The sequence below is a fragment of the Kitasatospora arboriphila genome (assembly GCF_039528095.1).
GTDB lineage: Bacteria > Actinomycetota > Actinomycetes > Streptomycetales > Streptomycetaceae > Kitasatospora > Kitasatospora arboriphila.
In genome coordinates, this window is the sequence record NZ_BAAALD010000003.1 from 3,511 (window position 1) to 58,241 (window position 54,731).

54 protein-coding genes and 1 pseudogene (1 of these 55 running past the window's edge) are annotated in these 54,731 nt (G+C 74.6%); 24 read left to right on the forward strand and 31 right to left on the reverse strand.

Going from position 1 to position 54,731, the window contains the following annotated elements; all coding sequences use genetic code 11:
- Nucleotides 1-325: 325 nt before the first annotated feature.
- The 6 genes from ABD353_RS02275 to ABD353_RS02300 all read right to left on the reverse strand — a co-directional run bounded on the left by ABD353_RS02275 (nt 326) and on the right by ABD353_RS02300 (nt 9,636).
- Nucleotides 326-964, reverse strand: coding sequence for a class F sortase (locus ABD353_RS02275; RefSeq protein ID WP_344621718.1), 639 nt, complete (start codon nt 962-964; stop codon nt 326-328).
- Between the two features lie 712 nt (nt 965-1,676).
- Nucleotides 1,677-3,059: a M1 family metallopeptidase gene (locus tag ABD353_RS02280; RefSeq protein WP_425555057.1), complete on the reverse strand. Its 1,383-nt coding sequence runs from the start codon at nt 3,057-3,059 to the stop codon at nt 1,677-1,679.
- Nucleotides 3,056-6,922: a Pls/PosA family non-ribosomal peptide synthetase gene (locus tag ABD353_RS02285; RefSeq protein ID WP_344621720.1), complete on the reverse strand. Its 3,867-nt coding sequence runs from the start codon at nt 6,920-6,922 to the stop codon at nt 3,056-3,058. The genes ABD353_RS02280 and ABD353_RS02285 overlap by 4 nt, the downstream gene beginning before the upstream one ends.
- 272 nt (nt 6,923-7,194) lie before the next feature.
- Complete coding sequence (locus ABD353_RS02290; protein ID WP_344621721.1) at nt 7,195-8,088, reverse strand: alpha/beta fold hydrolase; 894 nt, start codon at nt 8,086-8,088, stop codon at nt 7,195-7,197.
- 70 nt (nt 8,089-8,158) lie between these two features.
- Nucleotides 8,159-8,866 (reverse strand): TetR/AcrR family transcriptional regulator, encoded by a 708-nt coding sequence (locus tag ABD353_RS02295; RefSeq protein ID WP_344621722.1) that lies wholly within the window; start codon nt 8,864-8,866, stop codon nt 8,159-8,161.
- Nucleotides 8,863-9,636 carry a class II aldolase/adducin family protein gene (locus ABD353_RS02300; RefSeq protein ID WP_344621873.1) on the reverse strand — a complete coding sequence of 258 codons (774 nt, stop codon included), beginning with the start codon at nt 9,634-9,636 and terminating at the stop codon, nt 8,863-8,865. The genes ABD353_RS02295 and ABD353_RS02300 overlap by 4 nt, the downstream gene beginning before the upstream one ends.
- Nucleotides 9,637-9,840: 204 nt before the next feature.
- Between ABD353_RS02300 and ABD353_RS02305 the strand changes: the two genes are divergently transcribed.
- Both ABD353_RS02305 and ABD353_RS02310 read left to right on the forward strand, forming a co-directional pair.
- The gene (locus tag ABD353_RS02305) at nt 9,841-10,596 is read left to right on the forward strand and encodes an alpha/beta fold hydrolase (RefSeq protein ID WP_344621723.1); all 756 of its coding nucleotides are present in this window, start codon (nt 9,841-9,843) and stop codon (nt 10,594-10,596) included.
- 87 nt (nt 10,597-10,683) lie between these two features.
- Nucleotides 10,684-11,004, forward strand: coding sequence for a hypothetical protein (locus tag ABD353_RS02310; RefSeq protein WP_344621724.1), 321 nt, complete (start codon nt 10,684-10,686; stop codon nt 11,002-11,004).
- A gap of 27 nt (nt 11,005-11,031) precedes the next feature.
- Here ABD353_RS02310 and ABD353_RS02315 read toward each other — a convergent pair whose 3' ends face one another.
- Nucleotides 11,032-11,397 (reverse strand): DoxX family protein, encoded by a 366-nt coding sequence (locus ABD353_RS02315; RefSeq protein WP_344621725.1) that lies wholly within the window; start codon nt 11,395-11,397, stop codon nt 11,032-11,034.
- A 106-nt stretch (nt 11,398-11,503) separates the two neighbouring features.
- On the opposite strand from ABD353_RS02315, the gene ABD353_RS02320 reads away from it, so the two are divergent.
- The gene (locus ABD353_RS02320) at nt 11,504-11,875 is read left to right on the forward strand and encodes a winged helix-turn-helix transcriptional regulator (protein ID WP_344621726.1); all 372 of its coding nucleotides are present in this window, start codon (nt 11,504-11,506) and stop codon (nt 11,873-11,875) included.
- Nucleotides 11,876-11,909: 34 nt separating this feature from the next.
- On the forward strand, nt 11,910-12,914 hold the full coding sequence (locus tag ABD353_RS02325; RefSeq protein ID WP_344621727.1) for an aldo/keto reductase family protein: 1,005 nt from the start codon (nt 11,910-11,912) through the stop codon (nt 12,912-12,914).
- A 27-nt stretch (nt 12,915-12,941) separates the two neighbouring features.
- On the opposite strand, the gene ABD353_RS02330 is transcribed toward ABD353_RS02325, so the two are convergent.
- Nucleotides 12,942-13,943, reverse strand: coding sequence for an SCO2583/SCO2584 N-terminal domain-containing protein (locus ABD353_RS02330; protein ID WP_344621728.1), 1,002 nt, complete (start codon nt 13,941-13,943; stop codon nt 12,942-12,944).
- Nucleotides 13,944-14,220: 277 nt separating this feature from the next.
- Here ABD353_RS02330 and ABD353_RS02335 point away from each other — a divergent pair, with 277 nt between their 5' ends.
- On the forward strand, nt 14,221-14,679 hold the full coding sequence (locus tag ABD353_RS02335) for a carboxymuconolactone decarboxylase family protein (RefSeq protein WP_344621874.1): 459 nt from the start codon (nt 14,221-14,223) through the stop codon (nt 14,677-14,679).
- 788 nt (nt 14,680-15,467) lie between these two features.
- Nucleotides 15,468-16,598, forward strand: coding sequence for an FAD-dependent oxidoreductase (locus ABD353_RS02340; RefSeq protein WP_344621875.1), 1,131 nt, complete (start codon nt 15,468-15,470; stop codon nt 16,596-16,598).
- A 215-nt stretch (nt 16,599-16,813) separates the two neighbouring features.
- On the opposite strand, the gene ABD353_RS02345 is transcribed toward ABD353_RS02340, so the two are convergent.
- Nucleotides 16,814-16,996 (reverse strand): MmyB family transcriptional regulator, encoded by a 183-nt coding sequence (locus tag ABD353_RS02345; RefSeq protein WP_425555058.1) that lies wholly within the window; start codon nt 16,994-16,996, stop codon nt 16,814-16,816.
- Between ABD353_RS02345 and ABD353_RS02350 the strand changes: the two genes are divergently transcribed.
- Nucleotides 16,977-17,285 (forward strand): hypothetical protein, encoded by a 309-nt coding sequence (locus ABD353_RS02350; protein ID WP_344621729.1) that lies wholly within the window; start codon nt 16,977-16,979, stop codon nt 17,283-17,285. The genes ABD353_RS02345 and ABD353_RS02350 overlap by 20 nt on opposite strands.
- Nucleotides 17,286-17,623: 338 nt before the next feature.
- On the opposite strand, the gene ABD353_RS02355 is transcribed toward ABD353_RS02350, so the two are convergent.
- From ABD353_RS02355 to soxR, 3 genes are all read right to left on the reverse strand, one after another.
- Nucleotides 17,624-18,733, reverse strand: a complete 1,110-nt coding sequence (locus ABD353_RS02355) for a mechanosensitive ion channel family protein (RefSeq protein WP_344621876.1) — start codon at nt 18,731-18,733, stop codon at nt 17,624-17,626.
- A 266-nt stretch (nt 18,734-18,999) separates the two neighbouring features.
- The gene (locus tag ABD353_RS02360; protein ID WP_344621730.1) at nt 19,000-20,502 is read right to left on the reverse strand and encodes an FAD-binding oxidoreductase; all 1,503 of its coding nucleotides are present in this window, start codon (nt 20,500-20,502) and stop codon (nt 19,000-19,002) included.
- Nucleotides 20,503-20,678: 176 nt separating this feature from the next.
- Nucleotides 20,679-21,143 carry a redox-sensitive transcriptional activator SoxR gene (soxR, locus tag ABD353_RS02365; RefSeq protein WP_344621731.1) on the reverse strand — a complete coding sequence of 155 codons (465 nt, stop codon included), beginning with the start codon at nt 21,141-21,143 and terminating at the stop codon, nt 20,679-20,681.
- Nucleotides 21,144-21,237: 94 nt separating this feature from the next.
- Between soxR and fdxA the strand changes: the two genes are divergently transcribed.
- Nucleotides 21,238-21,561: a ferredoxin gene (fdxA, locus tag ABD353_RS02370; protein ID WP_344621732.1), complete on the forward strand. Its 324-nt coding sequence runs from the start codon at nt 21,238-21,240 to the stop codon at nt 21,559-21,561.
- 83 nt (nt 21,562-21,644) lie between these two features.
- Here the strand turns inward: fdxA and ABD353_RS02375 are convergent, their stop codons facing one another.
- On the reverse strand, nt 21,645-22,055 hold the full coding sequence (locus ABD353_RS02375) for a VOC family protein (RefSeq protein WP_344621733.1): 411 nt from the start codon (nt 22,053-22,055) through the stop codon (nt 21,645-21,647).
- A gap of 124 nt (nt 22,056-22,179) precedes the next feature.
- A complete protein-coding gene (locus ABD353_RS02380) occupies nt 22,180-22,602 on the reverse strand; it encodes a DUF1801 domain-containing protein (protein WP_344621734.1) in 423 nt (140 codons plus the stop codon).
- A gap of 81 nt (nt 22,603-22,683) precedes the next feature.
- On the opposite strand from ABD353_RS02380, the gene ABD353_RS02385 reads away from it, so the two are divergent.
- The gene (locus ABD353_RS02385; protein ID WP_344621735.1) at nt 22,684-23,178 is read left to right on the forward strand and encodes a molybdenum cofactor biosysynthesis protein; all 495 of its coding nucleotides are present in this window, start codon (nt 22,684-22,686) and stop codon (nt 23,176-23,178) included.
- Between the two features lie 27 nt (nt 23,179-23,205).
- Here the strand turns inward: ABD353_RS02385 and ABD353_RS02390 are convergent, their stop codons facing one another.
- The gene (locus ABD353_RS02390) at nt 23,206-24,147 is read right to left on the reverse strand and encodes an ornithine cyclodeaminase family protein (RefSeq protein ID WP_344621736.1); all 942 of its coding nucleotides are present in this window, start codon (nt 24,145-24,147) and stop codon (nt 23,206-23,208) included.
- Nucleotides 24,144-24,926 (reverse strand): IclR family transcriptional regulator, encoded by a 783-nt coding sequence (locus tag ABD353_RS02395; RefSeq protein ID WP_344621737.1) that lies wholly within the window; start codon nt 24,924-24,926, stop codon nt 24,144-24,146. The genes ABD353_RS02390 and ABD353_RS02395 overlap by 4 nt, the downstream gene beginning before the upstream one ends.
- Nucleotides 24,927-25,030: 104 nt before the next feature.
- Between ABD353_RS02395 and ABD353_RS02400 the strand changes: the two genes are divergently transcribed.
- From ABD353_RS02400 to ABD353_RS02410, 3 genes are all read left to right on the forward strand, one after another.
- Nucleotides 25,031-26,338 carry an amidohydrolase family protein gene (locus ABD353_RS02400; protein WP_344621738.1) on the forward strand — a complete coding sequence of 436 codons (1,308 nt, stop codon included), beginning with the start codon at nt 25,031-25,033 and terminating at the stop codon, nt 26,336-26,338.
- A complete protein-coding gene (locus ABD353_RS02405; protein WP_344621739.1) occupies nt 26,335-27,411 on the forward strand; it encodes a dipeptidase in 1,077 nt (358 codons plus the stop codon). The genes ABD353_RS02400 and ABD353_RS02405 overlap by 4 nt, the downstream gene beginning before the upstream one ends.
- A 126-nt stretch (nt 27,412-27,537) precedes the next feature.
- Nucleotides 27,538-28,533, forward strand: a complete 996-nt coding sequence (locus tag ABD353_RS02410; RefSeq protein ID WP_425555059.1) for a cation diffusion facilitator family transporter — start codon at nt 27,538-27,540, stop codon at nt 28,531-28,533.
- A 126-nt stretch (nt 28,534-28,659) separates the two neighbouring features.
- Here ABD353_RS02410 and pntB read toward each other — a convergent pair whose 3' ends face one another.
- The 3 genes from pntB to katG all read right to left on the reverse strand — a co-directional run bounded on the left by pntB (nt 28,660) and on the right by katG (nt 34,166).
- On the reverse strand, nt 28,660-30,114 hold the full coding sequence (gene pntB, locus ABD353_RS02415; RefSeq protein ID WP_344621741.1) for a Re/Si-specific NAD(P)(+) transhydrogenase subunit beta: 1,455 nt from the start codon (nt 30,112-30,114) through the stop codon (nt 28,660-28,662).
- Nucleotides 30,115-30,117: 3 nt separating this feature from the next.
- Nucleotides 30,118-31,680, reverse strand: a complete 1,563-nt coding sequence (locus ABD353_RS02420) for a Re/Si-specific NAD(P)(+) transhydrogenase subunit alpha (RefSeq protein WP_344621742.1) — start codon at nt 31,678-31,680, stop codon at nt 30,118-30,120.
- A 254-nt stretch (nt 31,681-31,934) separates the two neighbouring features.
- Nucleotides 31,935-34,166 (reverse strand): catalase/peroxidase HPI, encoded by a 2,232-nt coding sequence (gene katG / locus ABD353_RS02425; RefSeq protein WP_344621743.1) that lies wholly within the window; start codon nt 34,164-34,166, stop codon nt 31,935-31,937.
- Nucleotides 34,167-34,481: 315 nt separating this feature from the next.
- Between katG and ABD353_RS02430 the strand changes: the two genes are divergently transcribed.
- Entirely contained in the window at nt 34,482-34,901 is a 420-nt protein-coding gene (locus tag ABD353_RS02430; RefSeq protein ID WP_344621744.1) for a Fur family transcriptional regulator, read from the forward strand.
- An 83-nt stretch (nt 34,902-34,984) separates the two neighbouring features.
- Here the strand turns inward: ABD353_RS02430 and ABD353_RS02435 are convergent, their stop codons facing one another.
- A complete protein-coding gene (locus ABD353_RS02435; protein ID WP_344621745.1) occupies nt 34,985-36,115 on the reverse strand; it encodes an AAA family ATPase in 1,131 nt (376 codons plus the stop codon).
- Complete coding sequence (pnuC, locus tag ABD353_RS02440) at nt 36,112-36,780, reverse strand: nicotinamide riboside transporter PnuC (protein ID WP_344621746.1); 669 nt, start codon at nt 36,778-36,780, stop codon at nt 36,112-36,114. Before pnuC ends, ABD353_RS02435 begins: the two co-directional genes overlap by 4 nt.
- A gap of 275 nt (nt 36,781-37,055) precedes the next feature.
- On the opposite strand from pnuC, the gene ABD353_RS02445 reads away from it, so the two are divergent.
- The 4 genes from ABD353_RS02445 to ABD353_RS02460 all read left to right on the forward strand — a co-directional run bounded on the left by ABD353_RS02445 (nt 37,056) and on the right by ABD353_RS02460 (nt 39,481).
- On the forward strand, nt 37,056-37,358 hold the full coding sequence (locus ABD353_RS02445) for a muconolactone Delta-isomerase family protein (RefSeq protein WP_344621747.1): 303 nt from the start codon (nt 37,056-37,058) through the stop codon (nt 37,356-37,358).
- Nucleotides 37,355-37,726 carry a nuclear transport factor 2 family protein gene (locus ABD353_RS02450; protein WP_344621748.1) on the forward strand — a complete coding sequence of 124 codons (372 nt, stop codon included), beginning with the start codon at nt 37,355-37,357 and terminating at the stop codon, nt 37,724-37,726. Before ABD353_RS02445 ends, ABD353_RS02450 begins: the two co-directional genes overlap by 4 nt.
- A gap of 152 nt (nt 37,727-37,878) precedes the next feature.
- Complete coding sequence (locus tag ABD353_RS02455) at nt 37,879-38,955, forward strand: M4 family metallopeptidase (RefSeq protein ID WP_344621749.1); 1,077 nt, start codon at nt 37,879-37,881, stop codon at nt 38,953-38,955.
- 28 nt (nt 38,956-38,983) lie between these two features.
- On the forward strand, nt 38,984-39,481 hold the full coding sequence (locus ABD353_RS02460) for a hypothetical protein (protein WP_344621750.1): 498 nt from the start codon (nt 38,984-38,986) through the stop codon (nt 39,479-39,481).
- Nucleotides 39,482-39,537: 56 nt separating this feature from the next.
- Here ABD353_RS02460 and ABD353_RS40345 read toward each other — a convergent pair.
- A pseudogene (locus tag ABD353_RS40345) lies at nt 39,538-39,840 on the reverse strand (PucR family transcriptional regulator ligand-binding domain-containing protein); the annotation flags it as partial.
- A gap of 327 nt (nt 39,841-40,167) precedes the next feature.
- Between ABD353_RS40345 and ABD353_RS02470 the strand changes: the two are divergent.
- Nucleotides 40,168-40,614 (forward strand): molybdopterin-dependent oxidoreductase, encoded by a 447-nt coding sequence (locus ABD353_RS02470; RefSeq protein WP_344621752.1) that lies wholly within the window; start codon nt 40,168-40,170, stop codon nt 40,612-40,614.
- A gap of 92 nt (nt 40,615-40,706) precedes the next feature.
- On the opposite strand, the gene ABD353_RS02475 is transcribed toward ABD353_RS02470, so the two are convergent.
- The 4 genes from ABD353_RS02475 to ABD353_RS02490 form a co-directional block, all read right to left on the reverse strand.
- Nucleotides 40,707-41,129 carry a TOBE domain-containing protein gene (locus ABD353_RS02475; protein WP_344621753.1) on the reverse strand — a complete coding sequence of 141 codons (423 nt, stop codon included), beginning with the start codon at nt 41,127-41,129 and terminating at the stop codon, nt 40,707-40,709.
- Between the two features lie 43 nt (nt 41,130-41,172).
- A complete protein-coding gene (locus tag ABD353_RS02480) occupies nt 41,173-42,261 on the reverse strand; it encodes a WD40/YVTN/BNR-like repeat-containing protein (protein ID WP_344621754.1) in 1,089 nt (362 codons plus the stop codon).
- 98 nt (nt 42,262-42,359) lie between these two features.
- On the reverse strand, nt 42,360-43,766 hold the full coding sequence (locus ABD353_RS02485; RefSeq protein WP_344621755.1) for a dihydrolipoyl dehydrogenase family protein: 1,407 nt from the start codon (nt 43,764-43,766) through the stop codon (nt 42,360-42,362).
- 164 nt (nt 43,767-43,930) lie between these two features.
- Nucleotides 43,931-45,448 (reverse strand): APC family permease, encoded by a 1,518-nt coding sequence (locus tag ABD353_RS02490; RefSeq protein WP_344621756.1) that lies wholly within the window; start codon nt 45,446-45,448, stop codon nt 43,931-43,933.
- A gap of 161 nt (nt 45,449-45,609) precedes the next feature.
- On the opposite strand from ABD353_RS02490, the gene ABD353_RS02495 reads away from it, so the two are divergent.
- Complete coding sequence (locus ABD353_RS02495) at nt 45,610-46,212, forward strand: TetR/AcrR family transcriptional regulator (RefSeq protein WP_344621757.1); 603 nt, start codon at nt 45,610-45,612, stop codon at nt 46,210-46,212.
- Nucleotides 46,213-46,290: 78 nt separating this feature from the next.
- Here the strand turns inward: ABD353_RS02495 and trxA are convergent, their stop codons facing one another.
- A complete protein-coding gene (trxA, locus tag ABD353_RS02500) occupies nt 46,291-46,686 on the reverse strand; it encodes a thioredoxin (RefSeq protein ID WP_344621758.1) in 396 nt (131 codons plus the stop codon).
- A 177-nt stretch (nt 46,687-46,863) separates the two neighbouring features.
- Here trxA and ABD353_RS02505 point away from each other — a divergent pair, with 177 nt between their 5' ends.
- The 3 genes from ABD353_RS02505 (at nt 46,864) to ABD353_RS02515 (ending at nt 48,989) form a co-directional block, all read left to right on the forward strand.
- Entirely contained in the window at nt 46,864-47,436 is a 573-nt protein-coding gene (locus ABD353_RS02505; RefSeq protein WP_344621759.1) for a hypothetical protein, read from the forward strand.
- A 288-nt stretch (nt 47,437-47,724) separates the two neighbouring features.
- The gene (locus ABD353_RS02510) at nt 47,725-48,318 is read left to right on the forward strand and encodes a sigma-70 family RNA polymerase sigma factor (RefSeq protein ID WP_425555060.1); all 594 of its coding nucleotides are present in this window, start codon (nt 47,725-47,727) and stop codon (nt 48,316-48,318) included.
- Nucleotides 48,315-48,989: an anti-sigma factor family protein gene (locus ABD353_RS02515; RefSeq protein ID WP_344621761.1), complete on the forward strand. Its 675-nt coding sequence runs from the start codon at nt 48,315-48,317 to the stop codon at nt 48,987-48,989. Before ABD353_RS02510 ends, ABD353_RS02515 begins: the two co-directional genes overlap by 4 nt.
- A gap of 82 nt (nt 48,990-49,071) precedes the next feature.
- Here the strand turns inward: ABD353_RS02515 and ABD353_RS02520 are convergent, their stop codons facing one another.
- Together ABD353_RS02520 and ABD353_RS02525 are read right to left on the reverse strand one after the other, a co-directional pair.
- Nucleotides 49,072-50,703 carry an FAD-dependent monooxygenase gene (locus tag ABD353_RS02520; RefSeq protein ID WP_344621762.1) on the reverse strand — a complete coding sequence of 544 codons (1,632 nt, stop codon included), beginning with the start codon at nt 50,701-50,703 and terminating at the stop codon, nt 49,072-49,074.
- A gap of 86 nt (nt 50,704-50,789) precedes the next feature.
- Nucleotides 50,790-51,317 carry a DUF1990 domain-containing protein gene (locus tag ABD353_RS02525; RefSeq protein ID WP_344621763.1) on the reverse strand — a complete coding sequence of 176 codons (528 nt, stop codon included), beginning with the start codon at nt 51,315-51,317 and terminating at the stop codon, nt 50,790-50,792.
- A gap of 171 nt (nt 51,318-51,488) precedes the next feature.
- Here ABD353_RS02525 and ABD353_RS02530 point away from each other — a divergent pair, with 171 nt between their 5' ends.
- Nucleotides 51,489-51,761 (forward strand): DUF1876 domain-containing protein, encoded by a 273-nt coding sequence (locus ABD353_RS02530; protein WP_344621764.1) that lies wholly within the window; start codon nt 51,489-51,491, stop codon nt 51,759-51,761.
- Between the two features lie 17 nt (nt 51,762-51,778).
- Here ABD353_RS02530 and ABD353_RS02535 read toward each other — a convergent pair whose 3' ends face one another.
- Both ABD353_RS02535 and ABD353_RS02540 read right to left on the reverse strand, forming a co-directional pair.
- Complete coding sequence (locus ABD353_RS02535) at nt 51,779-53,044, reverse strand: MFS transporter (RefSeq protein ID WP_344621765.1); 1,266 nt, start codon at nt 53,042-53,044, stop codon at nt 51,779-51,781.
- 93 nt (nt 53,045-53,137) lie between these two features.
- Complete coding sequence (locus tag ABD353_RS02540; protein ID WP_344621766.1) at nt 53,138-54,349, reverse strand: NAD(P)/FAD-dependent oxidoreductase; 1,212 nt, start codon at nt 54,347-54,349, stop codon at nt 53,138-53,140.
- 206 nt (nt 54,350-54,555) lie between these two features.
- Here ABD353_RS02540 and ABD353_RS02545 point away from each other — a divergent pair, with 206 nt between their 5' ends.
- On the forward strand, nt 54,556-54,731 hold the 5' end (the start) of the coding sequence (locus ABD353_RS02545; RefSeq protein ID WP_344621767.1) for a VOC family protein. Its footprint extends 610 nt past the window's final position; only the first 176 of its 786 coding nucleotides appear in the window; the start codon lies at nt 54,556-54,558; the stop codon falls past the right edge of the window.

Below are 54,731 nucleotides of genomic sequence, written 5' to 3' on the forward strand. Positions count from 1 at the left end.
CATCCAGGCCCCGCAGGCGTGGAACAGCCCCTCGTCGTCGCAGAGTTGGGCGAGCACCAGGACCGCCGCGACGACGGCCGCGACCGCCGCCACGGCACGGCCGCCCGTCCCGGTCCGGGCAGGTGGGCCTGTCCACTTCCTCACGTGCTGCGGTGCCTTTCCTGGTGGCCCTAAGGGGACTGACGGTCGTACGGGGACGCTGACGGTCGTACCGGGACGACGCGAGGGCAGCCAGTCTGCCCCATGCCGACCGGCGGCCCGCCGCCCGCCGGACGGTCGGCCACGCTCCGCCGGTCGGCCGGTCACCGTCCGGCCGCCGACGGGGTCACGCTCCGTCGGCCAGGTCGGCGAGGACGACGATGTTGTCGCTGTAGTGCCCGTCCTGCCCGATCGTGCCGCCGCAGGTGACCAGCCGAAGCTGTGCGTCGGGGGTGGCGCCGTACACCAGGTCGGTCGGGAAGGCGGACTTCCGGAACTGGCGGATCGCCCGGACCCGGTACGTCACCGTGCGGCCGTCCTCCCGCCGCACCCGGACGGTGTCGCCCGGGCGCAGCGTCGGCAGCCGTTCGAAGACGGCGGGGCCCTTGCGGGTGCGGTAGTGGCCGAGCAGGACGGCCGGTCCGGGCAGGCCCGGTGCCGCGCTGTCGCGGTACCAGCCGACCCGGCCGGGCCGGTCCAGCGGCGGGACCTCGACCGTGCCGTCGCCGTTCAGGCCGACCGGGCCGACCGGGGCGTCCACCCCGATCCGGGGGATCAGCAGCCGGATCGGCGGCGAGGCCGACCGTTCGGCCTCCGGTGTGGAGCCGGGACCGGTGGCACCCGTGGACGGCACGGCGTGGGTCGGCGGCGAGGCGTCGGGGCCGGTGTACGAGATCCGCACCGGCTCCCCGTCGGGCGTGAGGCCGTACGCCACCGTGCCGAGCCCCAGTGCGAGGACGAGCGCGCCGGCCGACGCGGCCGGCACCCACGAGGGGCGCCGGCCGCGTCGGTTGCGGCTACGACTGCGCGCCGGCACGGCGCCGACGGACGACGGCGGTGCCGATCCCGGCCGCGCCGGCCAGCGCCAGCACGGAGCCGAGCACGACGGCGGTCGGCGAGGTGCCCGCGTCCGCCTCACCGGTCTGGGCGCCGCCCCGCGGCGCGGTGCCGGCCGGGCGGCCGTCCGGACCGATCGGTGCCGGGGTGCTCCGGCGGGGGGGGGGGCGGCCCGGGGGGGGGGGGGGGGGGGGGGTGGGGGGGGGGGGGGGGGGGGGCGGTGGGGGCGCCCGCCCGGCCCGACCGGGGCCGGGCCGCCCCGGCGGCCGCCCGCGCCGACCGGCGGCAGGGTGGGGACGGGGCTGGGCACGGCGCTGCGCGTGGCCGTCGGCGCCGGGGCCGAGGGGACCGGGCTCGGCGACGACCCGTCGGCGGCCGCGGCGCCGGCGGACAGCACCACGGCGACCCCGGCTCCGGCGCAGACCAGCGCGGAGCGCACCGAGCGGTGCACGGTCGAGGTACGTGACATGAGGACTCCTCCGAATGCTCGCCACTCCCGTCCGGGTGAACGCGAGTTGGTGACGCACACGCTAGGAAGCGCTCCTCACGGACTCCCTCCGGCCGTGTAACGGCCACCGCGCGGATCGGTAACAGCCCCCGTCACGGCCGCACGGCCGCGCCGGCCGGTGCCGGGACCGCCCCTACAGCGGCGTCGCGCGGGCCGCGAGCGGCAGCGGCGGGAGACGGTGGCGGCCGATCCAGGCGTCGAGCAGGCCGTCCGCGGCGTGGCCGCCGTAGCGGGCGAGGTGCGCGGCGAACTCGGCGGTGGTGACCACCGAGTGCCGGCGGCTGGTCGCCCAGTCGCGGACCAGCCGGAAGAAGACCTGGTCACCGAGGGCGGTGCGCAGGGCGTGCACGGTGAGACCGCCGCGCTCGTACACCCGGTCGTCGAACATCAGGCTCCTGCCCGGGTCGCCGATCCGGATGTTCTGCGGCAGCGCGAGGAGCTTGCGGTACGCGGCCTCGGCCTTGCGCTGGGCGCTCGGGCCGCCGGAGTGCTCCGACCACAGCCACTCGGCGTACTTGGCGAAGCCCTCGTTGAGCCAGATGTCCCGCCAGCCGCCGATGGTCACGCTGTTGCCGAACCACTGGTGGGCGAGCTCGTGCGCGATGAGCCGCTCGCTGCCGCGGAAGCCGTCGACGTGGTTGGTCCCGAAGGTGGCGAGGCCCTGCGCCTCGACCGGGACGTCCAGCTCCTCGTCGGCGACCACCACCGCGTACTCGGCGAACGGGTACGGACCGAACAGCTCCTCGAAGAGCGCCATCATCTGCGGCTGCCGCGCGAAGTCGTGCTCGAAGCGCTGCTGCAGCCGGGCCGGGACGTATCCGGTCTGGGTCACGGCACCCGGGCTCGGCGACGCGAGCGGGACGGCGCGGTACGGGCCCACGGAGAGGCCGACCAGGTAGCTGGCGGTGGGCGCCGGCTGGTCGAACACCCAGGTGGTCGCGGAGGCGCGGGTGGTCCGGGTGAGCAGCCGGCCGCCGCTGACCACGGTGTACGGCGAGGGGGTGGTGACCGAGAGGTGGTAGCTCGCCTTGTCGGACGGCCGGTCGTTGCACGGGTACCAGGACGGTGCGCCGACGGGCTGGCTGGCGACCAGCGCGCCGTCGGTCAGCTCCTCCCAGCCGAGTCCGCCCCAGGGGCTGCGGACCGGCTTGGGGTTGCCGGACCAGTGCACCTCGACGGTGAAGGCGGCGCCGGCCGTCGGGGGCTTGGCGGGCTTGATCCGCAGCTTCCCGCCGCGGTGCGTGTAGTGGGCCGGGCGCCCGTCGACCAGCACCCGGCCGATCTTGAACGGGGCGAGGTCGAGGGCGAACTCGCGCAGCGGTGCCCGGCCCGCTATGGCCGTGATCCGAGCCGTGCCGGCCAGCCGGTTGGGGCCCGGCCGGTAGTCCAGGGTGAGTTCGTACCGGTGGGTGCGGTACCGGTGGTCGCCGTTGTTCGGGAAGTACGGGTCGGCGGCAGCGGCCTCGGTCTGCTTGGGGCTCACCGGTCGGTTCTCTCCGTGCGCGGTCTCGGTCATGTGGCTCGGTGCCCGGGGCGCTGCCAGGCCTCGATCGGGTTGCCGAGCCAGCGGGTGTCGTCGGGGACGAACTCCGCACGCATCACCAGGGAGGCCGGGCCGAGCGTGGAGCGGGCCCCGATCGTGCTGCCGGGCAGCACGATCCCGCCCGGGCCCAGGGTCGAGCCCTCGCGGAGTTCCACAGTATCGAGCCGCATGATCCGGTCGTGGAAGAGGTGCGTCTGCAGGACGCATCCCCGGTTGACGCTGACCGCGTCGCCGAGGGTGACGAGGTCGGTCTCCGGCAGCCAGTAGCTCTCGCACCACACGCCGCGGCCGACCCGGGCGCCGAGGGCCCGCAGCCAGACGTTGAGCACCGGGGTGCCGAGCACCCGGCCGATCAGCCACGGCACCGCCAGCACCTCGACGAAGGTGTCGGCGAGCTCGTTGCGCCACACGTAGCCGCTCCACAGCGGGTGCTCCGCCGCCCGGCAGCGGCCGACCAGCAGCCACTTCGCGGCGACCGACACCGCGCAGGCCGCAGCCCCGGCGGCGAGCAGCACCGGTCCGGCGAACAGCACCGCACCGCCCGGCACCGCACCGTCCAGGGCGCAGAGCGCGACCGCGGTCAGCACCGCCAGCGCGGCCGAGGCGAACACCGGGACGAGCCGGCCGAGCTCGGTCAGGCCGCGCGCCCACAGCAGCCTGCCGGACGGCTCGTAGGTACGGGCGGCGTCCGCGGTGTCCGCCGACCGCGGCAGCTTCACCGGCGGCATCCCGAGGTAGGAGCTGCCCCGCTTGGCCTTCTTCGGGGTGGCGGAGAGCACGCCCACCAGGCCCCGGTCCGGCACCGAACGGCCGGGCGCGGTCATCCCGGAGTTGCCGAGGAACGCCTTGCGCCCCACCGCGGCCCGGCCCACCCGCAGCCAGCCGCCGCCCAGCTCGTACGGGGCGATCAGGGTGTCGTCCGCGAGGAAGGCGCCGTCGCCGACGGTGGTGAGGCTGGGCAGCGCGAGCACCGTCGAGACCTCGGCGCGGCGGCCGACCCGCATCCCGAGCAGCCGCAGCCACAGCGGGGTGATCAGCCCGGCGTACAGCGGGAAGAGCGTCTGCCGGGCGTGGTCCATCAGCTGGCTGACCGTCCACACCTGCCACCCCGTCCGCCCGTGCAGCGGGTGGTGGCCGGTGCGCAGCCCGAGGCTGAGCAGCCGGACGAGCGCCAGCACGACCGCCGCGTACGCCAGGCCGTACACCAGGGTGGCGGGCACCACCGCGGCCAGCGCACCGCGCAGCGCCGTCGGCAGGTCGTCGCCGGGGTGGACGAACAGCCCGGCCGTGAGCAGCGCCGGAACGAGGCACAGCGCGGGCAGCAGGGCCAGGGCGGAGCCGGTCAGGCCGTAGACCGCGGCCCACCGGGTGCTGCGGGCGGGCCGCTGCTTGGGCCAGCCGCGCTCCGCCTTGCCGATCTTGACGGCGGGGGCGCCGCCCCAGCGCTGCCCGGTCGGCACGTGCCCGGCCACGCCGGAGCCCGGCGCGACCTCGGCGCGCTTGCCGACCCTGGAGCCGGGGAACAGCACCGAGCGCGTCCCGACCACCGCGCCCGCGCCGACCCTCATCGCGCCGACCTCCAGCCGGTCGCCGTCCAGCCAGTACCCGGCGAGGTCGACCTCGTTCTCGATCGCACAGCCCTTGCCGAGCCGCAGCAGACCCGTCACCGGCGGCAGCGTGTGCAGGTCGACGTCCTCGCCGACCTGCGCGCCCAGCGCCCGGGCGTAGCGCGTCAGCCACGCCCCGGAGAGCGAGGTGGCACCGGCCGCCTCGGCCCACTGCTCCGCGGCCCACAGCCGCAGGTGCACACCGCCGCCCCGCGGGTAGGTGCCCGGCCCGACACCGCGCAGCAGCAGCCGGACACCGCCCGCGGCGGCGGCCAGCCGCCCCGGCGCGGAGAACAGCAGCGCCGCACCCGCCGCGACCGCCCACCAGGGCGCGGCCGGCACCCAGGCCCAGCCGCCGAGCACGTGCAGCACCGAGCCGAGCGCCAGCAGCGGGACGCTCCACCGCAGCCCGATCAGCGCGGACAGCGGCAGCAGCGCCGACAGCTGCACCAGCCCGGCCCGCATCGGTGTCGGCTCCACCCGGCGGGCCGTCGCCCCGGCCGGCGCGGACCGCTCCAGCAGCCGGGCCAGCTTGCGCAGCGTCGGCTGCTGGTAGACGTCCAGCACCGACACCGCCGGGCAGCGGGTGCGCAGCCGGGTGGTCAGCTGCGCGGCCGCCAGCGAACCGCCGCCGATCGCGAAGAAGTCGTCGTCGGCGCTGCGCACCGGCACCCCGAGGACCTCGGCCCACTGCTCCGCCAGCCACGCCTCGGTGCCGTACAGCTCCTCGCCCGGGCCGCCCTGCTCGACGTCGGGCAGCGGCCAGGGCAGCGCGGCCCGGTCGACCTTGCCGGAGGTGCGGCACGGCAGTTTTTCGACGGTCGCGAGCAGCGGGACGAGCGCCGCGGGCAGCTCGGAGCGCAGCCGCTCGACCGCGGCCGCCCGGTCGAAGCCCTCCCGGACGACCAGGTAGCCGACCAGCAGCTGGTTGCCGCTGCGGGCGGAACGAACGGCGGCGGCCGCACCGGCCACCCCCGGCAGCGCCTGCAGGGCGGCGTCCACCTCGCCCAGCTCGATCCGGCGGCCGCCGAGCTTCACCTGCTCGTCGCCGCGGCCGAGGAAGACCAGCCCCTCGGGGTCCGCGCGGACCAGGTCACCGCTGCGGTACGCGCGGGCCCAGCCCAGCGCCTCCAGCGGGGCGTACTTCTCCTCGTCCTTCACCGGGTCGAGGTACCGGGCCAGCCCCACACCGCCGATCACCAGCTGGCCGCTGCCGCCCATCGGCACCGGCCGGTCCTCCCCGTCGACGACGGCCAGCTCCCAGCCGTCCAGCGGCAGGCCGATCCGCACCGGGCCCTCGCCCGTCAGCGGGCAGGCGCACGCCACCACGGTCGCCTCGGTCGGGCCGTAGGTGTTCCACACCTCGCGGCCCTCGGTGACCAGCCGCTCGGCCAGCTCCGGCGGGCAGGCCTCACCACCGAAGATCAGCAGCCGGACCTCGTTCAGCGCCTCGGCGGGCCAGAGCGCGGCCAAGGTCGGCACGGTGGAGATCACCGTGATCTCCTGCTCGGCCAGCCACGGGCCCAGGTCGGCGCCGCTGCGCACCTGCGCCCGGGGGACGGGCACCAGGCAGGCACCGTGCCGCCAGGCCAGCCACATCTCCTCGCAGGAGGCGTCGAAGGCGACGGACAGCCCGGCCATCACCCGGTCGCCCGGCCCGATCGGCTCGCCCTGGAGGAACAGTCCGGCCTCGGCGTCCACGAAGGCGGCGGCACTGCGGTGGGTGACGGCGACGCCCTTGGGCCGGCCGGTGGAGCCGGAGGTGAAGATGATCCACGCGTCGTCCTCCGGGTCGGGGCTCGCGGCCTCGTTCCCGGACGGCTTGACCCGGCCCAGCTCCCGGTCGGGGCCGAGCACGGCGTTGACGTCGGCCTCGCCGAAGACCAGCTCGGCGCGCTCGTCCGGGTCGTCGGCGTCCACCGGCACGTAGGCGGCGCCGACCGCCAGCACGGCCAGGATCGACACGTACAGGTCGTTGGTGCCGGACGGCACCCGGACGCCCACCCGGTCGCCGAGGCCGATGCCCGCCCGGGCCAGGTGCCGCCGCAGCCGCTCGACCTCGTCGAGCAGGTCGGCGTAGCCCAGCACCGTGCGGCCGTCGTCCAGCGCGGGCTCGTGCGGGTGCGCCGCGGCCGTCGCCCGCAGCACGTCCACCAGCGTGCGGACGGCTGCCGGCGGACGGCCGGGGAACAACGCGAGCGGTGTCTCGGGGTCGGTCATCACAGTCATGCAGTCCCCTTCCCGGCTCCCGGGAGACCCATCGAAGGCGTCCAAAGCGCGACAACCCGGACAAATCTACCGACCTGGGCATTGCCGCCCTGCCAAGCCAACCACCCGGCGCGCCGAGCCACCGCTCGGGCGACCGGGAGCCCCGCCGCCCACGCGGCAGCCTGCCGGACCGCTCCGAAGCGGACAAGACCGCGTCGTCCGGGCGCCGGGTGGTCACGCCAGGTGCCCCCACGCGCCCCTGTGTGGCATCCGCACGCCTTTGAAGACACGTCCTAGTCGCGCAGGAAGGCGAGCAGGGCCGTTGCGACCTCGGTCGGGTTCTCCACCTGCGGGTAGTGGCCGGTGGGCGGCGGGCCGGCGAGTTCGACCGCCGCCGCGTGCGGGATCCGCTCGCGGACCCGGGCCAGCACATGGGCGCCGCTGATCGGGTCGGCGGGGCCCCAGACGAACAGCATCGGTCCGTCGTAGCCCTCCAGGGCGGCGCCCCAGCGGGCCGCGTGGCGGCGCCGCTCGTCGATGTAGCGCAGCAGCCGCGGCGCGAGCAGCCGGCCGTCCGCACGGGCGATGCCGAGCCACATCTCGTGCAGTGCCGTGTCGGACACCGGCCGGGCCAGCACCTGCCGCATCGAGGCGGCGAACCGCCGCTCGGTCGTCGCCCGGGCCAGCAGCGGCCCGAGCGGGCCGTGCAGCAGCCGCTGGATCGGGACCGGCCGGTGCAGGTCGGCCCAGAGCCCGCCGTTCAGCCACGCCGTGCGGGTGATCCGCGGGGCGTCCCGGGCCAGCAGCTCCTGCGCGACGCTGACCCCGTAGTCGTGCGCCACCAGCGCCGTCGCGCCGACGCCGAGCTCCTGCCACACCGCCTGCACCAGGTCGGCCTGCTCCAGCAGTGAGTACGCGTGCCGGCGCGGCTTGTCGCTCTCGCCGAAGCCGAGCAGGTCGAGGGTGGTCACCCGGCAGCCGTCCGCGGCCAGTCGGGGCGCCACGGCCGCCCAGTCATGCGAGGAGGTCGGGAAGCCGTGCAGCAGCGTCACCGGCCGCCCGCCGGGCGGACCGTCCTGGCGGACGAACAGGGTGTGCGCACCGCGCGGGCCGCGGACGGCCAGGCGGCGCCCGCCCGCGGTCCACTCCGCCAGCGGCGGCAGCTCGGTCTCGGTCGGCGGGGTCACGGTGCCTCCTGTCGGGGACTGCCGGTGGTCGGGCGCACGGTGGTCGGGCGCACGGTGGTCGGGCGCGCGGTCACGGCGCCGGGCGGCGCAGGGCGACGCCGTCCAGCAGCGCGGTGAGCCCGAAGTCGAACTCCTCGTCGCTGTCCGGCGCGTTGAGCAGCTCGGCGTGGCGGCGGACGACCGGGTGGGTGGACTCCGGCAGGGCCGCGAACAGCTCGGCCATCGCGGCGCGCTCGGCCGCCGTCCGTGCGGCGCCGCCCGCGTCCATCTGGGCGGAGCCGATCACGAAGTGCATGACCGTCAGGTAGACGTGCACCGCGGTGGCGGGCTCCCAGCCGGTCGTGATCAGCACACCGAGGGCGTGCTCGCGGGCGCGCAGCGCGTTCGGGCCGAGCAGCTGGCCGGCGACGAACAGCGGCGCCACCGCGGGATGGCCGAGCAGGACGCCGCGGAACCCGCGGGCGCCGGCCGCCAGGGCGGACCGCCAGTCGGCCGTCTCCTCCGGCAGCCGGACCTCGGCGAGCACGTGGTCCACCAGCTCCACCAGGAGCTCCTCCCGGCTGGCGACGTACCGGTACAGCGAGGTGTGGCGGGTGCCCAGCCGGTCGGCGAGGCGGCGCATCGTGAGGGCGTCCAGCCCCTCGCCGTCCGCGATCTCCAGGGCGGCGGCGGTGATCGCCGCCAGGGTCAGTCCGCCCGCCCGGGGCCGGCGCCGGGCCCGCTCGTCGTACCGCTGCCGCCACCAGGCGGCCGAGCCCGGCGAGGCCGGCCCGGTCACTCGAAGAGGTCAGGGTCGGAGCGGACGACGTCCTGCCACAGCGGCTGGAAGGAGAACCAGCCGGCGAGCGGGAAGCCCGTCTGCTCGCGGGTGTAGCGGGCCGCCTCGGCGCTCATCACCCGAGGCGTTCCGGCGGCCTCGGCGAGCAGCTGGGCCTGGGCGCTGCGCTCCATGCTGATGAACCACCAGGCGGCCTCCTCGACGGACTCGCCGACCGTGAAGACGCCGTGGTTCTGGTGGATCGCGGCCCGGTGCGGGCCGAGGACGGCGGCGAGCAGCGCGCCCGCCTCCTCGTCGAGGACGACCTCGCCGCCGCCCTCGGAGACCACCACGTGGTTCTCGAAGAGCGCGCAGGCGTCCTGGGTGATCGGGTCCAGCGGGCGGCCCAGGCTCGACCAGGCCTTGCCGTGCACGGCGTGCGCGTGGCAGGCGGCGACCACGTCCGGCCGGGCCGCGTGGATCGCGGAGTGGATGACGAACCCGGCCCGGTTCACCGGGCGGCGGCCGTGCCGGACCCGCCCCTCGTGGTCGACCAGCAGCAGGTCGGACACCCGGACCTGACGGAACGACAGGCCGAACGGGTTGACCCAGAACATGTCCGGGAACTCCGGGTCGCGGACGGTGATGTGCCCGGCCACCCCCTCGGAGAAGCCGAGCCGCCCGAAGACCCGGCAGGCGCCGGCCAGGCGCTGCTTGCGGTGCTCGCGCTCCTCCTCGACGGTCGCGAACTGCGGTGGCAGGTCGAACTCGAGGCCCTCCTGCACCGGCATGAACGCGCTGATCGTCTCCGCCACGGTGTCCCCTCTCCCGGTCGGTACTGCTTCGGCGCCCCATCATGCGTCCAATGGACGCATTTCACAAGGGGTGCGGCACGGCGCCTCCCGGCCGGGATGGCGCGATCCGTCCTGGCGTGTCGCCCGGCGCCGGGTGGGATGATCGACCCGCCCGGCACCATCACGCAGAGGGAGCAGACGATGGCGATCAGTCACCGAAGCATCGGAACCGGCCCGCACAAGGTCCTCGTGCTGCACGACTGGTTCGGCACCAGCGCGGGCTGGGGCGACTTCCCCGACCTGCTCGATCCGGACGCGTTCGGCTACGCCTTCCTCGACTACCGCGGCTACGGCGAACGGATCGACGTGGACGGCGAGTTCACCCTCGCCGAGATCGCCGCGGACGCGCTCGCGCTCGCCGACCAGCTCGGCTGGGACACCTTCTCGCTGGTCGGGCACTCGATGGGGGCCAAGGCCGCGCAGCGGATCCTCGCCGAGGCGCCGACCCGGGTGCGCCGGCTCGCCGCGGTGGCCCCCGTCCCCGCGAGCGCCTACCCGCTGGAGGGCGACGCCCACGAACTCTTCCACGGCGCGGTGCAGTATCCGGCCAACCGCAGGGCCATCCTCGACCTCGTCACCGGCCACCGGGCCTGCGGCCGCTGGCTCGACCGGATGACCGCCCGCTCGGTCGCAGGCTCCCGGCCGGAGGCCTTCGCCGGCTACCTGGCGGACTGGACGACGCAGGACTTCGCCGCCAAGGTCGCGGGCAGCCCGCTGCCGGTCGGCGTGTTCGTCGGCGAGCACGACCCGGCGCTCTCCGCCGAACTGATGCGCCACACCTGGCTGGAGCACTACCCGAACGCCGGACTGACCGTCCTCGCCAACTCCGGGCACTACCCGATGCACGAGATCCCGGTGGCCTTCGCGACCGCACTGGAGGCCTTCCTGCGGTCCTGACCCGGCGACCCGGCGGATTGTCAGTACCCCCGCCTACCATGGGATTCATCAGCGAGCGCCCCCAACCACCGCACCAGGAGGTCGTCGATGTCCGCTGCCCAGGCACTCGTCCCGTCCGTCCGCCGCACGCCGTCCGTCCACCGCACGCCGTCCACCCGGCGGGCGCGTCCCGTCCACCGCTCCGGCCCGCCCGCCGTCCGGCCGCTGCCGGCCGGCATGCCCCGCGAGTGGTACATCGACCACAACCGCCGGCTGAAGGCCATGCGACTCGCGGTCGTCCTGCTCGACTCCGGGGTGTACCTGCCCCAGCAGGCCACCAACCGCCGGATCCGGTCGACGGCCGTCCGCCTCGGCATCCACCGCCCGTCCGCGATCACCTGCCGCGCGGTCCGGGCCCTGCTCGCCTGACCGGCCCCGCCGCAGCGGCCGAGCGATTCAGACCAGTGCCGTGCCCAGCCAGGCGGCGACCAGGGCCAGCACCAGCAGCACCAGGTTCAGCCCGATCTCCCGCACCTCGCCCCGGGACAGGTGCAGCGCCGCGCCACCGACCTGCACCAGCACCAGGCCCACCGCGGCCGCCACGGCCAGCCCGACGGCGACCCCCGTCAGCGGCGGCAGCAGCAGACCCAGCGCACCCAGCACCTCCAGCGCCCCGACCACCCGGACCAGCGGGAGCGGCACGGCGTCCACCCAGCCCATCATCGGGCGCAGCACCTCCCGGTCCTGCAGCACCTTCTTGCCGCCCGAGTAGAGGTAGAACAGCGCGAGGAGCGCAGCGACGAACCAGTACGCGACATGCATGAGAAGCCCCCTGGGAGCAGTGACCTGCGGTGAGGCGCCCATCATGGGTCACGGCCGGAGGGCCTACAAAAGGCACACGGATGTGCGTGAGACACGGGGAGCAGCCATGACGCAGTACGAACACACCTGCATGATCCGCGGCGACGGCGGCAGCACCGTCCGCGCCGTCCTCGACCGGATCTGCGACAAGTGGACGCTGCTCGTCGTCGCCACCCTCGACGAGGGCCGGCTGCGCTTCGGCGAACTGCACCGGCACATCCCCGGCATCTCGCAGCGGATGCTCACCCTCACCCTGCGCAACCTCCAACGCGACGGCCTCGTCTCGCGCACCGCCCACGCCGAGGTTCCGCCGCGCGTCGAGTACGCGCTCACCGACCTGGGCCGGAGCCTCATCCCGCCCGCACTGGCGCTCGCCGGCTGGGCCGTCGAGCACAACGCCCGGATCCAGGCCAGCAGGGCCGCCTACGACGGGGGATGATCGGACGGACACCCGTTCGGAGAGGACCACCGGCATGGAGTTCCGTCACCTGGGCCGCAGCGGCCTGGTCATCAGCGAGATCGCCTACGGCAACTGGCTCACCCACGGCTCCCAGGTCGAGGAGGACACCGCCGCGGCCTGCATCCGCGCCGCCCTCGACACCGGCATCACCACCTTCGACACCGCCGACGTCTACGCCGCCACCCGCGCCGAAGCGGTGCTCGGCCGGGTGCTGAAGGGCGAACGCCGCGAAGGGCTGGAGATCCTCACCAAGCTGTTCTGGCCCACCGGCCCCGGCCGCAACGACCGCGGCCTCGGCCGCAAACACGTCATGGAGGCCATCGACGGCTCGCTGCGCCGCCTGCAGACCGACTACGTCGACGTCTACCAGGCGCACCGCTACGACCCCTCGACCCCGCTCGAGGAGACCATGGAGGCCTTCGCCGACGTCGTCCGCGCCGGCAAGGCCCTCTACATCGGCGTCTCCGAGTGGACGGCCGACCAGATCCGCGCCGGCCACGCCCTCGCCCGCGAACTGCGGGTGCCGTTCGTCTCCAGCCAGCCGCAGTACAGCGCGCTCTGGCGGGTCATCGAGGCCGAGGTCGTCCCCACCTGCGAGGAACTCGGCATCGGCCAGGTCGTCTGGTCCCCGATCGCCCAGGGCGTGCTCACCGGCAAGTACCTGCCCGGCGCCGCCCCGCCGGCCGGCTCCCGGGCCACCGACGAGAAGGGCGGCGCCGAGTACGTCGCCCGGTGGATGCGCGCCGACGTCCTCGAACGCGTCCAACTGCTCCGCCCGCTGGCCGAGCAGGCCGGCCTGAGCATGGCCGGGCTGGCCGTGGCCTGGGTGCTGCAGAACCCGAACGTCTCCGCCGCGATCATCGGTGCCTCCCGACCCGAGCAGGTCGTCGAGAACGCCGGGGCGGCCGGCGTCCGGCTGGACGCCGACCTGCTCAAGGCGATGGACGACATCCTCGCCCCGGTCGCCGAGACCGACCCGGCCCGGACGGCCCAGAACGCCCCCAAGGAACGCCCGTAGCCACCGGGGCTCCCCGCGCCACCGGATCTACCGGAGCGGCACGCGGTTGGTGGCGCTCAGCACGTCCCCGCGCACGGGCGAGCCCGCGGCGCGCCGCGCATCGCCGACCGCCGGGTCCGAGACCGAGACCGTCAGCGTGTACCGCGGCTGGCCGGTGATCGTGTTCGACCCGTCCACCGGCGGGGCGAGCCCGCGGGAGACCGCAAGGGCGTCGACGCCGGGGCAGAGCGCCGCGAGCGGCAGCACCAAATCCGCGTCGCCGCCGGAGCGGAGGTCCACCGCCTGCGCCCCGGCGTCCTGCGGCGCGGCCTCCCCGTCCGTGAGCGGCAGGCCGTAGGCACCGCCCACCAGGCCGTCCGGGCCCTCGATCTCGACCGCGGCGGTCAACGGACCCGACCCCGGCAGCGGGCGCGCCGACCCCTGCCCGCCGGTCCGCCCGCCGACCTGCGCGAACGCCAGGCCGACGGTGAAGTGCCCGGGGTCGCCGCTCCCCAGCCGCTCGAAGCCGTAGGAGGTGAGGACGAGCTGCGGACCCGGCCGCTCGTCCGACGTGCCCGTGCCCGCGGCCGGGTCGGACCGCGGCGGCACGGCGTAGTGGTGGAAGCCCTTCGAGCCGCATGCGCTGCCCGTGGTGGTCCCGCCGCCCGGCAGCGCGGTGTCCTGCGCCTTGGTGATCACCGGGACCTCGGGGGCCGGACCGGCGCCCGCCAGCAGACCGCCCGGCCGGAGCGTCACCGCCACGACCGCTCCGGCCGCCGCCAGCACGGCCAACGCCACCGTCAGCGCCCGGCGACCGCCCCCCGGCCGCCGGACGGGGCCCGGGGACGACGGCGACCAGCGGCGGCCACCCGGATCGACCGGCGGCTCAACCCGCCACCTCGCCGACAGCTCACGGGTCCGCGCCGCGGGCTCCTTCACCGTGGCGGCGCGGACGAACCGCTCGTCCAGCACCAGCCCCTCGAACGGGTCGGGGGCACCGGGCTCCGGCTCCTCGGAGGGGTGCGGCTGCGGGTCGTCGGCTATCGGCATCGCGCCAGTATGCCCACGGCCGCCGACACCGCGGCCGCCGGGTCCCGCCGGGCGCCTGACGGCCCGGCGGCCGGCTGCGGCGCCCGGCGGGAGGAACTTCTTCGGCGAAGCCGTCACATCCTCGGGACGGCATCCGTCAGTGCAGTGCAAGCACATCGGAACCCGCCGGGAGGAACCCGCCGTGAACACCAGCACCAGCACCGCCGCCTCCACCGCTGCCGCCGAGACCACTGCCACGGAGACCGCTGCCACAGAGACCGCTGCCCTGACCTCGCGGATGTCCGACCCCGTGGCGCTCGTCCCCGAGCTGAAGGAGCTGAGCGGCTGGCTCTTCCGCGCCACCGGCAACCGCTCCGTGCCGCGGACCACCATCGGGCTCGTCCAGCTGCGCGCCGGACAGCTCGTCGGCAGCACCTACCTGGTCGTGATGCACGCCGGGATGCTGCGCAAGGCGGGGGAGAGCGAGGAACGGATCACCGCCGTCGCCACCTGGCGCGACGCCCCCTACTTCACCCCCGCGGAGCGCGCCGCGCTGGCCCTGGTCGAGGCCGTGCTCACCCCGAACCCGGCCGGCGAGCGCGTCCCCGACGAGCTCTACGCCGAGGCCGCCCGGCACTTCGACCCGACGGCCCTCACCACCCTCACCCTAGCGATCGGCCAGGTGAACTTCTTCGTCCCGCTCGCCCTGATCGGCAAGCCCGTCCCCGGCGTCGCCCCCTCCGAGCAGTGGACCTGACGCACCGTCCGACCACACCGGGCCCGGCCCGTCCCCCCGGACGGCCCGGGCCCGGCACGGTGACGGGGCGCGGTCCTCGACAGCCCCGGTCGGCCGCGCCGGCACGGTCCTCGCGTGCCTCGCGGTCCTCGTTGCGGTCCCGGCCCGGTGTCGACAGGGCTACCCCCGACGGCCGCAGCGTGCCCGCCGAGCCTCTGGAATCCGGTGCACGGCGCGAACTCCTGCTGGAGCGCGCCCGGCCGCCCGCCCGGTCCGGTCGAACGGCGACGCCCACCGGCGCAGCCGCTGCGACGGAGGGCTGATCCGTCTGTGGGTACGGTGCCGGTGCGACGGCCACCAGCCCAGGGCGCCGACCTTCGACGTGCCGGTCGTGCTTGCGGTACCAACAGCGGTGACGACCGCCGTACCGGCGCAGGGCCCTACTCCCGAAGGCCGAGCGTTCCCCGAGGCCGTGCGGCCGCCGAGTCCTGAGGAATCGAGCGGTACTCCGTCCCCACCCTCGGGACGCGCCAGCTCCAGCGAGGTCATCCCGGTTTTCACGGAACTCCGGTCAGAGCCTTGAACACGGTCACCCCCGCTCACCGTCCCCTCCTGGTTACGGGCCCAACCAGGAGCGCGTGTCCGCCTGACAGGCAGCTGATCTGCGGTGCCGGTGCCGTGCCGGTGTCGTGTCGGAGCGCTGTCGGGGGCTGTCGGTGGGATGCCTGTGGTTCGTCAGCGGAGGTTGGCACCTTTCCGGAGACGGCCGGCCGGAGCTCACCGGGCGGCCCGATCCCGAAGGAGTCACCATACACACCCCAGTCACGATCATCGGCGCCGGACTCGGCGGGCTCACGCTGGCCCGCGTCCTGCACCTCCACGGCATCCCGGTCACGGTCTACGAGGCCGATTCCTCCCCGACGGAGCGCATGCAGGGCGGGATGCTCGACATCCACGACTACAACGGGCAGCTCGCCCTCGAAACGGCCGGCCTGATGGAGGAGTTCCGCGCCATCGTCCTGGAGGGCCGTCAGGCGATGCGGGTCCTCGACCGGGACGGGACCGTCCTGTTCGAAGAGACCGACGACGGCACGGGCGGACGCCCCGAGGCGATGCGCGGCGAGCTGCGAGGCATCCTGCTCGAATCGCTCCCGGCCGGCACCGTTCGGTGGGGGCACAGGGTCAGCGACGCCCGCGCCCTCGGGAACGGCCGCCACGAGGTGACCTTCGCCGACGGCACCACCCTCGTGACGGGTCTGCTGGTCGGCGCGGACGGCGCGTGGTCACGGGTTCGGCCGCTGCTCTCCACCGCCACACCGCAGTACGTCGGCACCTCGTTCGTCGAGACCTACCTGTTCGACGCCGACACCCGGCACACCGCCGCCGCGAAAGCGGTCGGCGGCGGGTCGATGATCGCGCCCACGCCGGGCAAGGAGATCTTCGCCCACCGGGAGAGCGGCGACACCCTGCACACCTACGTGGCGCTGTCCAAGCCGCAGGAATGGTTCGCCGCGATCGACTTCACCGATGCCGCCACGGCCACCGCGCGGATCGCGGCGGAGTTCGACGGCTGGGCACCGGAACTCACCGCGCTGATCACCGGCAGCGACACCGCGCCGGTCCTGCGCCCCCACCACGCCCTGCCGGCAGGGCACCGGTGGGACCGGGTGCCGGGGGTCACCCTTGTCGGCGACGCCGCCCACCTCGCGGCCCCGAACGGTGAAGGCGCCAATCTGGCCATGCTCGACGGCGCCGAACTCGGCAAGGCCCTCGCCGCACACCCCGGCGACGTCGAGGCCGCGCTCACCGAGTACGAGCAGTCCATGTTCCCCCGCAGCGCCGAGATCGCCACCTTCGAAGGAGTCGAGGTCCACCGGATCGACTCCGACGACAACACGGCCCACGGCCTGATCACCATGTTCACCGAGAAGCGCCAATGAGCCACTCGAGCCCCGGGCCGATGCCCTCCTCACCACCCCCGGGCGGACGCCGTGCGAGGCTGCCCGGGCCGGCCGGACCGCCCTGAACCCCTTCAAGAACATGGGTTCATTGAGGAATCCTCATCAACCGGAGAGCCATCACATCCCGCCTCGGGTCGGCGCTGCCGGGGCCGCCCTGCCGGGGCGCTCCGGCACGCCGCACCGTGGCCGCCCGATCATCTCCGTTCCGCGGCAGTGGGACCGGGGGTGGACGGGCGGGTGAGTGTCCAGGAGGCGAGGAGGTCGAGGGCCTCTCCGGAGGGGGAGGCGGCTTCGGTCGTGTAGAGGAGCAGGACGGTCTCACTGTCGCCGGGCAGGGGGAGGGTTTCGTACGCGACGGTGAGTTCGCCGACCCGCACCGACTTCCTCAGTGCCCACTCGCTGGCCCTGCCCTTCCGGACCAGTGAGCACTACCCGAAGCTCCGGGCCATGGTCGCGGACCATCTCGACCTGCAAGGCCGTCAGCTCGGCGACCCCGTCAAGGGAGCCGCGGCGATCATCCGCCACGCCACGGACCGGGACAGCCCGCTGCGGCAGGTGCTGGGATCGGACGCCCACGCCTTCGCCACCGCGAAGGTCGACGCACTGCGGGCCGACCTCGACGCCGCTGCCGCTTCCGCCTCCGCCACCGACTTCCCGGCCGCCTGATCTCCGCCGGCCGGCCGGTGGGGCGGACGGGCGAAGCCCGTTGCCGGAGGGCCCGGGTACGGCCGGAATCCCGGCCGTACCAGCGGTCCTCACCCCCGCCCGGTCGTCCGCCGGCCGGGCGGGATCGCCCGGCCGGCGCAGGACCGGACCTCGGAAAGCACCCGGTCCGCCGTGCTCACCCGCATGCCCGTCCTGCAAGGAGGCGAGCGCCGGGGCGAGACTGCTGAACCGCGTCCACACTCGACTCCGCGACCCGTGCGGACGCGGCACGCCACCTCGGCACCGTCACCACAGCCGCCCTCGTCATCTGACTCCGCACGTGATCGACCGGACACGTCCTAGCGCCGTTGGTCCGCCAGTTCCTCGGACGACGCGTCCCACTGGTGCGGGACCTGCGGGAGGGGCGACGGTGTGCCCGCGTTGTCCTGCTGGAGCGAGACCGTGCGGGTGGGGGCGGGGATCGAGATGCCCTCCGTGCGGTACCGCTGGTGCAGGCGCTTGATGAACTCGTGCTTGATCCGGTACTGGTCGCTGAACTCGCCGACGCCCAGGATCACCGTGAAGTTGATCCTGGAGTCCGCGAAGGTGTGGAAGCGGACGGCGCCCTCGTGGTCGGGTACGCCGCCGCTGATGTCGGCCATCACGCTGTCGACGACGTCGAGGGTGACCTTCTCCACGTGCTCCAGGTCGCTGTCGTAGCCGACCCCGACCTGGACCAGGATCGACAGCTTCTGCTCGGGCTGGGAGTAGTTCGTCATGTTCGTCCGCGCCAGGCGGCCGTTGGGGATGATCACCAGGTTGTTCGACAGGTTGCGCACCACGCTGTTGCGCCAGTTGATGTCGACGACGTACCCCTCCTCCCCGCTGGTGAGCCGGATGTAGTCACCGGGCTGGACGGTCTTCGAGGCGAGGATGTGCACGCCCGCGAAGAGGTTGGCGAGGGTGTCCTGCAGCGCCAGCGCGACCGCGAGGCCGCCCACTCCGAGGGCGGTGACCAGCGGGGCGATGGACACCCCGAGGGTCTCCAGGGCGACGAGGACGCCCATCGACAGCACCACGATGCGGGTGATGTTGACGAAGATGGTCGCGGACGCCGCGACGCCCGTCCGGGACGCGGCCACCGACTGCACCAGCCCGGCCACCACCCGGGCCGCGCTGAGTGTCGCGATGACGATGAGCACGGCCGTCAGCGACTTGTCGACCAGCCCCCCGATCCGGGCGGTGAGCGGCAGCGCCGAAGCGGCCACCGCGGCCCCGGCGACCACGGCCGCCCAGGGGACGACGGTGCGCAGTGCGTCGACGATGATGTCGTCGCCGCTCCACTTGGTCCGGCCCGCGTGCTTGCCCAGCCACTTCATCAGAGCCCGCAGGACCAGACCGGCCACACATCCGGAGGCCAGGGCGATGCCGGCCACCACCCAGTCGTGCAGGACCAGGTCCCGGGTCACCGTCACCGTCCCGCCTCCGCAGCGTGGAGGGCGAGGGAACGGGCCGCCGCCGGCCGCCGTATGTACTGTGTCGTCACCTTGTCGCCTGTCAGGTCGTGTGGTGCGCAGCCGCATTGGAGCGGATGTACGCATTCCGAACGGACTGCCATCCTGCCCCATGGCCCGGCCGCCGCCACATCCGGACCCCGGCCTTCCGGCCGCCCGGGCGGCTGACGGGCGGGCGGTGGGCGAACGGCGGGCGGGCGGCGGGATTCGGGCCGTCCGTGTCAGGCGTTCCGCGCGGTGACGCCCTGGGCGTAGTGGAAGAGGCCCGTCGGGTCGTAGCGGCGTTTGACCTGGGTGAGGCGGGTGTAGTTGGCGCCGTAGTAGGCGTGCTGCCAGTCGGGGAGGTCGGGGTCGGGGAAGTTGACGTAGGCGCTGTCGGTGTCGAGGCGGCGGCGCAGGGTGCGGTGGGCGGCACGGGTCTGGGCCAGCAGGCGGTCCACCTGGTCGGACGGCGTGCCGGGCTTCCAGTGGGTGCCGATGTCGATGACGTACGTCGCGTCGCGGTGCGGGTAGGCGGTTTCGTCGGGGCGGGGCCGGTCGCTGGTGCCGCCCATGGCGAAGAGGGTGACGTAGCCGGTCGCGCCGGAGAGTCCGGGCCGCCAGGAGCGGGTCCACTCGACGACGTCCGCCACGGCGGCGGGGCTCAGCCACCGGTCGGGGACGAGCGACTTGGAGGCGTAGCAGTCCGGTGCTCCGGGGGTGTCCATGAGGTGGTCCTGGGCCGTCCAGAAGTCGCGTTCCTCGATGAACGCCTTGTCGGGGCGCAGTTCGAAGAGCGGGGCGAGGAGACGGCGCAGGGTGTCCTCGGGGCCGAGGAGCTGGCCGAGGGTCCAGAGCGAGGTCCGGCCGTCACCGGTGTTCCTGAAACCGATGCGGGTGTCGAGGTCGCCGCTGCGGTCGGCCTCGAGGAGGCGCTGGAGGTGGTCGACGGCGGGTCGGGCGGCGGTGAGGGGGAAGGTCAGGTCGAAGACGGTGGCGCGCTGGCGGTCGACCGGGACGGCGTCGAAGACGAAGGCGGTGTTGATGCCGAAGTTGCCGCCGGCACCGCCGCGGCAGGCCCAGAACAGGTCGGGGTTCTCGTCGGCGGTGGCGCGGACCAGGGTGCCGTCGGCGAGGACGAGGCGGGTCTCGACGAGACTGTCGCAGGTCAGGCCCCACTTGCGGTCGTTGAAGCCGAGTCCGCCGCCGAGGGCCAGGCCGGCCACGCCGACGCCTGGGCAGCGCCCGCCGGGGAAGTACAGGCCGGCGGCGCGGGCGGCGTAGACGTCGGAGTTGGTGGCGCCGCCGCCGAGGTGCAGCCGCCTCCCGGCCGGCGTGACCCGGTTCATCGCACGGAGGCTGACGACCAGGCCGGTGGTGGTCGAGTACCCGGCGTAGTTGTGGCCGCCGGAGCGCGGTGCCAGGGGCACGTCGTGGGCGGCGCACCAGCGGACGGCGACGCGCACGTCGTTCTCGGTGGCGCAGGCGAGCACGCCGGCCGGTCGGATCGCGGCGTAGCGCTGGTTGTCGGCGACGGCCTGGAGCGGGTAGTCGGGGTCGCCGGGCCGGTAGAGGCGGGCGGCCGGGCTGAGGCGGCGGCGCAGCTCCCGCCAGGCGGCGGGCCCGGGGTCCTGGCCGGGGGTGTGCGGGGCGGCGGCCGCGGGGGTGAGGGAACCCGGGGCGAACGCGAGACCGGCGACGGCGACGGCGCCGGTGCGCAGGACGGATCGTCGATCGAGCGGCATGGGGCTCCCCGTTCTGCGCGGCGTCCGGCGGGCCCTTCCCGCGGCGCACAGTCAGAGGGTGGGGCCGCGCGGTGACGGGGGCGGCGGTGACACTCCGTGGGCGAACGGGGTTCACGCGAACGCCGCCGGGTGGTCCGCGGCGACCGGTGGCGGGACGCCCCGAACGGGAGTCCGTCTCACAGGCGTCGGGGGCCTGCGCCGTCCTCGGCGAGCGCGTCGCCGGGGTTCAGCAGGGCACAGGCCTTCATCGAGAGGCAGCCGCAGCCGATGCAACCCGTGAGTTCGGCCTCCAGCCGTTCGATGGTCTGCCGGCGCTCCTCCAGGCGGCGCTTCCAGCCGCGGGAGGCGCGCTGCCACTCGTCGTGGCTCGGCGGCCGGTCGAGCGGGACGTCGGCGAACGCCTCCCGGAGGTCCTGCAGCGGGATGCCGATCCGCTTCGCCACCGAGATCAGGGCGACCCGGCGCAGCATGTGCCGGGGGTAGCGGCGCTGGTTGCGCTCGTCGCGTTCGGACGCGATCAGGCCGAGCTCCTCGTAGAACCGCAGGGCGGACACCGCCGCGCCGGTCCGTGCGCTGACCTCGCCGATGGCCAGCCAGTCGTCCGGGGTGGCCCTGGCCTCGCCGGGCTGTCGGGTCGTCATGCACCGCCTCCTGTTGACCTCAAGTTTACTTGAGGCCCTACGGTCGGCCGTGCCAGAACGGCGAGCAGCACCGACCGGAGAGGACGGCAGCCCGATGACGTTTGTGATCGCCCTGCCCTGTGTGGACGTCAAGGACAAGGCATGCCTGGAGGAGTGCCCCATCGACTGCATCTACGAGGGGGAGCGGATGCTGTACATCCACCCCGACGAGTGCACCGACTGTGGCGCCTGCGAGCCGGTCTGCCCGGTCGAGGCGATCTACTTCGAGGACGACACCCCGGAGCCGTGGCGGCAGTTCAACACGGCGAACGCCGAGTTCTTCACCGACCTCGGCTCCCCGGGCGGCAGCGCCAGGCTCGGCCCGATCGGGAAGGACCATCCGATGGTGGCGGCGCTGCCGGTCCAGGACACCGCCTGACCCGCGAGGGGGCGCGGGGGCCCGTCTTCACAGCCCCACGCGCCCCTGAAGTCACCACCCGAGCGCCTTTCTGAAGACGGTGCCTAGGCCTCGCTGATGTTGACCAGCCAGGTGATGCCGAAGCGGTCGGTGCACATGCCGAAGACGTCGCCCCACATCTGCTTCTCCAGCGGGACGGCCACCGTGCCGCCCTCGGACAGCGCCGCCCAGTAGCCGCGCAGTTCGGCGTCGTCGTCGCCGCTCAGGCTCACCGTGATGTTGTTGCCCGGCCGGTGTTCCATGCCCGGCGGGTTGTCGGCGCCCATGAGGGTGTAGCCGCGCGGGGTCACCAGCATGCCGTGCATGATCCGGTCGGCCATCTCCCCGGTCTGGTCCGGGTTGAACTGGCCGAAGGTGTTCAGGTCCAGGTCGCCGCCGAAGACGCCCTGGTAGAACTCCATCGCCTGGCGGGCGTCGCCGTCGAAGCTGATGTAGGGGTTGAGCCGGGATGCCATGAGGGGTTCCTCTCCTGATGACGCGTCGGTCTGCCGCAGCGTAGGCGACCGTCCCGCCGTCGGCGGGGAGGGCGCACCGGCCGTCTCGGCATCGGGCCCGAACGGAGTCCGGCGGGCCGCGCGGCTACGGGGTGACCGTCCGGCCGTCCATCCGTTCGAACGACGTCGCGACCAGCTCGGCGAGCACCGCACGGTCCACGTCGGCGAGCCGTTCGAGGTAGAGGCAGCCCTTGCCGGTGGTGTGCGGGCCGAGCCGGGCCAGCAGGCCGGCGTACGGCTCGAAGCCCTCGGCGACGTACAGCACCAGCGCCTGCTTGCGCGGGGCGAACGCGATCGGCGGCCACTCGCCCGAGCGGCCGCTCGCGTAGCGGTAGCGGTAGCAGCCGAAGCCGACCATCGACCCGCCCCACATCTCCGCGGGCGCGCCCGTCGCCCCGGCGAGCAGGTCGCACAGCTGCTGCGCGTCGGCGCGCCGCCGTTCGTCGCCTACACCCGCGAGGAACGCGGCGGGGTCGGCACCCGTCCGCACGGTCTTCGGCTCAGCCATCGCGGTCACCCATCCCACCAGCATGCCCGCGGAGGGCCGGGCCCGTCGGGCGGCGACGCGCGGCGGCGTAGGCTGGCCCGCATGGCCGTGGTCGAGGTGGTGCAGCTCCTGGTGTCGCCGGCGCACCGGTACACCGGACGCCCGTCGGAGGGGCCGTCCCCGGCGCACCCGGACGAACTCGTCGGCAGCGCCGAGGTGCGGCAGGGCCTCGGCCTCGTCGGCGACCGCTACTACGCCCGCCCGGCCCACCGGGACGCCGCCGTCACGCTGATGGCCGCCGAGAACCTCCCGCTCGACATCCGGCCCGGCACGGACCTGCGGCACACCCGCCGCAACGTGCTGCTCCGCGGGGTCGACGTCGACGCGCTCCTGGGCCGGACGGTCTCGCTGGACTGCGGCACCGGGCCCGTCCTGCTGGCCGTCCGCCGCGCCGCCCGGCCCTGCGCGTGGATGGACGCCGTGATCGGCCCCGGCGCCCAGCGGGCCCTGCGCGACAAGGGCGGCGTCCGCTGCACCCCGCTGAGCGACGGCGTCCTCACGCTCGGACCGGCGGAGTTCCTCGTCCTGCCCGACTGAGGCCCGGCCGGAGACCGGCAGCCGCCGTCACAGGTCCACCACCGTGCCGAGGCCGCGGGTGCGCGCGGCGCGGTGGACCACCGAGGCGGCCGCGACGTCCAGGGCGGCATGGCCGGTGGACTTGAAGACGGTCAGCTCGTCGGGGGAGCGGCGCCCGGGGGCGGTGCCGTCGAGGACGGCGCCCAGCAGGGTGAGGCGTTCGGCGGGGACGCCGCGGAGCTCGTGCGCGCCGGCCGGCGGGGGAGAGGCGGCGCCCGGCCACTCGACGAAGAGCGCACCCTCCCGCACGGTGGCGGCGTCCAGCTCCGGCCCGCGAGAGCCGCCGACCGAGCTGACGTGGGCCCCGGGCGCCAGATCCGCCCGCCGCAGGACGGGCTCGGACGCGTCCGTGCAGCAGAAGACCACGTCGGCACCGGCCAGCGCCTCCGCGACCGTGCAGGCCACCGCCCCCGGGAGCAGCTCCGCGGCCCGGCGGGCCCGGTCCGTGTCGCGGCCGCCGACCACCACCTCCGTCCGCGGGCCGAGCCCGGTCAGCAGGGCGAGTTGGGCGCGGGCCTGGGTGCCGGTGCCGAGCACCGCCACCCGCCGGGGCGTCGGCGCGGCGAGCGCCCGCATGCTCAGCGTCGCGCAGGCGGCCGTCCGGACGGCGGTCAGCGGCTCGGCGTCCATCAGGGCGAGCGGCCGGCCGTCCTGCTCGTCGAAGAGCGCCACCACCCCGCGGTGGCTGTCGCGGCCCGGCGCCGCCGGATCCGCGAAGACCGAGACCAGTTTGGCCGCCAGCCCCAGCCCCGGGACGTGGCCGGGCATGGCGCCGAGCAGCCCGGTGGGTGTCCGGGCGGCGATCCGCGGCGGCGCCGACACCTCGTCCCGGGCGACGGCGACCAGCGCCCGGGCGACCGCCCCGATCACCTCGGCCGGGTCGAGCGCGGCGCGGGTCTGCGCCCGGTCGAGGACGAGCACCCCGCTCACCGGGCGCCTCCTTCCGGGCCCGGCGCCGCGGTGCCGGACCGGCCCGCGAGGACGTCCTCCAGGGAGCCGGCGGCGGCGAGCAGACGTTCCGTCAGGCCGTCCAGTGCGGGCCCGTCGAAGTCGGTGTCCAGGCCGACCGCGGTCAGTGCGCAGACCGGCGAGCCGTCCCGGGAGCGGACCACCCGGCTGATCGAGGCGACCGGCTTCTCGTTGCGCCCGCGCTCCAGCGCGACACCGGTGCGCTCGACCCGGGCGAGGTCCGCGAGCAGGCCGTCCGCGCCGTCCAGCGGGTACCCGGCCTCCTCGGCGGGCCGCAGGTACGGGGCCCGCGCGTCGGCGGGCAGGGCGGCGACCAGCGCCAGCGGGCCGGCGAACCGGTGCACCGGCAGCGCCTCGCCGCGCAGGTGGGAGATCATCGCCAGCCGCTCCGGCCGCACCACGTCCACCACCCGAGCCCGGTCGCCCTCCAGCACCTGGAGGTTCACCATCAGGCCGGTGGCCCCGGACAGCCCCTCCAGGACGGGCCGGGCCAGCGCCGTCAGCGAGTGGTGCAGCGCCGCGGCCGAGACCTGCAGCGCGGCCGCGCCCGGCAGGTAGGTGTCGCCGACCCGCAGCACCCAGCCGCGCCGGACCAGGTCGAGCAGGATCCGGTAGGCCGTCGCCCGGTGCAGGTCGACCGACCGCGCGAGGTCTGCCAGCCGGGCGGGGCGGTCGGCGCGGGCGACCGCCTCGACGAGATCGAGGGCCTTGTCGACCGCGGACCGGGGAGCCTGTGACATCCGACCTCTCCACCTCCGGGGGCCACTGGGATACAGTGACGCGAGTGTTTCCGCAGACAATACACATGTTGCGCCAGGCGCAACAGATGAGCGAGAGGTGACGGATGCCGGACGAGTCCCACGGCGCACCCACCCCCTACGCGCCGCCCGCGCCCGGTGCCGTCACCGTGTACCGCGGAGCCATCGTCTTCGACGGGACGGACCGCCCGCCCCGCCGGGCCGCGATCGTGGTCGACGGCGAACGCATCCGGCACGTCGTCGACGAGACCGAGCTGCCGGCCGTGCTCCCGGACGGCGCCGAGACCGTCGACCTCGACGGCCGCCACGTCACCCCCGGTCTGATCGACGCCCACCAGCACCTCGCCACCCCGCCCGACCGGCCCCGCGCCGAGGCCGTGCTGCGCCGCCTGGTGCACAGCGGCGTCACCGCGATCCGCGACATGGCCGACGACGTCCGCCAGATCGGCGACCTCGCCCGCGCCACCCTGGTCGGCGAGATCCCCGGCCCCGACATCCACTACGCCGCCCTGATGGCCGGGCCCTCCTTCTTCGACGACGTCCGCACCCACCAGGTCACCCGCGGTGCCGTCGCCGGACAGGTCCCCTGGATGCAGGCCGTCACCCCCGACACCGACCTGCGGATCGCCGTCGCCCTCGCCCGCGGCACCCACGCCTCCGCGATCAAGGTCTACGCCGACCTCGACGCCGCCACGGTCGCCGCGATCACCGCCGAGGCCCACCGCCAGTCCATCCCCGTCTGGGCACACGCCGCCGTCTTCCCGGCCGGCCCGCGCGAGGTCGTCGAGGCCGGCGTCGACACCGTCTCCCACGTCACCCTGCTCGCCCACGCCTGCGCCGCGCAGCCCCTGACGACCTACCGCGACAAGCCGCCGATCGACTACGCCCGCCTCACCGCCGGCGACGACCCGGTGCTCGCCGAGCTGTTCGCCCTGATGCGCCGCACCGGCACCGTCCTCGACGCCACCGCCGCGCTCTGGGCCAGCGCGGAGATGACCGGCGGCGGCCCCGAGGCCGCCGAACGCGCCCGGCAGAACAGCGACCTCGCCGCCGCACTCACCGCGCAGGCGCACCGCGCGGGCGTCCCGATCGCCACCGGCACCGACTACGAGACCCCGCCGGACGACCCCTTCCCCGCCCTCCACGAGGAACTCGCCTTCCTCGTCGACCGCTGCGGCCTCACCCCCGAGGACGCGCTGCGCTCCGCCACCGCCGTCGGTGCCCGCAGCGCCGGTGCGCAGCAGCTGCGCGGCACCGTCGAGGCCGGCCGGCTCGCCGACTTCGCCGTCTTCGACGAGGACCCGCTGCAGGACATCAAGCACCTGCGCACCGTGCACCTGACCGTCAAGCGCGGCCGCCGCCACGCCCGCGCCGACTTCGAGGCGGGCCGATGACCGACTCCCCGTTCCCGCTGGTCGTCAACGCGCTCGGCCAGCTGGACAACCCCAACGCGCCCCGGTCCGCCGAGGCCGCCGCCGAACTCAACCCCTCCAGCTCCCAGCTCACCGTGGACGCCCGCGCCCTGGCCGACGCCCGCGCCTCCGGCCTGACCGCCGTCAACATCACCCTCGGCTACACCATGGGCGACCTCCCGCCCTACGAGCACACCCTGGAGGAGATCGACGTCTGGGACGCGATCGTCCGCGCCAACCCCGCCGACCTGCTCAAGGTCCGCACCGCCGCCGACATCCACCGGGCCGCCCGGGAGCGGAAGATCGGCATCGTCTACGGCTTCCAGAACGCGGTGGCCGTCGGCGACGACCCCGACCGCATCCGGGTGTTCGCCGACCGCGGCGTCCGCGTCGTCCAGCTGACGTACAACCAGGCCAACCGGCTCGGCGACGGCTCCATGGCGCCGGAGAACCGCGGGCTCACCCCGCTCGGCCACCGGGTCGTCGAGGCGCTCAACGACAGCCGGCTGATGGTCGACCTCTCGCACAGCGGCGAACGCACCTGCCTGGACGCCGCCCGGGCCTCCCGGCAGCCCGTCTCGATCAACCACACCGGCTGCCGCGCCCTGGTCGACCTGCCGCGCAACAAGACCGACGAGGAACTGCGGCTGGTCGCCGACCGCGGCGGCTTCGTCGGCATCTACTTCATGCCCTTCCTCAGCCCGACCGGCCACGCCACCGCCGCGGACGTCGTCGAGCACATCGTCCACGCCGTCGACGTCTGCGGCGAGGACGCCGTCGGCATCGGCACCGACGGCACGATCACCCCGATCGACGACCTCGACGCCTACCGGGCCGCCCTCGCCGAGCACGTCGAACTGCGGCGCGCGAGCGGCGTCGGCGCGGCCGGCGAACGCGCCGACACCCTGCCGTTCGTCGAGGACCTCCGCGGCGTCGACCAGTTCCGCGACCTGGCCCGGCTGCTCGAACAGCGCGGCTACCGCTCCGAGCGGATCGAGAAGATCCTCGGCCGCAACTTCGTCGACTACGCCGAACGCGTCTGGGCTCCCGCCTAGGACCGGGCGGCACCCCAGGGACGCGTGGGGGCGGGAGGTGCCCCCACGCGCCCCTGGGGTGCCGCCCCTGGGTTGCTGCTCGCCACGAGGCGCATGGTGGGCCCGGGACCGGGCACACAGCGGGTCATGTCGGACATACTGCCTGCTGTGGACCCCCGACCCGACCATCCCGTGGAGGCCGGCGCACCGCAGGCCGGCGACACCACCGAGAGCACCGTCACGGTGGTCGTCGCCGGCCTGTGCAACCTCGGCATCGCCGTGGCCAAGGCGCTCGCCGGCCTGGTCAGCGGCTCCGGCGCCATGCTCGCGGAGGCCGCGCACTCGCTCGCCGACACCGTCACCGAGGTGCTGCTCTTCCTCAGCCTCAAACGCAGCACCCGCCCCGCCGACGACACCCACCCCTTCGGCTACGGCCGGGAGCGTTACGTGTGGGCGCTGCTCGCCTCGTTCGCGACCTTCATCGGCGGCGCCGTCTTCTCGATCACCGACGGGGTCCGCACCCTGCTGCACGGCGAGGAACTCGGCAGCCCGACCGTCTCCTACATCGTGCTGGCCGTCGCCTTCGTCCTCGAGTCGGTGTCGCTCTCCCGGACGGTCCGCCAGGTCCGCGGCGAGGCCGGCCGGCTCGGGGTGACCGGCCGCCGCTACCTGCGCGCCACCCCCGACACCGCCGTCAAGGCGGTCTTCCTGGAGGACGTGGCCGCGCTGATCGGCCTCGTGCTGGCCTTCGGCGGGGTCCTCGGCACCGAACGGACCGGCGACTCGGCGTGGGACGGCGTCGCCTCGCTGCTGATCGGGGCACTGCTGGCCTGGGTGGCGGTGGTGCTGGCCCGTGCCAACGGCTCGCTGCTGATCGGCCGGGCGCTGCCGCAGAGCGCGGAGGACAGGATCGCCGAGACGTTGCGGGGGCAGCCGCGGGTGCGACAGGTGGTCGACCTGGTCACCCTGGTCAGCGGACCGCAGGACGTCCTGGTCGCGGCGAAGGTCGCCTTCGAGGAGCCCGCCACCGCACGGGACGTGGAACGCGCCTGCGAGGAGGCCGAGAAGGCGATCCGCGCCGCCCACCCGGCGGTCGCCCGGGTCTACCTCGACCCGACCCCGGGCCGTACCAAGGAGCTGTAGCGAGGGGAACGCAAGGGGCGCGGGGAACTGCGCGCGGCGGGGCCCCGGTCCGAAGACCGGCCCGCATCCGAATCGCGCAGTTCCCCGCGCCCCTGGGGTGCTGCCCCTTGAGCGCCGGCCCCGGCCCTAGGCGGCAGCCTTGGTGCGGCGGTCGTCGGGGGAGGGGTCGAGGGTGTTGAGGGCCTGGAGGATGGCCTCCACGCTCTGCTTGGCGTCGCCGAAGAGCATGCTGCTGTTCTCGCGGAAGAACAGCGGGTTCTGCACGCCCGCGTAGCCGGACGCCATCGACCGCTTGAAGACGACCACGTGGCCCGCCTCCCACACCCGCAGCACCGGCATGCCCGCGATCGGGCTGGTCGGGTCCTCCGTCGCCGCCGGGTTGACGGTGTCGTTGGCGCCGATGACCAGGACGACCGACGTGTCGGTGAAGTCCTCGTTGATCTCGTCCATCTCCAGCACGATGTCGTACGGCACGCGGGCCTCGGCCAGCAGCACGTTCATGTGCCCGGGCAGGCGGCCCGCCACCGGGTGGACGCCGAAGCGGACCTCGACGCCGCGCTCGCGCAGCACCCGGGTCAGCTCGGCGACCGGGTGCTGGGCCTGGGCGACGGCCATGCCGTAGCCCGGCGTGATGATCACCGAGTCGGCCTCGGCGAGCATCTGCGCGGTGTCCTGCGCGCTGCTCTCGCGGTGCTCGCCCTGCTCCGCGTCCTGCGCGGCGGGCGCCTCGATGCCGAAGCCGCCGGCGATGACGGAGATGAAGGACCGGTTCATCGCCTTGCACATGATGTACGACAGGTAGGCACCGGAGGAGCCGACCAGCGCACCGGTGACGATCAGCAGGTTGTTGTTCAGCAGGAAGCCCGCCGCCGCCGCCGCCCAGCCCGAGTAGCTGTTCAGCATGGAGACCACCACGGGCATGTCGCCGCCGCCGATCGAGGCGACCAGGTGCCAGCCCAGCAGCAGCGCCAGCACCGTCACCGCGATCATCAGGCCGAGGCTCGGGCTGATCGTGAACCACACCGTCAGCGCCGCGAACGCCACCAGCGCCGCCACGTTGAGCGCGTTCTTGCCCGGCAGCATCAGCGGGCTGGACTTGATCCGCGCCGACAGCTTCAGGTAGGCGACGATCGAGCCGGTGAAGGTGACCGCGCCGATGAAGATGCCGATGAACACCTCGGCGTGGTGGATGCGCAGCAGGTCCGAGCCGACCAGGGTCTGCGCGGCGCCGTGCTGCTCGACCTCCAGGTAGCTGTTCCAGCCGACCAGCACCGCGGCCAGGCCGACGAAGCTGTGCAGGACGGCGATCAGTTCGGGCATCTGGGTCATCTCGACCCGGCGGGCCCGCCACAGGCCGATCGCGCCGCCCGCGGCCATGGTGACCACGATCAGCGAGACCGCGCCCGCGGAGATGTCGTGCGCCGCGACCACCACGGTGGCCACGAGCGCGAGCGCCATGCCGGCGATGCCGTAGGCGACACCGGCCCGCGAGGTCCGGTGCTGGGAGAGCCCGGCGAGGCTGAGGATGAACAGCAGTGCGGCGACCAGGTCCGCGGCGTGGGCGGCCGTCGTGTACGTCATCGGTCATCGGCCCTTCGAGAACATGCCGAGCATCCGGCGGGTGACGGCGAATCCGCCGAAGATGTTGACGCTGGTCAGCAGGATCGCCACCGCGGACAGCACGGTGACCACCGCGTTCTCGCGCCCGATCTGCAGCAGCGCGCCGATCACGACGATGCCGGAGATCGCGTTGGTCACCGACATCAGCGGCGTGTGCAGGGCGTGGTGCACCTTGCCGATCACGTAGTAGCCGATCACCACGGCGAGCGTGAACACCGTGAAGTTCTCGGCCAGTTGGGCCGGGGCGAAGGCGACCAGCAGGAACATCGCGAGCATGCCGAGCCCGACCAGGCCCAGCCGCGCCCGCACCGAGAGGCCGGACGGCTTGGCGGCGACCGGTGCCGCGGGGGCGGCCGGTGCGGCGGCGGCCGGCGCCGCGGAGACCTGGACGGGCGGCGCCGGCCAGGTCAGTTCGCCCTCGCGGACGACCGTCACCGAGCGCTGGACGACGTCCTCGAAGTCCAGCGCCAGCCGGCCGTCCTTGCCGGGCGTGAGCAGCTTCAGCAGGTTGACCAGGTTGGTGCCGAACAGCTGCGAGGCCTGGGCCGGCAGCCGCGAGGCGAGGTCGGTGTAGCCGATCAGGGTCACCCCGTTGTCGGTGACCACCACCCGGCCGGCCACCGTGCCCTCGACGTTGCCGCCCTGCGCGGCGGCCATGTCGACGACCACGCTGCCCGGGCGCATCGCCGCGACGTCCTCGGCGGTGATCAGCCGCGGCGCCGGACGGCCCGGGATGAGCGCCGTGGTGATGATGATGTCCACGTCCGCGGCCTGCTCGTGGTAGAGCGCCGCGGCCGCCCGGTCGTAGTCCTCCGAGGTGGCCTTGGCGTAGCCGTCGGTGCTGCGCTCCTGCTCCACGTCGACCGAGAGGAACTCGCCGCCGAGCGAGCGGACCTGGTCGGCGACCTCGGGCCGCGGGTCGGTGGCCCGGACGACCGCGCCGAGGCTGCTGGCCGCGCCGATCGCGGCGAGGCCGGCCACACCGGCGCCGGCGACCAGCACCTTCGCCGGCGGTACCTTGCCGGCCGCGGTGACCTGGCCGGTGAAGAACCGGCCGAAGACGTGCGCGGCCTCGATGACGGCCCGGTAGCCGGCGATGTTCGCCATCGAGCTGAGCACGTCCATCGACTGCGCGCGCGAGATGCGCGGCACCGCGTCCAGGGCCAGCGCGGTCACCGGACGCTGCGCCAGCAGGTCGACGAGTTCCTTGTTCTGGTTGGGGCCGAGCAGGCCGACCAGGGTCGCGCCGTCGCTCAGCCGGGCGACCTCCTCGGCGGAGGGCGCGTTGACCTTCAGCACGACGTCCGCGTGCCAGGCCTCGCCGACCTGCGCACCCGCGTCGCGGTAGGCGTCGTCGGTGAACCCGGAGGCCGAACCGGCCCCGGACTCGACGACGACCTCGTAGCCCAGGGCCAGCAGCTGACGCACCGTGGCCGGTGTTGCCGCGACCCGGGTTTCCCCGGAGGCCGACTCCGCCACGACGCCCAGGCGCTGCGGTGGAGGGTTGGCCGGTTCGTGAGCAGACATGACACCTGTCTCCCTTGTCGGAGGCGCGGCCGGCGGCGGGTCTTCCGCGGTCGGCCGTTGCCAGGATTCTGCGATCTGGGGGAGCCCGCACCCCTGGTCGCAGGAACGTACACCCCTGCAACAGGCCGTGACGACGGCCCCTCCGGTGACCTTCCTCACGTGGACATCAGGCCCCGGAACAGCAAACACCGGCCCCGGCGGAGCGCCGGGACCGGTGTTCTGAGGTCGGGTCGGACACCGACCGTCGGTGCCGGCTACGCGAGATCGAACCGGTCCAGGTTCATCACCTTCACCCAGGCGGCGACGAAGTCGTCGACGAACTTCTGCTTCGCGTCGTCGCTCGCGTAGACCTCGGCGAGCGCCCGCAGTTCGGAGTTGGAACCGAAGACGAGGTCGGCGCGGGTGCCCGTCCAGCGGACGGCGCCGGTCGCGGCGTCCCGGCCCTCGAAGGTGTGCGCGTCCTCGGAGGTGGCCTGCCAGGTCGTGCCGAGGTCGAGCAGGTTGACGAAGAAGTCGTTGGTGAGCGAGCCCGGCGTCTCCGTCAGGACGCCGTGCGGCGAGTCCTGGTGGTTGGCGCCCAGCACCCGCAGACCGCCGACCAGCGCCGTCGTCTCGGGGGCGGTCAGGGTGAGCAGGTTCGCCCGGTCGAGCAGCAGGAACTCGGCCGGCAGCCGGTTGCCCTTCCCGTGGTAGTTGCGGAAGCCGTCGGCGGTCGGTTCGAGCGCGGCGAACGACTCGGTGTCGGTCTGCTCCTGCGAGGCGTCGGTGCGCCCCGGCGCGAACGGCACCTCGACGGCGAAGCCGGCCTTCTTCGCGGCCTGCTCGACGCCGACGCCGCCGGCGAGGACGATCAGGTCGGCGAGGGAGATCTGCGCGCCGCCCGGGCGGGCCTCGTTGAAGGACGTCCGGATGCCCTCCAGGGTGCGCAGCACCGGCGCCAGCCGGTCGGGGTCGTTCGCCTCCCAGCTGCGCTGCGGCTCCAGGCGGATCCGGGCGCCGTTGGCGCCGCCGCGCTTGTCGCTGCCGCGGAAGGAGGAGGCGGCCGCCCAGGCGGTGGAGACCAGCTGGCCGACCGTCAGGCCGGAGCCGGCGATGTCGCCCTTGAGCGCGGCGATCTCCGCGGCGCCGACCAGCGGGTGGGACACGGCGGGCACCGGGTCCTGCCAGAGCAGCACCTCGGAGGGCACCTCGGGGCCGAGGTAGCGCACCACCGGGCCCATGTCGCGGTGGGTGAGCTTGTACCAGGCGCGGGCGAAGGCGTCGGCGAAGGCCGCCGGGTCCTCCAGGAAGCGGCGCGAGATCGGCTCGTAGACCGGGTCGAGGCGCAGCGAGAGGTCGGTGGTGAGCATCGTGGGGGCGTGCGTCTTCGACGGGTCGTGCGCGTCGGGGACGGTGCCCGCGCCGCCGCCGTCCTTCGGCTTCCACTGGTGGGCGCCGGCGGGGCTCTTGGTGAGCTCCCACTCGTGGCCGAAGAGGGTCTCGAAGAAGCTGTTGTCCCAGGTGACCGGGGTGGCCGTCCAGGCTCCCTCGAGGCCGCTGGTGATCGCGTCGCCGCCCTTGCCGGTGCCGTGGGTGCTGCGCCAGCCGAGGCCCTGCTGCTCCAGCGGGGCGTCCTCGGGGTCGGCGCCGACGCTGTCCGCCGGGCCGGCGCCGTGGGTCTTGCCGAAGGTGTGGCCGCCGGCGATCAGGGCGACGGTCTCCTCGTCGTTCATCGCCATCCGGCGGAACGTCTCGCGGATGTCGCGGGCCGCGGCGATCGGGTCCGGGGTGCCGTTCGGGCCCTCCGGGTTGACGTAGATGAGGCCCATCTGGACGGCGCCGAGCGGGTTCTCCAGGTTGCGGTCGCCGGTGTAGCGCTCGTCGCCGAGCCAGGTCTGCTCGGGACCCCAGTAGACGTCCTCCTCCGGCTCCCAGACGTCCTCGCGGCCGCCGCCGAAGCCGAAGGTGGTGAAGCCCATGTCCTCCAGGGCGACGTTGCCGGCCAGGATCATCAGGTCGGCCCAGGAGATCTTCTGGCCGTACTTCTTCTTGACCGGCCACAGCAGACGGCGGGCCTTGTCGAGGTTGGCGTTGTCCGGCCAGCTGTTGAGCGGGGCGAAGCGCTGCTGGCCGGCGCCCGCGCCGCCGCGGCCGTCGCTGATCCGGTAGGTGCCGGCGCTGTGCCAGGCCATCCGGATCATGAACGGGCCGTAGTTGCCGTAGTCGGCCGGCCACCAGTCCTGCGAGGTGGTCAGCACCTCGGAGACGTCCCGCTTCACGGCGGCGAGGTCGAGCGAGGTGAAGGCCGCGGCGTAGTCGAAGGACCCGCCGAGGGGGTTGGCCTCGGCGGGGTTCTTGGCAAGGATCCGCAGGTTCAGCCGGTTCGGCCACCACTGGCGGTTGCCGCCGCCCTGGGTCGGATGAGGGGCTCGCCCGTGTACCACCGGGCAGCCGCCGGTCCCCTCCGTCTTCGCGTCGGTGACGATTGCGTCAGGGTTCTCGGACATGTGAATCCTTCCAAGCTGGACGATCAGTTCCGAAGATGGGTCGGCCGGAAGAAGCGCGCGCACCCGGACCGGCGGGCCCGGGCACCGGGATCCCGTCCCGGGCGGGCGTCGGACCGGCCGCGCCCGCGGTCACCGGAGCCCTGCGGCCGGCGCGGGACGCATCCGTCCCCGTCGTCCGGCGGGCAGCCACGAGCATCAACGTCAGGTCGTCCTCTTCCGTTCAGCAGTGCCGATTTCGACCCTACATTAGACCTTGTCTAAGTCAACGCCGACACAAAACTTCAGCCGATTCCAGCCGCCTGGTACCCTCCCCCCATGAGTGACCTGTTGGAACGGCTCCGGAACCGCGGCTGGCGGCTGACCGCACAGCGGCGGGTCGTCGCCCAGGTCCTGGACGGCGACCACATCCACTACACGGCCGACGAGATCCATGCCCGCGCGGTGGAAATGCTGCCCGAGATCAGCCGCGCCACGGTCTACAACACGCTGGGCGAGCTGGTCTCGCTCGGCGAGGTCATCGAGGTCAGCACCGACGGGCGGGCGAAGCGGTACGACCCCAACGCCCACCACGCCCACCAGCACCTCGTCTGCCAGTCCTGCGGCACCATCCGCGACGTCCACCCGACCGGGGACCCGCTGGCCTCGCTGCCCGACGGCGAGCGCTACGGCTTCACCCTCTCCGGCGTGGAGGTCACCTTCCGAGGTCTCTGCCCCAGCTGCGCCCAGGTGCAGTAGTCCCCCGCCCAGGTGCAGTAGTCCCCGGCGATTCCCGACAGTAGTTCACCCGATCGGGTGAGTCGGTGTCGGTCGGGGCCGGTTCACCCCAGCGGTTCTCCCAGCGCCCAGCCCCCGGCGAGCAGGGCGTCCACGGCCGTCAGCGCCCGCTGCAGCCGCTCGACGCGGTCGCCCCGCAGCTCGATCCACGGCACCGCTCCGGCCGTCAGCACCTCGCGGAACCGGCCGGTCATCCACGGGCGCAGGTGCTCGCCGTCGCGCAGCCCGTCGTCGTCGAAGGCCACGCCGTCGTCCGAGGTCAGCAGGTACAGCGCGCGCGGCGGCATGCCCGCGGCGAGCCGGCGGACCGGCCCGGTGGCGCGGCCGCGGTAGCGCTCCTGCCAGACCGTGGTGGCCAGGGTGTCGGTGTCGCAGACCAGCACCGGACCGCCGCAGCGGGCCGCGCGCTGCTCGGCCTCGTTCTGGCGGCGGCCGACCAGCTCGAAGTCGGCGTCCGTCCACTCCAGGTCGAACACGGACGGCACCGGACCGCCGGGCCGGGCGCGGCCGCGCGCCACCGCGAGCTTCGCGGCCGTGAGCTCCCGGCCGTACTCGGGCACCCAGCGGGTCGCCGCGTGCGGACCGCCGCGGCCGCGGCGGGCGGCCGCCAGATCGCGGGAGAGCGTGGTGGTGCCGGTGGACTCCGCGCCGAGCACCACCACCCGGCGGGCGAACCAGGCCCGGACGGGCGGCTCCAGGTCGTCCCAGTGGCCGACCGGATCGGCCCGGACCTTGGTGCCGGACACGGCGAAGGTGTCCCGCGGCACGTCCAGCAGCACCGGCGCGGCGTCGAACCGCCGGGCGAGTTCGGTGCCGTACGGCTCCGAGCTGAACACCGCGTCCACCGGCGGCGCGGGCGGTGCCGCGGCCACCGCCTCGCGCATCAGCGCGACGTGCCCGGCCCAGGCCTCGTCGCTCCCGTAGTCGACCGGCAGGTCGTCGGCGATCCCGGCGACGGCGACGTGCGGCTCACCCGCCCAGTGCTCGCGTATCCAGGCGACCCGGTCGGCCAGCGGCACCGACTCGCACGCCGCCGCCATCACCACCACGGTGACCCGCTCGCAGGCGTCCGCCGCCGAACGGATCAGGAAGTGGTGGCCGGCGTGCGGCGGGTAGAACTTGCCGATCACCAGGCCGTGGGCGAACCGGCCGCCGTCGGCCGTGGCGCCGCTCATGCCGGCACCCCCGCCGGGGCGGCAGCCGGACGGGCGGCCGCGGTGAGCTCGCGGTGCCAACTGCGCAGGCCCACCCCGCACAGGGCGAGGAAGAGCACGTACACCGCGGCGGTCAGCACCAGGTCCTTGGCCGCGTACAGCGGGATGTAGACCAGGTCGGCGGCGATCCAGAGGTACCAGTTCTCCACCTGCTTGGCGTTCAGCAGCCACTGGGCGGCGAGCGACAGGGCGGTGGTGAGGGCGTCCCAGAACGGCGCGCTGTCGCCGGCCCGGGTGAGCAGGACGGTCAGCCCCCAGGTCGCCGGGACGAGCAGTGCCGCCAGCACCAGGAGCGTGGTCGGCGAGGCGTGGCCCATCGGCCGCCCGGTGTGCCGTTCGCCGCCGCGCAGCCAGCGGTACCAGCCGTGCGCGGCCAGCAGCAGGAAGACGATCTGCAGCGCGGCGTCGGCGTAGAGCCGGGCGCTCCAGAACAGCGCGAAGAAGAACAGGTTGTTGGCGATGCCCACCGGGAAGTTCCAGGAGCTGGCCCTGACGCACAGCCAGACGCAGACCGCGCCGGTGGCGAAGCCCAGCAGTTCGGCCGTGGTGACGGCGTCGTGGCCGAGCAGGAAGAGTTGGTGGTTCAGCGGTGCGAGCAGGTCGGCCAGGGTGTCGGCGACGGACACGGGTTCCCCCTTCAGGAATAGCGTCAGGGTGACGATAAGGGGTGGCCGGTCGATCCCGCAACGCCCTTCCGGCAGGTCGGGGCGGGTCGGGGGCCCGGACGCCCGCTGCGCGCGGACCGTTCGCCCACCGCCGGGAAGGTCCACGGACCTGCCGGGGCGAGGCCGCCGCCGGCTGACCGGACGCCGGGCCGGCCGACGCCGCGGTGGTGTGTCGCTGCCGGGCCCGGTGCGCCGCGGCGTCGATACTCCGAAGCGATGCGGAGGAGAGGGCGCCGATGGAGTTCCTGGTCGACATGGTGACCACCGTCCCCGACGGCACGTCCGAGGAGGCCGTCGCCGACATGCGGGCACGGGAGGCCGTCCGGGCACGGGAACTCGCCGCCCTCGGACACCTGGTGCGGCTGTGGCGACCGCCGCTGGCACCGGGGGAGTGGCGCAGCTGGGGCCTGTTCGACGCACCCGACGCGGAGCAGCTGGAGCAGCTGCTCGCCTCCATGCCGCTGCGGGCCTGGCGCCGGGACACCGTCACCCCGCTCACCCCGCACCCCAACGACCCCGGCCCCGGGGCCGCCCGATGAACGGCGGACCCGGCGGCGAGCAGGACCTGCGCGGCGTGCTCGACCGGTGGAAGGCCGCCGTCGACGCCCACGCACCCGAGCTGGTCGCCGCCTGCTTCACCGAGGACGCGATCTTCCAGGGCCTGCACCCCTACACCGTCGGCCGCACCGGCATCGCCGACTACTACCGCGCGCAACCGCTCGGCATGACCGCCCACTACCGGATCCTGGAGACCCGCCGCCCCGCCGACGGCCTCCTCCTCGGCTGGCTCGCCGTCGACTTCGCCTTCACCGACCGCCCCACCCTGAGCGTGCAGCTCGGCGTCCTGCTCCGCCGGACGACCGACGGCTGGTCCATCGGCCACTACCAGGTGTCGCTGCTGCCTTGACGCCCCCGCAGCCGCGACGGACGGGCGGCGGGCGGGGTCGGGCCGGGACAGATCTGCCCATGGCCACGGGGCCGTTCTGCCCCTTGGGGGCCCGGGCGGCCGACGGAAGAATGGTGCGGCGGGGACGAGACATCCGAACCGAGGAACCCGCCATGAAGCACCTCTGCACGTTCGTTCCACCCCACGTCATCGAGCACATCGCCCGCGTCCAGGGCCGGGAGAGCCTGGAACCCACCCCCGCCCAGCGCACCGCCGTGGTGTCCGCCCAGTTCCGCAAGGCCCGCCGGCTGGGCACCCCGGACGTTCCCGCGGCCACCGTGCCCCCCGAGGCTCCGAAGATCACCGCCGTGGCCGGCGTGACCGTTCCGGCGCCCGGAACCGCGGGCCGGGAGATCTACGACGACCAGCACGAAGCCACCTACAGCACCACCCTGATCCGTGGCGAGGGCGACCCCGCGGTGGCCGGCCTCAACGCCGACGTGGCCTACGACAACCTCGGCTCCGTCCGCGAGTTCTACAAGAAGATGCTCGGCCGGAACTCCATCGACAACGCCGGACTGGACCTCGCGGCGCACGTCAACTTCGACCACGACTTCGCCAACGCCTTCTGGGACGGCGAAGCCCAGGTGATGGTCTTCGGCAACGGCGACAACGTCATCTTCAAGGACCTCACCGGCGACCTCGACGTCTCCGCGCACGAGCTCACCCACGGCGTCACCCAGTTCACCGCCGGCCTCAACTACACCGACGACCAGAGCGGCGCGCTCAACGAGTCCTTCAGCGACATGATCGGCTCCGCCGTCGACGCCTGGGCCAACAACCGGGACGCCGACAGCCACAACTGGCTCATCGGCGACGAGATCATGGCGGACAGCCTCGCCGGCGAGGCCCTGCGCAACATGGCCGAACCCGGCTCCGCCTACGACAACCCGGTCATGGGGCGCGACCCGCAGCCCCGCGACATGAGCGGCTACTCCGAACCCGCCGACCCGCACCTGATGTCGGGCATCACCAACCGGTGGTTCTACCTGATCTGCAAGGAGATCGGGCTCGACGCGGGTACGCTGATCATGTACCAGACCCTGCAGAACCTCTGGCCGACCGCCGGATTCAACGACGCCGCCGTGGTGGCCGCCGCCCAGGCACGGATCCTGGCCGAGACCAAGCAGGTGCCGCCCGAGGCTGCTCAGGTGGTCCGCGCGGCCGCCCGCCAGCAGGGCTTCTGGTAGACCGCCGGCCCGGGCGAAGGAGAACGACGTGGTGCGCGTGTCCCTGGAGCGCAGCGGTGGCTTCACCGGCCTGCGCACCACCTCCTCGCTGGACACCGACGAACTGGCCGGGCCCGAGGCCGACGCCGCCCTCCAGGCCCTGGAGGCGGCCGGGCAGGCCCGGGAGGCGGCCGGCCCGAGCAGATCGGCGAGCCCCTGCAACACGGTGGCGGCCGCGGCGGCGGCGCGCTCGTGCGGCCGCAGCAGCCAGCCCTCGTACGGTGATCCGCCGCGGGCGCCGATCGGGACGGCCCAGGCGGTGCCCCCCTCCTCGCCGGCGTCTGCCGTGCCCGTCCGGGCGAGCACCCGGCCGCCCGCCGTGGCGATCGAGCAGTCGGGCAGGCCGAGCCGGGCCGCGGCGAGGTCCAGCAGCCGCTGCGGCGGGGTGTCGCCCTGCAGCAGGGCCGCGAGCTCCCGGCGGACGCCCTCCGGCACCGCGGCGGCGCCGTGCGAAGAGGCCTGCAGGTCGCCCCAGAGTCGCAGGTAGATCCGGTCGGTGACGGCCCGGAAGCTGGTGCCGGCGGGCACCGAGAGCAGCGGGATCCGGTGGGTGCGGCAGGCGGCGGCGAGCGCCTCGGGGACGGTGCCGTGGGTGCCCTCGCCCGCGAGCAGGGCGGCCACGCCGGCACTGCGCAGCGAGGTGGCGAAGCGCAGGGCCGCGGAGGCGTCCTCGGCGTTCCACCAGACCAGCCCGGTCAGGACGGCCTCGCCGGGCTGCAGGTAGCGGGCCGGGTCCTGGAGGTCGGTGGAGGTCACCCCGGCCACCGTCCGGCGCAGCAGTTCCGGGGTGGTCCAGGCGGCCCGGATGCCCAGCCCGTCCAGCTCCAGCAGGTCCCCGACGATCATCTCTCGCTCCTAGTCGCTCCGCGCGGGGTCAGGCCCTTGCTCTTGCCGGTCGATTCCGCGCCTGGGCATCGTAAATGCAAGCCAGACCCGCCCGTTCTCCTCTCGTTCGATCGTCCAGCCGGGGGCCCGGCCGGGGTGCGGAAGCCCGGCCGTCCGCCCGATTGCCCGGCGGCCGCGGGTCTGCCGTAGTCATTGCATCTGCAAGGACTGAAGGTTCAGATCCATCGCAGATGCCGGTGAATATCGGACTTCATACGGGTAACGGCGAGGGTGCATGGGTACCACCCCTCCCGGGTCGCAGGGTGCGGCCGGGGAGAAGGACCGCCCATGCTTCGTACCGCCAGACCGGCCGTCCGGCTGACCGGCCGCCTGGACGCCCCGCTGGAACTCACCGTCGCCGAACTGCGCGCCCTGCCCGCGCACCGGGTGGAGGTGGTCTTCGACTGCCTGAGCAGCGGGCCGCAGCGGCACGGCTTCGAGGGGCCGAGACTGTGGGACGTGCTCCGCGCCGCCCGCCCGCGGGTCGACCTGCGCGGCCGCAAGCAGCGCCCGCACCTGCTGCTGGACGTCACCGGCGCCGACGGGCACCGGGCGGTGCTCTCCTGGGCCGAGATCGACCCGGAGTTCGGCAACCAGCAGGTGCTGCTGGCGACCAGCATCGACGGCAGCCCGCTGGACGAGGCCGGTCCGCAACTGGTCGTCCCGGCGGACGTCTGCGGCGCCCGCTACGTCAGCGGCATCGCCGAAGTCTGGCTCGGCGAACCGGTCCACTAGGGGTGGCGATGCCACCAGGGGCGCAGGGCTGGGTCAACCCACCAGGGGCGCATGGGGGTTGACCCGTCCCTGCGTCGCTGAGGTGTTGCCGGTCAGGCGGCGTCGAGGGAGACCTCGGTCGACTTGATCAGGGCGATCACCGGGGTGCCGGCGGTCAGCCGCAGTTCGTCGGCGGCGTCCGCGGTGATCGCGGCGGTCAGCTCCACGCCCCCCTCGACCGCGATCCGCACGCTGGCCATGGCCGGGCCCGCCGTGACCTCGGAGACCGTGCCGGGCAGCCGGTTGCGGATGCTGAGTCCGCTGACCGGTCCGGTGGCCAGTGCCACCTCGGTGGCCTTCACCAGGGCGTTCACCCGGCTGCCGGTCTCCAGGCCGAGTTCGCGGACGGCTTCGGCGGTGACGGCCGCGGTGAGTTCACGGCCGCCGGAGACGTCGACCCGGACGGTGGCCATCACCGCGCCGGTGGTGATGCCGGCGACGGTGCCGGGGATGCGGTTGCGGATGCTCAGACTCATGGACGGGGCTTCCTGACGGTCGGGAGTCGTGGGCGGAGGGGGGTCAGCCGAGGGTCGCGGCGCGGACGCAGAGCACGTCCGGCAGGTGGGAGGCGAGCAGCGACCAGTGGTCGCCCTCGTCCGCGCTGCCGTAGACCTCGCCGTTGCGGTTGCCGAAGTACACCCCGGCGGGGTCGGCGTCGTCGGTGCACAGGGCGTCGCGCAGCACCACGCCGTAGTGGGGTTCGTCCGGGAGACCGTCCGAGAGCGGCTCCCAGGTCCCGCCGGCGTCGCGGGTGCGGAAGACCCGGCAGCGGTTGTCGACGGGCAGCCGGGAGTAGTCGGCGTTGAGCGGGAAGAGGTAGGCGGTGCCGGCGGTGCGCGGGTGCGTGGCCAGGCCGAAGCCGAACACCGCGGGCAGGCCGCCGCCGACGTCCGTCCAGCTGCCGCCGTCGTCCTCGCTGCGGTAGACGCCGCCGTGGTTCTGCAGGTACAGCCGGCCGGGTTCGCCGGCGTCCCGGGCGACCTTGTGCACGCACTGCCCGAACTCCGGGTAGTGGTCGGGCAGGAACTCGGCGCGGATGCCGGTGTTGGACGGGGACCAGCTCGCCCCGCCGTCCTTCGTCCGGTAGACGCCGCCGGTGGAGACGGCGACGGTGACGGCCTGGGCGTCGCGCGGGTCGGTGAGCACGGTGTGCATGCCCTGGCCGCCGAAGCCGGCGTTCCACTCGGTGCGCTGCGGGTGGTCCCAGAGCGCGCGGACGAGTTCGAAGGTCTCGCCGCGGTCGGTGGAGCGGAACAGCGCTGCGGGCTGCGTCCCGGCGTACACGACGTCGGGCGCCTCCTCGCCGGCCGGCTGCAACTGCCAGACCCGTTCCAGCGAGGTGCCGGTGTCCTCGGGGAAGCGCACGGCGGGCCGGGTCGGCTCCTGCCAGGTCGCGCCGAGGTCGTCGGACCACCAGACGGACGGGCCCCAGTGGCTGGAGTCGGCGCCCGCCAGCAGCCGCACCCGGCCGCCGCGGCGGTCGACGGCGACCGAATAGACGGCGTTCATCGCGAAGTGGGGCCCGGTGAACTCCCACTTCTCGCGGTCGGAACTGCGGCCCAGGAACAGGCCCTTCTGCGTTCCGACGGCCAACAGCACCTCGGTCATGCGCACCACCCGGTGAACGATCGCGGGCCCCCGCGCCAGTCTCCTCCGGGCCCGGCACCGGCGCACGTCACCGCGCCGGTGCCGGGCACGCGTCCCGGCTACTCGCCGTCGCGCCAGGCCTCCAGCAGCCGCAGCCAGATCTCGCTCACCGTCGGATAGGCGGGCACCGCGTGCCAGAGCCGGGCGACCGGCACCTCGCCGACCACCGCGACCGTTGCGGCGTGCAGCAGTTCGGCGACGCCCGGCCCGACGAAGGTCGCGCCGACCAGCACCTCCCGGTCGAGGTCGACCACGATCCGGGCCCGGCCGGTGTACCCGTCGGCGTACAGCTTGGCGCCGGCCACCGCGCCGAGGTCGTGGTCGACGGCCCTGACGCGCAGCCCGGCCTCCTCGGCCGCGGCCAGGCTCAGCCCGACGGAGGCGGCCTCCGGCTCGGTGAACACCACCTGCGGCGCCCCGGCGGTGTCGGCGGTCGCGCTGTGCGCACCCCAGCGGCCGCCGTCGATCCGCTCGCCGCGGGCCCGGGCCGCGATCGCCGCCCCGGCGATCCGCGCCTGGTACTTGCCCTGGTGGGTCAGCAGCGCCCGGTGGTTGAGGTCGCCCGCCGCGTACAGCCAGCCGCCGGGCACCCCGGTCACCGTGCAGCTGTCGTCCACCTCGGGCCAGGAGCCGGGCGTCAGACCGACGCTCTCCAGGCCCAGTTCGGCGGTGTTCGGCCGGCGGCCGGTGGCGAACAGCACCTCGTCCGCGACCACCGTGGAGCCGTCCGCGAGGTCGATCCGCACCTCGCCGTCCCGGTGCACCCCGGTGACCTCGGCCTGCCGAACCTCGACGCCCGCGGCGGACAGCCCGTCCGCGACCAGCTCCCCGGCGAACGGCTCCATCCGGCCGAGCAGCGGCCCGCGGGCCAGCAGCACGACCTCGCTGCCCAGGGACCGCCAGGCGGCGGCCATCTCGACCGCGACCACCCCGCCGCCGACCACCGCGAGCCGCGGCGGCACCTGCCGGGCCGAGGTCGCCTCCCGGCTGGTCCACGGCCGGGCCTCGGCGAGCCCCGGCAGGTCGGGCAGCGCGGGCAGGCTGCCGGTGCACAGCGCGACCGCGTGGCGGGCCGTCAGCACCCGTCCGCCGTCGACCTGCACCGCCCGCTCGCCGATCAGCCGGCCGTGGCCGCGGACGAGATCGATGCCGACCCCGTCCAGCCAGGCCACCTGGTCCTCGTCCTTCCAGTGGTCGGCGAAGGAGTCCCGGCGGGCCAGCACCGCCGCGGCGTCCAGTCCCGCGCCGACCGACACCCCGGCGACCGCCCGGGCGTGCGCGGCCGCCGCGCCCGGGCGCAGCAGCGCCTTGCTGGGCATGCACGCGTAGTACGAGCACTCGCCGCCGACCAGGCCGCCCTCCACCACGACCGTCCGCAGCCCGGCCGCAGCCGTCCGGTCGGCCACGTTCTCACCGGTGGAGCCTCCGCCGACCACCACCACGTCGTACTCGTCCGCCGTCGTCACCCGTACCCCTCGCTCTCACCCGCCGCCGTCGGTCCCGGCCCATCCTGCCCCCTGCCCACCGCCCGACCCGGACCAACGCGACCGCGGAGCGCTCGCAGCGGCGGGCGGGGAGCCAGGTGCATCCGCGCCTGCCCCCGCCCGCCGCTCCCACACCTCCGGGCGACTCAGCGCACGGTCGCTGCCGGCTCCGCGGGCTCCCGCATCAGCCGCTGCGGGCGGCGCACCAGCAGGTAGCCGAGCCCGGCGAGCGTCACCACGCCCGTGCCGAGCACGGCCGCCCACACCTGGTACCAGGGTGCTCCGGGCGGGGCGAGCAGGGCCCGCGGCCAGCAGATGTTGACCACCTCCAGGCCCGTCCACAGCACGGCGAGCGCGTTGAGCGCGGTGCCCCAGCGCCCGTACGAGACCTCACCGGCCGGGCGCCAGGTGCCGCGCAGCCGGGCGACCAGTGCCACCGCGGTGAGGAGGAAGAACGGCAGGAAGGTCGCGGCGGTGCCGAAGGCGATCAGGGAGCCGATCGCCGTCGACTCCAGGCCGAGCGGCAGCGCCGCGCAGCTGACCAGGGTGGCCGCGACCAGGCCGCCGATCGGCGCCTGGTGCCGGTTGACCTTGCGGACCTGGGCCGAGAACGGGAAGACCCCGTCGCGGGCCAGCGAGTACAGCCCGCGGGCGGCGCCGCCCTGCGAGGCCATCAGGCAGGCGGTGAAGCTGACCAGCACCACCACGACGAACGGCTTGGCCGACCAGTCGCCGAAGCCGGCGGTGACCGCGGTGGTCACCGGGTCGAGGTCGGTGCCGGCGACGACGGCGGCCGGGTCGGGGTGGGCCAGCGGCACGGCGACGGCGTTGAGGATCACCACCAGTCCGACGCCGAGCAGCGACCACCGCATCGCCCGCGGCACCTGCCGGGCGGCGTCCTTGGTCTCCTCGGCGGTGGAGACGCAGGCGTCGAAGCCGATGAACGCCCAGCCGCCGACGGCGACCACCGCGAGGAAGGACATCAGCGTGCCGGTGCCGGTGGCCGCCGGTGCGCCCAGGGTGTCGGTGAGCAGTCCGAGCCCGTGCTCGCGGAAGAACAGCAGCAGGGCGAGGCCGACCAGCACCGAGGCGATCGCCTCCGCGGCGATGCCCAGCGCGACGAACCGCCGCAGCAGGTTGATCCCGTACGCGTTGACCAGGGTGCAGCAGAGCATGAAGCCGAGCGCGGTCAGCACCAGCTGCGGGGGCGTCGGGGTGGCGCCGAACAGCGCGAAGAACCAGGGCGCGGCGAGGTAGGCGACGGTGGTGTTGGCGAACATCACCGCGAACTGCCAGAGCCACCCGGTCAGCCAGGCGAAGGTGGGCCCGGCCAGCCGGCGGCTCCACTGGTAGGCGCCGCCGGCGAGCGGCCACTGCGAGGCGAGCTCGGAGTACACGCAGACCACCAGCAGCTGGCCGAGCAGGCAGACCGGCAGGGCCCACACCCAGGCGCCGCCGGCCACGCCCATGCCCACCTGGGCGACCGCGTACAGGCCGACCACGGGGGAGACCACGGCGAAGCCCATCGAGATGTTGCCGAGCACGCCGAGGCTGCGCCGCAGCTCCTGCCGGTAGCCGAGCGCCGCCAGCCGGTCGGCGTCCGCCGGCCCGTCCGGCCGGGTCGTTGCGGTGGGTCTGCCGGCCCGTGGGGGAGTGGTCGTCATGCGTCCGCCTTGCCGTCGCGATCCGAAAACTAACTTAGTTAGTTATGGACCGTAGCCCCGACCCGGCGGTAACGGAAGGCCCCGACACCAGGCTGTAACGTGGCCGCTCGACCGGTACGCGCGAACAGGGGACGGAACACGTGGGGCGACCGACCAGGCCGATGCTCAGCAGGCAGGCGATCGCCGAGGCCGCCCTGGACGTCGTCGACACCGCCGGCCCCGACGGCCTCACCATGCGCGCCCTCGCCGACCGCCTCGGCGTGAAGGCCGCCTCGCTCTACAACCACGTCTCCGGCAAGGACGACCTGCTGGACGACCTCGCCGCCCTCGTCAACGCCGAGATCGACCTCACCCCGCTCGACGACCCCGACTGGCGCCGCGGCCTCGCCCGCTACGCCCACGGCTACCGGGCCGTCTTCCTGCGCCACCCCAACACCATCGCGCTGCTCGCCCGACGCCGGGTCGAGGCCGACCGCCAGCTGCTCACCTACGACGCCCTGCTCGCCGCCCTCGGCCGGGCCGGCCTCGACCCGGCGGCCGCCGCCGAGGCCGCCGCCGCCCTCGACTACCTGGTGCTCGGCTCCGCCCTGGAGACCTTCACCGCCGGCTTCACCCGCGGCGCCGCCGAGTACCGCCCCCGCCACCCCGCCCTCGCCAGCGCCCTCGAAGCCTCCGCCGCCCGCGGCCCCGGCCTCGACGACCGCGGCTTCGACCTCGCCCTGCGCCTGCTGCTGGACGGCCTCGCCGCCCGCACCGCCCGCTGAGCACCCGCCCCGGACGGACACGGCTGCGCCCCCGGACCACCGGTCCGGGGGCGCAGCCGTCGTACGGGGAAGGAGGGATCAGGCCTGGGAGGCGGCCTCCGCCTCCGCGCGGGCCTTCGCGACCTTCGCGTGCACCTCGGCCATGTCCAGCCCGCGGGCCTGGCCGATCAGGTCCTCCAGCGCCGGCTCGGGCAGCGCGCCCGGCTGCGCGAACACCAGCACGCCCTCGCGGATGATCGCCAGCGTGGGGATCGACTGCACGTCGAACGCCGCCGCGAGCTCCTGCTGCGCCTCGGTGTCGACCTTGGCGAAGACGAGGTCCGGGTGACGCTCGGAGGCCTTCTCGAAGACCGGACCGAACATCCGGCACGGACCGCACCAGGCCGCCCAGAAGTCGATCAGCACGAAGTCCTTGCCCTCCGCGCCGGGAACGATCTCGTCGAAGTTCGCCGTGGTCAGCTCGACCGTGCTCATGGTGTCCTACCTGCCCTTCGGGAGTGGTCCGGTGGCGTCAACCCTGCCCGGCCCCGAGGTATTCCAAAAAAAGTTTCGCGACCCGTTGAGTCGATCCGGCGCCGCGCCCGTACTCCTCGGTGTGGGCGCGGGGAGAGCGCCCGACGAAACCTGACTCACACCGTGGGGGAAACAGCCATGCCCGACTTCCGCCGTACCGCCCTGCTCGCCGCCTCGGCCGCCGCCGCGATCGCCCTGGTCACCGCCTGCGACCCGGGCGGCACCACCGACACCGCGGGCGGCACCACCGCCCCCGCCGCGAGCGCGCCCGCCAACCCGTCGGAGCCTTCCTCGTCCGCCCCGTCGGCGCCCGCCGGCGGCGGCACGGGGCTGCAGACCGCGAGCTCCTCGACGCTCGGCACCATCGTCACCGACGGAAGCGGCTACACGCTCTACCGCTTCGACAAGGACACCGCCAAGCCGCCGGTGTCCAACTGCAACGGCGACTGCGCCAAGCTCTGGCCGCCCGTGATGGCGAGCGACAACCCGCAGCTCAAGGGCATCGACGCCAAGCTGGTCTCCACCGTCACCCGCGCCGACGGGAGCAAGCAGGTCACCCTGAACGGCTGGCCGCTCTACCGCTACACGCCGGACACCAAGCCCGGCGACACCAAGGGCCAGGGCGTCAAGGGCACCTGGTGGGCCGTCACCCCGACCGGCGGCAAGGCGGCGCCCGCCGCCTCGCCCGCCACCGGCGGCTACGGCTACTGAACCGTCCGGAGCCGTCGAGGGGCCGCCGGCACCGGCTCCCGTCGGCGGCCCCGCCCGGCGGCACCGCCGCGCCGACCGGGGGCGGCGCGGCCCGCAGGTCGGGTGCGGCGCGGGCGCCCGCGCCGCACCCGCCACCGATATCGACAGGATCCGGCCCCGACTTGAGGCCCCGGACACCGCGGCGGACACCCCGCCCCGGGCCCGAGTGTCCCGAATCCGTCCCGGCCCGGTCGCGACCCCGTCCCACCACCCGTCCGACCCCGGCAACGTCTCGACCTGGAGGTGCACGTGCGCAAGGATGGCGCCGTGACCGAGCATCCGTACCGACGGAGGGCGGACGCGGGAGGTCCGCCCACCGGCGGCCCGGCCCCGGCGCCCGACGAAGAGCTGATGCGTGCCCTCTACCGGGACCACGCCGGCCCGCTGTTCGGCTTCGTGCTGCGCCTGGTCGGCGGCGACCGGCAGCGCGCCGAGGACGTGGTGCAGGAGACGCTGGTCCGCGCCTGGCGCAACATCCACCGCCTCGACGAGACCGCCACCGGGTCGCTGCGCCCCTGGCTGGTCACCGTCGCGCGGCGGATCGTGATCGACGGCCACCGCAGCAGCATGGCCCGGCCGCGCGAGGTCGACCCCGCGCCGCTGGAGCTGCTGCCCGCCGAGGACGAACTCGAGAAGGCACTGCGGCTGATGACCATCTCCGATGCGCTCGACGACCTGACCGAAGCGCACCGCGAGGTCATCGTCGAGACGTACCTCAAGGGGCGTACCGTCAACGAGGCCGCCGCGGAGCTCGGCATCCCCGCGGGTACGGTCAGGTCGCGCATCTTCTACGGGCTGCGTGCCCTGAAGATCGCGCTGGAGGAGCGAGGAGTGACATCGTGACGTCGCACCACGGGCAGCACGTCGACGTCGGCGCGTACATCCTCGGCGTCCTGGACCCGGAGGACCTCGAAGCCTTCGAGCAGCACCTGGCCGGCTGCGCGGTCTGCGCCGCCGAGATCGACGAACTCTCCGGGGTGGCACCGCTGCTCGCCGAACTCGCGGAGGCCGGTCCGGTCGCCGCGCCGCCCTCGCCGCAACTGCTCGACCGGCTGGTCGGCGAGGTCTCCGCGACCCGGAGGCGCAACCGCGTGCGCCGACTGGCGCTGGTCGCCGCCGCGGCGGTGCTGGTGGTCGGCGGCCCGCTGGCCACCCTGGCCGCGACCAGCGGTGAGACCCACACGCCGCCTGCCGCGACCGCGCAGTTCGCCGCCACCGACCCGGGCACGGGCGTCTCCGCCCAGGTCGGCGTCGAGCCGAAGAAGTGGGGCAGCAGCATCAGCCTGTCGCTCTCGCACGTCAGCGGGCCGCAGGTCTGCGACCTGGTCGCGGTCTCCCGCACCGGCGAGCGCCAGACCGTCACCACCTGGTCGGTGCCCCCGACCGGCTACGGCACCGACGCGCTGCAGACCACCGGCGGCGCCGCACTCGCCCCCGGCGACATCGACCACTTCGAGGTCCGCACCCTCGACGGCAACCACCTGCTGGTCTCCGTCCCGGCGAAGACCGCCTGAACCACCCGTCCCCCGCCCCGGCCGGCACCGCGCCCACCCGGCCGAGGCGGGTCCCTGCGTGTTCGGAGCCCGCCGGTCGTGCTCAGCCGCTGCTGAAGGTGCGGCGCAGCAGGGCGGCGATCCCCGCCGGGTCGGCCGGGTGGACGCGCCCGGCGAGGTAGCCGTCGGGACGGACCAGCACGGCCTCCGGGCTGCGGGCCCCGTACGCGGCGCGGAACTCGTCCAGCCCGTCGCGGACGGCCGGGACCCCGGGCGTGTCCGCCGTGGAGCCGGGCGCGAGCACGGCGTAGACGTCCAGCTCGCCGCGGGCCGCCTCGCGGCCCGCCTCCGCGCAGGCGCCCGGCAGGTCGGCCGGCGCGTCCGGGCCGAGGTAGAGCAACAGGGTGTGGTGCGGGCCGCGCAGCAGGTCGAACAGCCGCTGCGGGAAGGTCGCGAGGGGCTGGACGAGACCGCGGCAGTCCGGCGCCCGCTCGCCCGGCCGGACGGGGAGCACCGCGGCGCCGTCGGCCGGGGCGGCCGGGTCGATCAGCGGGCTGTCCGGGTAGCCCACCAGCAACTGGGCCTCGCGGCGCAGCAGCGTCGCCATGCCGTCGCCGCCTGGGCCGATGCCCGCGCGGGCGTGCCGGACGGTGCGCCCCACGACCTCCTCGCCGACCGGGCGGCGTTCGGCGCCGTAGCTGTCGAGCAGGGCGTCCCCGGCGGCGCCGCGCAGCACCAGGGCGAGCTTCCAGGCGAGGTTGTAGGCGTCCTGGATGCCGGTGTTCATGCCCTGGGCGCCGGTCGGCGGGTGGATGTGGGCGGCGTCCCCGGCGATGAAGACCCGGCCCTGCCGGTAGCGGTCGGCCAGCCGGTGGCTGATCCGGAAGACGGAGGACCAGCGCAGGGCGGAGACGGTCGCCGGCTGCGGCGAGAGCCGGTCGACGACGGCCTGCAGGTGCTCGACGCCGGGCAGGCCGCCGGCGTCCAGGCCGTGCGCGATCCCGTCCCGGCCGGCGGCGTCGCCGACGAGCTCCGGTGCGGCGACCGTGGACATCCGGTAGCGGTTGCGTCCCGGCAGCGGGATCGCCACCAGCACGTCGTCGGGGGCGCCGTCCGGCCGGTGGCGCACCACCCGCACCCCGTACCCGGCGGGCATGTCCCAGTCGATCTCGACGTCGCCGAGCATGTACGACTCGGTGAAGGCGCCGCCGCCGAAGTCCAGGCCGAGGCCCTTGCGCACCGCGCTGTGCGCGCCGTCGCAGCCGACCAGGTACCGGCAGCGGACGCGCTCGGCGCCGCCGCCCGGCGTCCGCAGCACGGCCTCCACGCCGTCCGGGTCCTGCTCGAAGGAGAGCAGTTCGCGGCCGCGCTCCACCCGGGTGCCGAACGTCTCCAGGTGGCCGGTGAGCAGTTCCTCGGTGGCGTACTGCGGCAGCGCCGCGAAGGCGTACGGCACGTCGGCCGGCAGGGCCAGTTCGATCCGCGGCTTCTCCTCGCCGTCGACCCAGCTCAGCTGGCCGTGCATCGGGACGGCCGCGGCGAGCACCTGCCGGGCCAGGCCCATGGTGTCCCAGACCTCCATGGTGCGGGGCTGCACGCCGACGGCCTTCGCGTAGCGCTGCGGCGAGGCCAGCCGGTCGACGATCCGGCACTCGGCACCGTGCCGCCGCAGCTCCGCCGCGGCGGTGAGCCCGACCGGCCCGGCCCCGACCACCAGCACGTCCGTGTCCACCATGACCGGCTCCCATCCGCCGCGGGCGTCTCCTCGACCACCAGCGTGCGCACCCGGACGGACCCCTGCCACTCGCGCGGGGCGGCGCCTCAGGCGGTGGCGGTCGGGGTCCCGCGGGCGGTGAGGCGGCGCAGGGTGCGGGCGCAGTGGCGGGCGTAGAGCCGCTGGAAGACCGGGACGAGGGGGCCGGCGAGGCGGGTGAGGCGGGTGGCGGGGCGGCTGAAGGCGGTGACGGTGAACCAGACGGTGCCGTCGGGGGCGAGTTCGACGACGAAGGACTCCTCGCCGCACTCCGGGTGGCCGGCCAGGGTGCCGTAGGCGAAGCCGGTGCGGCGGGGTTCGTCGACGGCCAGGACGACCTCGCAGCGGCCGGTGATCCGGGCCCGGCCCAGGCCGACCCCGCAGGTGACCCGGGTGCCGGGGACGGCCCGCGGCCCGTCCGCGGAGACCAGGACGCCGGCCGTGCGGTGCATCCGCCAGGTGGTGACGGCCAGGCCGGCGGCGGTGAAGTCCGCGGGTCCGCGGCCGACCGCCGTGCGGTGGCGCAGGTGGTGGTAGCCGGCCGGCAGCGGTCCCGGGCCGGCGGTGGCGCCGACCTCCGGGTAGCTGAGGGTCATCGGGCCTCCGTGGGAGGGGAGCGGTCCGGGTGCGTCACCGCCGACCCTACGGGTGGAAGTGAACGCGTTCGAATCCGGGGTGCCGCAGGTCCGGACGGTGCCGCCCGGCCCGAGTTGGCGGGGCTCCGGGGCGCGGCGCACGCTGGAGGGGAAACCCCGGAGGTGGCCGCCATGATGCACACACTCGTCGGATGGCACATCGAGTTGGAGTTCCAGGAGGAGGGCGACCGGACGAAGGCCGTCGCGATGGTCCGTCTGTCGGACGGCACCGAGGTCCGCTCGCACGGCTTCAGCACCCGCCACCACGCCGACAGCCCGCAGCCCAGGGTGGGCGAGGAGGTCGCCGGGGCGCGCGCCCTCAACGACCTCGCCATGCAACTGCTGACCAAGGCGCACGGCGAACTCAAGGAGAGCGCCAAGGCCCCCGACTACCCGCTGATGTAGCCCGTCCGCGAAGGGCGCTACCCCGCGGAGCCGGCCACCGGCTCCGCGGGCAGCGGCGTGCCCGCAGCCGGCGCCACCGCCGCCCGGGAGCGTTCGGCGAGCCGCACCGCCGGCCCGACGGCCGCACCGGCCAGCGCGAACATCCCGCCCAGCACCAGCCAGCCCCGGGCCCCGCCGCCCAGCACCAGCGAGGTGAGCAGCACCGGGCCGACCATGCGGGCCACCGCCACGCCCGTGCCGAAGAAGCCCTGGTACTGGCCCTGGCGGTCGGCCGGCGCCAGGCCGAAGCCGATCTCCCACGAGCCGGCCGCGAGCATCATCTCGCCGGCCACCTGCAGCGCCGCCGCGACCAGCAGCACCGCCGCGGCCGCCCACGCCGGTCCGGCCGAGGACGAGACCGCGAAGGCCGCGCAGCAGGCCAGCAGCAGCACCCCGGCCCACCGGACGTAGCGGGCCGCCGCCGCGAGCGAGTCCACCCCGCGGGCCACCCGCACCTGGCAGAGCACCACCGTCAGCGTGTTCAGCACCAGCAGCGCCGCGGTCAGCCAGTCCGGCGCGGCCGTCCGCCCGACGATCCACAGCGGCACGATCAGCGACAGCAGCGGCATGTAGAGCAGCATCACCGTGTTCAGCAGCGCCAGCAGCGCGTACGGCCGGTCCCGCAGCACCGCCAGCCGCGGCTCGCCCGCCACCGCCGGCGACGGCGCGACCCCGGGCAGTCGGGAGAGCAGCACCGCCGCGGCGAGGAAGCTCAGCGCGTCCACCCCCAGCACCGCCCGGTACGCGAGCGGGGTGTCCAGGTGCAGCGCGGCGCCGCCCATCGCCGCCCCGACTGCCAGGCCCGCGTTGACGGTGGACTGCAGGTGGGCCCGGACCTCGGTGCGCCGGGCCGGCTCCACCAGGCCGGCGAGCAGCGCCTGCCGGGCCGCCCCCAGGCCGCTCTGCGCACAGCCGTACAGCACGGCGGCCGCCAGGAACACCGGGAAGGAGCTGGCCAGCAGGAACACGCCCACCGCGGCCGAGGTGGCCACCGCCAGCAGCGCGGCCACCCCGCGCGGGCCGCGCCGGTCCGCGAGGTGGCCGAGCGGCACGCCGGCCAGGGCGCCGGCCGCCCAGCCCAGGGTGAGGCCGAGGCCGATCTGCCCGGCGGACAGCCCGACCACCCGGGTGAAGTACAGCGCCGAGGTGACCAGGAAGGCGCCGTCGCCGAGCGCGTTGGTCAGCTGGGCGCCGGCCAGCCCGCGGGCCGGGCCCGGGGGCGGCAGCAGTCCTCGGTGCGGCATGGCGGTCCCTCCCGGCGACGGTGTCCGAGCCGACCCTAGGTCATGCCACCGACAATCGGGGCCGGTCGCGGCCCACCGGGCCGGGGCCGCCGGTCAGCCGGCGAGGTCGGCCAGCGGCACGGCCGGGTCGGCGAGCCGCTCCTCGTCCACCGTCCGCCCCGAGCGCACCAGTTCGCGGATCGGGTCGGTCCCGTCCCAGACGTTGACGTTCATGCCGGCGAGCACCCGGCCGCCGGACGTCCAGAAGGCGATGAACTCCCGCCCCGGCACGTCCCCGCGGAACACCACCCGGTCGTAGCCGCCGGGCTCCACGTAGCCGGTGTACTCCATGCCCAGGTCGTACTGGTCGGTGAAGAAGTACGGCACCCGGTCGTACACCGCGTCCAGGCCGAGCATCGACTTCGCCGCGGTGGCGGGCTGGTTGAGCGCGTTCGCCCAGTGCTCGACCCGGATCGGCCGGTCGAACAGCGGGTGGAAGGCGTTGGCCACGTCGCCGGCCGCGAAGACGTCCGGGTGCGAGGTGCGCAGGTGCTCGTCGGTGCGGACCCCGTTGTCCACCTCCAGCCCGGCGGCCGCGGCCAGCTGCGCGTTGGGCTTGATGCCGACGCCGACGACCACCGTGTCGGCGGGCACCAGCGAGCCGTCGCCCAGCCGCACCCCGCCGTCCTCGACCGCGGCGACCTGCACGCCGAACCGCAGGTCGACGCCCTTCGCCCGGTGCAGGTCCGCGAAGACCTGCGCGACCTCGCGGCCGAGGACCCGCAGCAGCGGCAGCTCGGCGACCTCCAGCACCGTCACCTCGGCGCCCGCCAGCCGGGCCGCCGCCGCGGTCTCCAGGCCGATCCAGCCCGCGCCGACCACGACGATCCGCGCCCCCGGCGCCAGCCGGGCCCGGATCCGCTCGCTGTCCCCGACCCGGCGCAGCGTCAGCACGTCGGGACGGTCGCCGCCGGGCACCGGCAGCCGGCGCGGCGAGGCGCCGGTGGTCAGCAGCAGCTTGGCGAAGCCCAGCCGTTCGCCGTCCGCCAGGGTCACCGTGTGCCCGTCCGGGTCGATCGCGGTGACCGCGGTGCCCAGCCGCAGCGCGACGTCGTTCCCGCGGTACCAGTCGGCGGAGTGCACCTCGAACTCGGCCCGCGGCGTCTTCCCCTGGAGGTAGCCCTTGGAGAGCGGCGGCCGCTCGTACGGCAGGTCGGGCTCCTCGCCGATCAGCTCGACCGGTCCCCGGTACCCCTCGGCGCGCAGGGCCTCGACGGCCTTCGCCCCGGCGAGGCTCGCCCCGACGACGACGTACGGCTGCTCCATGATCGCTCCCTCGTTCGACTGCTCCGCCCGCCGTCCGGGCCCGCCACCAGGGAGCATGCCCGGCCGCGGCCGCCGCGGTACCGGCGACACCCCGGGCGGGACCGGACCGGACGACGGGCACCTGCGGGCCGCCGCGCGCTGATCCGACGCGAGCGACCGGTCAGCCCCTAGGCTGAGCAGGGCCACGAACCGGAAGGAGAGCCCGCATGGGTGAGCAGAGGGCCAGGGTGCGGTGCGTACCGGCGGTGCCGTGCTGGGTCAGCCTGATGGCCCGGGACCTCGGCGTCGCCAAGGCCTTCTACGGCCCGCTGCTCGGGTGGACCTTCGAACCCGGACCGGACCGCTGGGGCGAGTACCTGTGGGCCGTCGTCGACGGGGTCGA

Coding starts and splice junctions, on each gene's coding strand:
- ABD353_RS02280 (WP_425555057.1), bottom strand. CDS start 3,059: ATGACCGAGACCGCGCACGGAGAGAACCGACCGGTGAGCCCCAAGCAG.
- ABD353_RS02285 (WP_344621720.1), bottom strand. CDS start 6,922: ATGACTGTGATGACCGACCCCGAGACACCGCTCGCGTTGTTCCCCGGC.
- ABD353_RS02300 (WP_344621873.1), bottom strand. CDS start 9,636: ATGCCGGTGCAGGAGGGCCTCGAGTTCGACCTGCCACCGCAGTTCGCG.
- ABD353_RS02305 (WP_344621723.1), top strand. CDS start 9,841: ATGGCGATCAGTCACCGAAGCATCGGAACCGGCCCGCACAAGGTCCTC.
- ABD353_RS02310 (WP_344621724.1), top strand. CDS start 10,684: ATGTCCGCTGCCCAGGCACTCGTCCCGTCCGTCCGCCGCACGCCGTCC.
- ABD353_RS02315 (WP_344621725.1), bottom strand. CDS start 11,397: ATGCATGTCGCGTACTGGTTCGTCGCTGCGCTCCTCGCGCTGTTCTAC.
- ABD353_RS02320 (WP_344621726.1), top strand. CDS start 11,504: ATGACGCAGTACGAACACACCTGCATGATCCGCGGCGACGGCGGCAGC.
- ABD353_RS02325 (WP_344621727.1), top strand. CDS start 11,910: ATGGAGTTCCGTCACCTGGGCCGCAGCGGCCTGGTCATCAGCGAGATC.
- ABD353_RS02330 (WP_344621728.1), bottom strand. CDS start 13,943: ATGCCGATAGCCGACGACCCGCAGCCGCACCCCTCCGAGGAGCCGGAG.
- ABD353_RS02335 (WP_344621874.1), top strand. CDS start 14,221: ATGTCCGACCCCGTGGCGCTCGTCCCCGAGCTGAAGGAGCTGAGCGGC.
- ABD353_RS02360 (WP_344621730.1), bottom strand. CDS start 20,502: ATGCCGCTCGATCGACGATCCGTCCTGCGCACCGGCGCCGTCGCCGTC.
- soxR (WP_344621731.1), bottom strand. CDS start 21,143: ATGACGACCCGACAGCCCGGCGAGGCCAGGGCCACCCCGGACGACTGG.
- fdxA (WP_344621732.1), top strand. CDS start 21,238: ATGACGTTTGTGATCGCCCTGCCCTGTGTGGACGTCAAGGACAAGGCA.
- ABD353_RS02375 (WP_344621733.1), bottom strand. CDS start 22,055: ATGGCATCCCGGCTCAACCCCTACATCAGCTTCGACGGCGACGCCCGC.
- ABD353_RS02380 (WP_344621734.1), bottom strand. CDS start 22,602: ATGGCTGAGCCGAAGACCGTGCGGACGGGTGCCGACCCCGCCGCGTTC.
- ABD353_RS02385 (WP_344621735.1), top strand. CDS start 22,684: ATGGCCGTGGTCGAGGTGGTGCAGCTCCTGGTGTCGCCGGCGCACCGG.
- ABD353_RS02395 (WP_344621737.1), bottom strand. CDS start 24,926: ATGTCACAGGCTCCCCGGTCCGCGGTCGACAAGGCCCTCGATCTCGTC.
- ABD353_RS02400 (WP_344621738.1), top strand. CDS start 25,031: ATGCCGGACGAGTCCCACGGCGCACCCACCCCCTACGCGCCGCCCGCG.
- ABD353_RS02405 (WP_344621739.1), top strand. CDS start 26,335: ATGACCGACTCCCCGTTCCCGCTGGTCGTCAACGCGCTCGGCCAGCTG.
- ABD353_RS02410 (WP_425555059.1), top strand. CDS start 27,538: ATGTCGGACATACTGCCTGCTGTGGACCCCCGACCCGACCATCCCGTG.
- pntB (WP_344621741.1), bottom strand. CDS start 30,114: ATGACGTACACGACGGCCGCCCACGCCGCGGACCTGGTCGCCGCACTG.
- ABD353_RS02420 (WP_344621742.1), bottom strand. CDS start 31,680: ATGTCTGCTCACGAACCGGCCAACCCTCCACCGCAGCGCCTGGGCGTC.
- katG (WP_344621743.1), bottom strand. CDS start 34,166: ATGTCCGAGAACCCTGACGCAATCGTCACCGACGCGAAGACGGAGGGG.
- ABD353_RS02430 (WP_344621744.1), top strand. CDS start 34,482: ATGAGTGACCTGTTGGAACGGCTCCGGAACCGCGGCTGGCGGCTGACC.
- ABD353_RS02435 (WP_344621745.1), bottom strand. CDS start 36,115: ATGAGCGGCGCCACGGCCGACGGCGGCCGGTTCGCCCACGGCCTGGTG.
- ABD353_RS02445 (WP_344621747.1), top strand. CDS start 37,056: ATGGAGTTCCTGGTCGACATGGTGACCACCGTCCCCGACGGCACGTCC.
- ABD353_RS02450 (WP_344621748.1), top strand. CDS start 37,355: ATGAACGGCGGACCCGGCGGCGAGCAGGACCTGCGCGGCGTGCTCGAC.
- ABD353_RS02455 (WP_344621749.1), top strand. CDS start 37,879: ATGAAGCACCTCTGCACGTTCGTTCCACCCCACGTCATCGAGCACATC.
- ABD353_RS02470 (WP_344621752.1), top strand. CDS start 40,168: ATGCTTCGTACCGCCAGACCGGCCGTCCGGCTGACCGGCCGCCTGGAC.
- ABD353_RS02475 (WP_344621753.1), bottom strand. CDS start 41,129: ATGAGTCTGAGCATCCGCAACCGCATCCCCGGCACCGTCGCCGGCATC.
- ABD353_RS02480 (WP_344621754.1), bottom strand. CDS start 42,261: ATGACCGAGGTGCTGTTGGCCGTCGGAACGCAGAAGGGCCTGTTCCTG.
- ABD353_RS02490 (WP_344621756.1), bottom strand. CDS start 45,448: ATGACGACCACTCCCCCACGGGCCGGCAGACCCACCGCAACGACCCGG.
- ABD353_RS02495 (WP_344621757.1), top strand. CDS start 45,610: ATGCTCAGCAGGCAGGCGATCGCCGAGGCCGCCCTGGACGTCGTCGAC.
- trxA (WP_344621758.1), bottom strand. CDS start 46,686: ATGAGCACGGTCGAGCTGACCACGGCGAACTTCGACGAGATCGTTCCC.
- ABD353_RS02505 (WP_344621759.1), top strand. CDS start 46,864: ATGCCCGACTTCCGCCGTACCGCCCTGCTCGCCGCCTCGGCCGCCGCC.
- ABD353_RS02520 (WP_344621762.1), bottom strand. CDS start 50,703: ATGGTGGACACGGACGTGCTGGTGGTCGGGGCCGGGCCGGTCGGGCTC.
- ABD353_RS02525 (WP_344621763.1), bottom strand. CDS start 51,317: ATGACCCTCAGCTACCCGGAGGTCGGCGCCACCGCCGGCCCGGGACCG.
- ABD353_RS02530 (WP_344621764.1), top strand. CDS start 51,489: ATGATGCACACACTCGTCGGATGGCACATCGAGTTGGAGTTCCAGGAG.
- ABD353_RS02535 (WP_344621765.1), bottom strand. CDS start 53,044: ATGCCGCACCGAGGACTGCTGCCGCCCCCGGGCCCGGCCCGCGGGCTG.
- ABD353_RS02540 (WP_344621766.1), bottom strand. CDS start 54,349: ATGGAGCAGCCGTACGTCGTCGTCGGGGCGAGCCTCGCCGGGGCGAAG.